The following is a 57,671-nucleotide window of genomic DNA, read 5'->3' on the forward strand; positions in this document are numbered from 1 at the left end:
CGGGCGGGACTACACCGTGAGCGGCAGCCGGTACACATTCTCCAAGACCTATCTTGCCACGCTGGGGAAAGGCACCCACGCCTTTATCTTCGATATGAGCGGCGGCGCCGATCCGACGTTCACCCTCACGGTGGAGGACACCAGGCCGGGGGGCGGCACCAGCTCCGGCCCAACGTCCGATTCCGGCAATGCCGGCAGCAATCCCAACACCGGCGTGGCGGATCGCGCCCTGTTGTGGCTGGCCTGGCTGATCGTGTCGGGCATCCTGATCTTCCTGCTGGTTCGCTGCGCCCCCCGCCGCAAACGGGCCGGGCATTGATCCGGCGGTATGGAAACACGGACCGAACCGAGAAAATGGCTGCGCGGCCGGGTATCCCGGCCGCTGGTGCATTGCATCGGTACGCTCAGGAAGGGCAGGGGCATCGAGGATGCTCTCATGTAAAATCTTCCTGAATGGCTGTAACAGAAAGATGGATTTAATCTTTGAGAAAAAAGATGTATAATATATTGATAGACGTTTAGGATTGGGAGGGCAGATTTAGATGAAGACGCTGTTGATATGGGGGGCAGGCGATCAGGGGACTGTTACGATGGACTGTGCTCTGGCAATGAATGTGTATAGCAGAATTGACTTCCTGGAGATCAAGGGAAAAGGGTGCCGGGAGATTCCCGGATATAGGATTTACCAGGAGGAAGAGATAGATCTTGACGATTTTCTGAACTCTTATGATGAGGTGATTGTTGCTACAGGTGATAACCAGATTAGAGAGGACAGAATCACATTGCTTATGGCGATGGGAATTTCCGTAGCAACAATTACCCACCCAACAGCGGTCATAAGCCCTACAGCCAAAATAGGCAGAGGATGTACTTTATTTGCAAATGCAGTCATACACACGAATGCGGCAGTGGGGATGGGCTGTATTATAAATACTGCTGCAATTATTGAGCATGACTGCATAATAGAAGATTTTGTAAATGTCTCGCCAAAGGCAGCTATGGCAGGACATACCAAAATAGGAAAGAGCACTTTTCTAGGAATTGGCTGTACCATTATTGATGATGTTGTAGTCGGTAAAGACGTAGTGATAGGTGCCGGCGCAGTTGTCATTCAAGATATTCCTGATTGTGTGGTCGCTGTAGGAGTTCCGGCTAAGGCTCAATGATATTGAAAAAGAATTCATATTCAGCCATATCTTCTGTCAATGTACTTAAAATATCTTCTTTTCCTTCTATTTGAATGCTTTTTTTCTGCTTTTCCTCATCCTTTGCAAGGATTGTGAACATCGCTTTCCGGGGCATGGTAAGTGTCGCATCGGCATCCTTTGCCTGTGCGTCTTTCTGGTAGAGCAGTACCCCCGAATTGACGGTTACGAGGTAGCAAGATGCATCTGTCAGGTTAAAATTGATCTTCAGATTCAAATCCTGCGCTTTATCCGTATCCAGAAGAATTCCCATCTGGTCAAACATCATTTCAGGCGTCATGGCCATCTGCAAATCTGCACTTGCTGTTGCTTTAAGGTCTGGATTGCTCGTTGTCCCCTCTCTCAGCTCTTTGGCGCCTGAAAGATAGGCATTGCGCCATGTTCCGGATTCGGCCTGATAGGCAAGCTGCTCCAGTGCATCTGCACATAAATACCGGGCCTCTTTATTTTCCGGATCTGCATATACGAGAACATTCGTAATCTCTGCTACCCACTGGTACTCCCCCTTTTCAAAGTCCTTCTTTGCCTTTTTCAGTACCTCCTCTGTACTCCCGATGTATTCTGCAAACTTTTTGGCACTGTCTGATGGTGACAGTGTGTTCAAGTGAACTGGATTGGCGTCATACCATCCCATGTATTTCTGGTATACTGCCTTGGAGTTGTGGGCCACGGTTCCGTAATACTGGCGGGTGTACCAGTTTTTTTCCAGCTCTTTGGGGAGCGCAATCATGTGGGCAATCTCATCTTCGGTATAGCCCTGGTTGATATACATAAGTGTCTGGTCGTTGATGAATTTGTACATGGACGCAGTGTCTGTCATATATTTTTGAATCGTATCGGATCCCCAGTGAGGCCAGTTATGGGACTGGAATACCACCTCCGCCTGGTCACCATATCTTGTCAACGCTTCCATAATGTATTCCGCCCATGCATTGCCGTCCCGTACCTGTGCGCCTCTCAAGGTATACAGGTTGTGTAGTGTTCCGGTACAGTTCTCTGCAAGCCAGAGCGCCTTTTTGGCAGGAAACCAGGTATTCATTTCTGCCGGGGCTTCCGTGCCGGGCGTCATCTGGAACTCCATCTCTACACCGTCTATGGTACGCATTTCCCCGGTTTCCACAATAAAATCATTGGGCGTAATATAGGAGATCGTCCCCTTAGACTGCCCCATACCAATCCCGATAGAAAGAGAACCTTGCCCGCCAGGCTCTAAGATAGTCCCATACTGATAGCCGGCCCTTCGGCCCATGGCATTGCCTGCATATATATTTTCGCTGACTGCATGTTCGTGGAAGCCTTCGGGGGCAATGATCGGAATAGCTGCTGCATCCTCTTCTGCGATAATCCCTTTGATTCCGCCGTAATGATCTACATGAGGATGACTCATGATTACTGCCCTTACCGGGAAGTCTCCCAGATTGTCTTTTACTAGCTCGAAAGCAGCACTGGCGCACTCGGTACTCATGAGTGGATCAAAGACAATCCACCCGGTATCCCCCTTTATGAATGTAATGTTGGTCATGTCATATCCCCGAACCTGATAGATCCCTTCCGTAACCTCAAAAAGACCATACAGATGATTATTCCGGGCATTTTGCCAAAGGCTTGGATTGGCAGTATCTGGGGCTTCCTCCTCCAGAAAAGCGTAGGCTTTCTGGCTCCATATGATTTTTCCGTCCTTATCTTTGACTTCAAGTGCTTCCGGTGCAGCTATCAGACCCTGTTCTGCAGCTTCCTGCTCGCCGGTATCGTCAAAATCTAGCAGGGCATATACGGCTTCATTTGCCGCCTTTGTCTCTTTCGTAGCTGATTTGGTCTCTTTATTAAGCTCAAGATTGTCTGACGTATCCGTTTCGCCTGAATCCTGGCACGAGGTTAAGATAGCTGCGGCAGATAAGAGCAGCATAGACGATATCAACTTTTTCTTTTTCATGGTAACTCCTCCCTTATAAACAGAATTGATAGTATAGTCAATACTATTTTACTGTATTCAGGCGGTACGGGGTATCATACGGTATGAGGTTTTACAATAAAATTTTCAGGAGAAAAGAAAGAAAAACGGCTCAAACCCTTCCGGTTATTCTTCGGCAGGCCCCCGCCTCAACAGCAGGGTGTGTATCACTTCCTCGATGAAAATGAAGAAAACAGCCCTTGATTTTTCATACGGTATTGTAGTGAATGTCTGGGAGGAATTGGTCAGGAAATATATCATCCCTTCATTTGGGATGATGGACGGGTTATATTCTTCCGCGATTAAAAGGGACTGCCCGCCTTTTTCATGGACGGTCTGTACAACATTGTCAAAAGAAAGATAGGTCCCGGTGGCAGAGAATATAATGAGCAGAGTCTTATCATCTGCAAGCGCCCGTGCGGATATATCATCTGCGACAGCGATTACAGTCTGCTTGATGATAAGCTGCAGCCGGAATTCGAAATACTGTGCACAGTAACGCGATGGCCCGTATCCTAACAAGATAATCTTTTCATATCCATTTATCAAATCTATGAATTTGTCAATCAAAGACAAATCAAATTCATCCATGAAGTTCCGTATGCGGTCAAATTCGCTGGAACTTTCTTTGCGGGGTATTTCCTTCCCGCACATAAAATCCATATATTGTTTATAGTTTTGAAATCCTAGTTTTTTTACGTATTTTGATATCTTTGATGCGGAACAGTCGCAGAGTGCGGCAGCCTGAGTGATGGTAAGCGCCCCATCCTGCTTTAATTTTGCTGTTATCTTTTCGTGAATCTGTTTCTCAAGGGCATTTAAATTGTTAATATCTATATCCAGCACTTTATAACCTCCTCGATGATAATCAACCTTACGATACATAGTATAAAGCAAAAGTGAATAAAAGTCAACTTTTGAATTGGAAAAGTTTCCATATTGAGAAGAATATAAAATAAAAATAAAAAATTTTCCATAAAATGATTGACACGGTAATACTTATGTAGTATCGTTAGAAACAACAAAACAAACAAAACATACTTAAAAAAACCGGTTAAAGTATGCTAATTGCACAATTGTGATGCCAGCGATTTTAGGAGGAAAAAAGAAAAAATGAACAAAGCAGATGTTATTGCGGGACTAAAAGCAATATTAGATGAGAGCCAGATTAACTTGGATGCAGATGACTTATATGAGGCATCTGCAGACAGATACAAGAAATACGCGAAGGCAAAGAAGGTACTGGATGTGCCGGTTCCGACAGCAATCGTTTATCCAGATTCACCTGAAGAGGTTAGCCAGATACTTCTTTTCTGTAATGAGAACCGTATCAATGTCATCCCGAGAAGCGGCCAGACGGCCACAGAGGGAGGGCTTGAGAACTGGAAAGATTCTGCAGTGGTATTGGATGCAAAAAGGCTGAATCAGATTATCAAAATAGATACCTATAACATGCAGGCAACTGTCCAGGCAGGTGTGCAGCTGCAGGTATTGGAAGATGAACTGCGGAAACTGGGGTATACGACAGGACACTCACCTCAGTCTAAACCGGTAGCCCAGTATGGCGGGCTGACGGCCACAAGAAGTATCGGACAGTTCTCAACACTGTACGGCGCAATGGAGGACATGCTGGTTGGTCTGGAATGTGTATTCCCCAATGGTCATATCTCCAGGATTAAGAATGTTCCAAGAAGGTCCGGCGGTCCGGACATCCGCCATATTGCCCTGGGTAATGAAGGTACACTGTGCTACATCACAGAAGTTACAGTTAAGATATTTAAGTTCTATCCTGATAATAACAGATTCTACGGATATCTGATTGATGATGTAGATACAGGAATCAAAGTCCTCCGTGAAGTTGTGGTTCATGGCTTCCGGCCGTCAGTGGCACGGACTTACTCTGAGGAGGATGCAAGACAGCATTTTTACCATTTCCATAAAGGGAAATGTGTGCTCATATTCATGGCAGAAGGTCCGGAAGGCATCGTAAAGGCAACCTGTGACGCGATTGAGGCAGCGGTTGATAAATACAAAGACGGTGTGATTGAGCAGGTGGACAGCGCGCTCATCGAAGACTGGTTCAACCATCTGAACTGGTCACAGCAGGACCTGGATGATGAGAGACAGGGAATGATTGATAATGACAGGCATGACGGATACACGACAGAGATATCTGCAGACTGGGAGAATATCACGAAGATTTATTATAATGTCATGGAACGGATCCGGAAGGAATATGACAGGGCAGATGACCTGACCATGCTTGGCGGACATTCGTCCCATAGTTATATCAATGGTACGAACATGTACTTTGTCTATAATTATAATATCAACTGTGAGCCGGAAGACGAGCTGAGAATCTATCATCATCCAATCCAGAGGATTATTGTAGAAGAGACGTTAAAAGCAGGGGGCTCTATGTGCCACCACCATGGAATCGGGAAGTACCGCAATGAGTGGACAAAAGCAGAGCACGGTACAGCATACTATATGCTTGAGACATTGAAAAAGGCATTTGACCCCAATGGAATCATGAATTTTGGAACGATTTTCCCAGAAGAGGAAGGGATAAAATATCAGAGGTAACCGGGAGGAAAATATGAATAAAGAGAGTATAAAACGGTATATCCAGCTGGCGCTCGTAGTGGCATCGGCGGGGGTCATCTATCCAATCGCATATTTAAAGAATAATTATCAGGAAACACTGCTGGAAGTATTCCATCTCAGCATCCAGGACCTGAACACAATCTTCCTTTTCCTTGGGATTATCTCTGTAGTGGCTTATTTCCCAAGCGGAATACTGTGTGATAAGTTCTCATCTAAGAAGCTTCTTGTGATATCGCTGGCAGGTACGGCTGCAGCCGGGTTCTGGTTTGCCACCGTGCCGGATTTCAAAGGAGTCGTAGTGATCTATGTGCTCTGGGGTGTGTTCTCAATTTTTACGTTCTGGGCAGCACATATGAAATTGATTAAATTATTAGCCAGACCGGAAGAACAGGGGCGGTTCTTTGGAATACTGGACGGTGGACGGGGGCTTATCGAGGCCGTGCTTGGCATTATCGCAGTTGCTATGTTCGCACACTTCATGGGTTCTGACCCAGGTGCGGCAGATAAGAGAAGTGCAATGGTTGCGCTTGTCTACCTTTACACGGCAGCAATCGTGATAGTGGCTGTCCTGGTGATTATATTCATGGATAATGACAAGGACCCTGAGGGCATGTTCAGAAAAGGCTCAGACGTGAAGAATGAGAAGTTCAAGCTGAGTGAAGTAAAAGAACTGATTAAGAATAAATCCATCTTCGTAATGTCAGGCATCGTATTCATGGCATATTCACTCACATGGACCTTGTATTATTTCAGCGGATTTTTACAGACGAACGTAGGGATAGATGCGGTCACGGTTGGTGTCGTTATGACAGTTGTACTATGGCTGCGCCCAGTGGGAGGTTTCATCGGTGGATTTATCGGGGATAAATTCGGCAGGCCTAAGGCAATATTCACAGCGCTGTTATGTGCAGCCATCGGGCTTATCATCGTATCACTTTTACCGGTCACATCTGGCAATACTTTATTCATCGGCATCATATTAGTGCTTTCCTTCTTTATCTATGCGGTGAGAGGTACCTATTGGTCGCTCATGGATGACTGTAAGGTGAATCCGGCGATAATTGGAACAGCCCTTGGCTTTACCGCTCTGCTTGGTTACCTGCCGGACATCGTGATTCCGCTGTTCAATACGTTTATGTTTGACCATTTTGGGCCAAACGGTGGATATAACGCTTACTTCATCGGAAGCGCTGTGTTAGGAATCATCGGAGTGGCATTGATTGGCATATTCATGAAGATGATTAAGACAGATAAGACAAAGGAGAAAATTGAGTAGATGAAAGAGAGTCTGAAGCTTGTCTGCCTGGTAAAGATGGTCCCGGATATGGAGCATTTTACCTATGACTATGAGAAGAACATCCTGGTCAGAGAGCATGCAAAGTCTGTCTTAAATCCTGCGGATGCCTGTGCTTTGGCAGCGGCTCTGAAGCTGAAAAAAAGTTGTGGTGCAGAAGTGGCTGTCATCAGTATGGGGCCGGGAAGTGTATCCAAGTATCTGGAGGACTTGATCCGGCGCGGGGCAGATGAAGCTGTGCTCATAACAGATTCCATGTACCGGGGGAGTGATACCTATGCGACTGCCCGGATACTGGCAAGAACGATAGAACGGTGTGGGTATGACATCATTTTTGCGGGTACGCATTCTATGGATGGGGACACGGCCCACATCCCATGCCAGACCGCAGAGCTTCTCGGTGTCAATGTGATGAGTAATGTCAGGAAGGTCAGGGAGGATAAGTTATCAGATACACATATTCAGGTTGAAGTGGCAGCGGATGGCCAGAACGTGGAATTAGAGATGAGATGGCCCGCCGTACTTGCAGTCAGCAGCGAAAGCAAATATAAGCTGCCGTTTGTCAGATATGAGGACCTTAATAAAGATGTATCAGACCATATCACGGTCATAACGAACAGCGAACTTGAATTCCGGGAGGATGAAGCCGGCCTCTCTGGTTCAAAGACGAAGGTCATAAAGACTTATCCTAAAAAATACGCTGCCAGGCAGAAAGTGATTGTTGGTAATGATGATGATGGTATCGAATATGTATACCAGTTTTTGAAAGAAAAAGGATATGTTTGATATGAGGAAGGCATTGATATATCTTGACAGTCAGGATAGAAAGCAGTCTGCGCAATTGCTGGAGGTCATAAGGAGAATATACGGCGATGGCGGGGCAAAGACATATGCGGCTGCATTTGGCGGAAATTTGGAAGCCATAAAGGGATTTTTTGATGAGGTTCATCAATTCCAGATGCCGGACGGCTGTGCATATGATATGCGTTTGAAAGCATCGTATATCAAGCAACTGCATGACAAAGAGTCGTTCTCATGCATTGTGATACCGGCCACGTTTGAAGGCAGGATGATGGCCCCGATACTGGCAGTGAAGCTCCAGACAGGGCTGGTGGCCGATGTGACGGAAGTGACGGGTGAAGATGGGAGTGTGCGGATGGTCCGTCCGGCGTTCGATGGGAAACTGATGGCGGTCATTGAAAACGAGGATTCTGATATTGTGATGATGAGTGCGAGGCTTTCAGCCTTCCAATATAAGCAGGCCAGAATCAGAGATACAAAAATAGTTTACCACACGCCTGATATCGAGGGGGAGCCGCCAATTAAGGTGATAGCAGAAGGCAGAAAGCAAAGCACGGAGGATATTCGTGATGCGGAAATCCTCGTATCAGGAGGCGGAGGTGTGATGGAACGGTTTCCTTCTCTGCACCAGCTGGCCGAACCGCTTCATGCAATGGTAGCTTCAAGCAGACGGCTGGTGGACAGCGGCATAACACCGAGAAGCATACAGGTGGGGCAGTCCGGCAAGACCGTAAGTCCAAGGCTTTATATAGCACTTGGTATATATGGTTCGCTTCAGCATATAGAAGGGCTTGACCATGTAGAAGATATTATCTCGGTAAATATCAATCGGAATGCGCCGATATGCAGCCTGTCTTCTATCGTAGTGGAGGGCGATGCCATAGAATTTATAGAAAAACTCTCAACAAAAATAAAAAAAGAAAAGGAGAAACAATTATGAATATCACAGATTTTAGAATGGATTATTTTTCACTGAAAGGAAAAAACGCAATCGTAACAGGAGGGAACACTGGATTGGGACAGGCATTCTCGCTGGCGCTTGCAAAAGCTGGGGCAAATATCTTCATGCCGAGCATTATGCCGGATGATCCGTCTTTTAACGGGCTGATTGAAGCAGAGGGAGGAAAGGCAGTATACATGGAAGCTGACCTTACCAAAGACGGGACAGCAAAACAGATTGTTGAGACTTGTGTGGAGAAGCTTGGAAGTGTGGATATATTAGTGAATTGTGCAGGCATCTGCCTGTGTGAAGAAGTGACAAAGTTCGGAAGAGAGCTCTGGGATAAGATGGTGAGCATCAACCTCACGGCGGCATTTGAGATGAGTCATGAATGTGCAAAGGTCATGATACCCCAGAACAGCGGAAAAATCATCAACATCTGTTCCCTGTTTGCATTCCTCGGCTGTCAGCTGTCCCCGGCATATGTTGCCACAAAGCATGGTATTGCGGGGCTTACAAAGGCATATGCTGATGAGCTTGGCCAGTACAATATTCAGGTGAACGGCATTGCCCCGGGGTATTTCAAGACGAAAGCAGCAGAGTATTCTGTGAATGACCCAGAGAGAAGTAAATGGATTGTAGACCACACGCCTGCAAACAGATGGGGTGAAGTGCATGACTTGATGGGTTCTACCGTGTTCCTTGCCAGCGAAGCGGCACAGTTTGTAACCGGACATGTACTTGCAGTTGACGGCGGGTTCTTAATCAGATAATCAGGAGAAATAGTATGGAGCAGAAATATATTGTTGGAATTGATGTGGGGTCTCAGAGTGCGAAGATACTCATATATGACCTGGAGGGCAATATAGTGGCCAGGGGTAAGAAGAAGCTGGCACCTATGCATCTTGCTAAGCCGGGCATCGTTGAACATCCGGATGATGACCTGTGGGATTCTCTGTGTGAGGCAAGCCGGATGGCGCTTGATGATTTTGATGGTGATGCAGAGGATATCATCGGCATTGGCGTTGGAGGTATCCGCTGCTGCCGTGTACTGCTCAAGAAGGACGGGACATTAGCGCAGCCGGTTATCAGCTGGATGGATGACAGGACTGCCATGCCCTATGAGCATACGAACCGTGAGACGGCATATGTGACCTCTTCCACCGGATATCTGTCCTGCAGGCTGACGGGAGAGTTTAAAGACTGTGTAGGCAATTTCTTCGGCCAATGGCCGGTGGACCTTGAGACATGGAACTGGAGTGAAGATGACGAGGTCATCCGGCAGTACCAGATTCCAAGGGAGATGCTGTTTGAGGCAGTGCTGCCGGGAGAAGTCCTGGGACACATAACGAAAGAGGCATCTCAGAGGACGGGCTTTCCGGAAGGGCTCCCGGTAGTAAGCACTACGAATGACAAGGCAGTAGAAGGGCTTGGTTCGGGACTTATAGATGACGAGACAGCGGTAATCTCTCTTGGAACATACATCACACTGATGATTCAGGGGAAAAAACTGCCGGAGAATCCCAAGGCTTTGTGGGCAATCTTATCCTCCGTACCAGGGATGTACCTATATGAAAGCTATGGCATACGCCGTGGGATGTGGACGGTAAGCTGGTTCCGCGACCTGTTCGGGGACGGGCTTGTGAACGAAGCGGCAAAGCAGGGGATGTCCCCGGAAGAATATCTGAATAAGAAAGCCGGGAATGTGCCGGCCGGCAGTGACGGCCTTATGACAATACTGGACTGGCTTGCCAATTCATGGGAGCCTCACAAACGAGGAATGATGATTGGTTTTGGAGCGCATATGGATGAAGCTTATATGTACAGGTCTATCTTAGAGGGGATTGCGTACACAATGAAGAATAACTGCGATGCGATGTGCAGGGAATTGGGAAAATCCCTAAAGGAAATCGTCATCTCCGGCGGCGGTTCTAACAGCGATGTATTTATGCAGATATTTGCAGACATCTTTCATCTGCCGGCGAGAAGAAATGTAATCAATGAATCTGCAAGCCTTGGTGCAGTCATCAACACAGCTGTGGCTCTAAACGTGTATGGAAGTTATGAAGAAGCGGTTGAAAAGATGGTAAAGGTACAGGATACCTTCTATCCAATCGTGGAGAATGCAAGGCTTTACCAGAAATTAAATGAACGTGCATACAGCAGGATGTCAGATTATACAGATGGGGTGTTAAGGGAAATCCACAGTATCTACCATGATTAATATGTTAAAGTTATATGCTCCTGCGGCATTGCTGCAGGAGCATATATGTATACGAAGGAGGGAAATGTAAACATGTCTAATGGGAATGATAAGACGGTACATATATCGTTGAGGAAACGGGTTTTCTTTCCACCGTGGATTCTACTGATCGTGCTGGTAGGTATCAGCCTTTTGAGTGAAAAAAGTTTTTTGAGCGGGATGCAGGCGGCAACAGGATTTATCCTGGATAATTTTGCATGGGCGTTCAATCTTACGACACTTGGATGTCTGGCAGTGGTTATCATTGTGTTTGTATCACCGCTTGGCAAAGTAAGGATTGGCGGGAGCAAGGCAAGGCCAATCATGAAGTTCCGCAATCTTGCGTGGATTACGCTGTGTACGACAGTGGCGTCAGGAGTTCTGTTCTGGGCTTGTGCGGAACCGCTGTACCATATGTATACCCCCGCAGCTGCAGAAGGGGTGGAGGCAGGCAGTCCCGGTGCGGCAGTGTTTGCTATGAAAACGATGTTTTTAGAATGGACATGGTCCCCCTATGCCATATATACAGTTGCGACATTGTTATTTGCTTTTGTATTTTATAATATGAGGAAATCTTATTCGATTGGTTCGGCGTTTGTCCCTGTATTTGGGGATAAGGCGAAGCGGTATAATGGTATCATTGATGTCATCTGTCTTTTTGCCCTTGTGCTTGGTATGGCAGCTTCCCTCGGGACTGGTACGCTGACCATGGGGGGCGGCATAGAAAATGTATTCGGCATTAAAAGCGGCCCGGTTTCGTGGGGATTCATCATACTGGCCATTGTGGCGACATTTATCATCTCCAGTGTGTCGGGGGTCATGAAAGGAATAAAGTTATTATCTTCTTTGAACGGGCAGGTTTATATCTTTTTGCTGCTGTTCGTATTGATATTTGGGCCGACAGCATTTATGATGAACTTCTCGGTGGAATCCCTTGGGGCATATGTTCAGGACTTTTTCAGGATGAGCCTTATGACAGGTGATATCCATGGAGACCCGTGGGCAAGGAGCTGGCCGATATTCTACTGGTGTGTGTGGATGGCGTGGGCTCCGATATCAGGCGTATTCCTTGGAAAGATATTGAAAGGATATACGATAAGAGATGCAATCGTATGTAATTTTGTGATTCCTTCTGTGTTCAGCATGGTTTGGATGGGGTTATTCTCAACCGCATCCATCTATTTTGAGAATCATGGTGTTGGCTTATATGACAGCCTGCTTAAGAATGGTACAGAGTCTGTTGTCTATAAAGTGTTTGAACAGCTGCCGCTGGCAGCAGTCGTTATACCGTTCTATCTGTTTATTGTATTCATTTCTTTTGTGACCGCGGCGGATTCTAATACGAATGCGATGTCAGGCCTTTGCGTGAAGGGACTTACTGTTGACAATCAGGAATCTCCGTCATGGCTGAAGATATGCTGGGGGCTTACTTTGGGAGTGCTTACTTGGGTATTGATTAGCTTTGCAGGTATTGATGGGATAAAAGCGGCATCGAACCTGGGTGGTTTCCCGATTATGTTTATCATAATTATTTTTATTGTGGGGCTGCTGAAGGTCTGCAGGAACCCGAAAAAATATGATATGTTTCAGGAGGATTATGACAGCGAAGGCCGTCCTATAGAATCTGTGAGGCTTCCGATAGAAACAGAAGAATAGGGGTAAATGGACGGAAAACCAGAATAAGGCTATTTGATGTATTTGGATATAGTGATATAATTGATTCCAGGGAAATGGTCAATCAGCCGAAATCTTATGAAAAACGGCTGCATGATTATGATGGAAGGGCAAGGAGAATGAATATTAAAAAGATTAAGATGGAACCGTTTTTTAAGCTGCTGGATGTTCATAACTACGAGACATTGAAGAACTTATCTAAGGCAACAGGAATCCCGATAAACAGGCTGCAGTATTATAATGATAATATGATACTTCCAATGGGAAAAGATATGGACAGGCTTTGTATATATACAGGGTATAGCAGAGAATTGTTAGAATTAAAACTGGGACATATTACACCGGAAGTACAATCATGGATAATTGATCATGGAGAAGATATTATAAAAGAAATTGCAGTACCTGCTTTGAAGGTTCCTGAAGTCTCTTCCGTTTTTAATACTACATACGGTACGCTGTTTCATGATGACTGTATAAAAGTATTGGCCAGTATGCCGGATGAATCCGTGGATATGGTCTTTGCAGACCCGCCTTTTAATTTGAATAAAGATTATGGGGACAGCATAGACGATAATATGACGAAATCAAAATATATCAATTGGTGTGAAGCCTGGATAAAGGAATGTGTCAGAGTGCTGAAGCCGGGTGGCGCATTTTATATATATAATTTACCGTATTGGAATACATTTCTTTCTAATATCCTGAATAAATATATGAATTTTCGACATTGGATAGCGGTATCTATGAAAGGACTGATACCAGTACAAGGTAAATTACAGCCAGAACACTATGGGCTGCTCTATTATATAAAGGGTGAAAGGCCTAAGGTCTTTCATAAACAAAGGATTCCATTGGTCACTTGCAGGCATTGTGGAGGGGAGATAAGGGATTATGGTGGGAAAAAGAGCAGTTTGAACCCGGAAGGAATATCGATATCGGATATTTTTATGGATATAAACCCTGTCAGACATAAAAAATATAAAAACAGATCCGCAAATGAGCTGCCATTACGTCTATTGCACCGTTTGATTTCTTTATCTACAGATGCCGGTGATATCGTGCTGGATCCTTTTGGAGGCGCCGGCACAACCTATGTGGCGGCAGAGTTTCTGGAAAGAAATTGGATTGGTATGGAGATTGGCGATACAGATATCATTATCGAACGGATAGAAAAGAATGAGAGGGACAGGGAGCTGCTATTAAAGATAGAAAAGGAGTCAAATATATTATTTACAGAGGAACAGGTCAGATTAAGACAGAAGAATAATTTCTGGACGTATGAAAAGTTAAAAGATTAGGAATTTTTGAGGAGCCGTAACTGCCTGATCATCAGGCAGTTACGGCTCGTTGTCTGTCCGTACGGGAGATGATGCTAACAACCGGGAAATAATGAATTTAACACTTGCACATATTGGAAATATATGCTATATTAATAATAGTTACTAATATTGATATAGAGAGGTGAAGAGATGAAGCACAATTTTGCAGACATCAGGATTCCAATCGAGCCTGATAATCCTGCAGTGAGAAGAGAGGAAAGCCTGTGCATCAAGTGCGGGCAGTGCAGGCAGGTATGTGAACGGGATATCGCCGTGGGCCGGCTGTATGACCTGAAAAGTACAAATGATACGGCTGTATGTGTACATTGCGGGCAGTGCGCTAATGTCTGTCCGGTGGATTCCATAAAGGAAGTGTACGAATACAAAGAAGTCAGGCGGGCAATAGAAGATCCTGAAAAAATAGTCATTTTCAGTACATCTCCTTCCGTACGTGTCGGCCTTGGGGAAGAATTTGGATACCCGGCAGGCAGTTTTGTGGAAGGGAAGACGGTAGCAGCACTGAGAAGTCTGGGAGCGGATTATGTGCTGGACACTAATTTCGCCGCGGATCTGACGATTATGGAAGAAGCATCGGAACTTGTGGAAAGAGTGACGGAGAAAACAAAGCCGCTGCCACAGTTTACGAGCTGCTGTCCCGCCTGGGTAAAATTTGCGGAGACATTTTATCCTGAGATTCTTCCACATATATCCAGTGCGAAAAGCCCCATTGGAATGCAGGGTCCTACCATAAAGACTTATTTTGCAAAAAAGAATAGTCTGGACGCGTCTAAAATTGTCAATGTGGCGGTGACGCCTTGTACCGCCAAGAAATTCGAGATACGAAGAGATGAGATGAACATATCGTCTGTCAGCAATGGGGTGGAAGATATGCGTGATATGGACTATGTCATCACTACGAGAGAGCTTGCCAAATGGATGCGGGAAGAAGGCAGGGACTTGAGAGATATGCCGGATTCTCCATATGACACGCTTATGGGAGCTGCGTCAGGTGCAGGCGTAATATTCGGCAATACGGGTGGTGTCATGGAAGCTGCGGCAAGAACAGCCTATTACCTCATTACTGGTGAGAATCCGCCGGAGGATTATCTGAACCTGGCACCGGTACGCGGCATGGACGGGATCCGTGAGGCGGAAGTCGCCATTGGCGGCGCCCCGCTCCGGCTGGCAGTTATCCATGGATTGGAGCATGCAAGGCAATTCATAAAAAGGATGGCTGACGGTGGGAAGAATTATGACTTTGTCGAGGTCATGACCTGTCCCGGCGGCTGTATTGGCGGCGGAGGGCAGCCAAAGACGGAAGTGCCTATGACGGACGACATCAGGCAGGCACGTATCCGTGCGTTATATGACAAAGATGCATCCATGACAGTGAGATACAGCCATGAAAATCCAGATATCAGGAGAGTCTATGAAGAGCATTACATAAAACCATTGAGCGCGGTGGCGGAAGAACTTCTGCATACCCGTTACAAAGACCGAAGCGGTGACCTGGGGGCGGCAGGCATGCAGGAGAAGCCGCTGACGCCTTCTCCATGGGAAACCACAGGAGAAGAGCGGAATAATAAGCAAGAGCAGTACGATGATGGAAACGAAATGAATCAGAGTGATTTGAAAGAAAAGGAGAAAATAAAGATGGCAAAATTTAAGTGTACAGTATGCGGTTATATTCACGAGGGAGCCAATCCGCCGGATGCATGTCCAATCTGCAAGGTAGGCCCTGACAGATTTGTAAGGCTGGAAGAGGAAAAGGCAGGCGGTGGGAAATACGCGGGAACTAAGACAGAGAAGAATTTGATGGAAGCATTTGCCGGAGAATCACAGGCCAGAAATAAATATTCCTTCTTTGCCGAGATAGCAAGGCAGGAAGGGATGGAGCAGACGGCGGCTATCTTCAACGAGACAGCGGAACAGGAGAGGCAGCATGCCAAGATGTGGTTCAGCGAGTTCCATGGATTAGGGGACACGGCGGAAAACCTTCAGACTGCCGCTGATGGCGAGAACGAAGAGTGGTCCGACATGTACAAACGCATGGCACGAGAGGCAAGAGAAGAAGGCTTTGAGGCACTTGCCGTGAAGTTTGACAACGTGGCAAAGGTAGAAGCGTCCCATGAGAAACGTTATCTGAAGATTCTGGATACATTAAAGGCAGAAAAGACATTCAAAGGCGATGCGCCGCTCGGATGGAAATGCCGCCAGTGCGGATTCATCTACGAAGGAGAAGAGGCACCAGAGAGATGTCCGGCATGTGGATATTCCAGAGCCTATTTCGAGAGAAAAGTTGAGAACTATTAGAAAAACGAAATGGGGACGGAGGTTTTTTAAAAAACCTCCGTCCCCATTTCGTTTTGCCGTGTCCCTTTTGCCTTCCTTTATGTTGATAATGTGGATAAAAGAGATTATAATGGACTCGTACTGTTAAAAATCAATATAGGAATCTTGTGGTTCCTGGAATTTATTTAGAGATAAAGGAGCGATGCAGAAGATGCTTGAAGTTAAGAACCTGACATTCAAAGTGGATGAAAATGGTGTGGAAAGAAGTATTGTTAAGGATATCAGTTTCCGGGTTGAAGACGGTGAGATGCTTGTGATTACAGGCCCTAACGGGGGTGGTAAGTCCAGCCTTGCCAAAGTGCTTATGGGGATAGAGGATGCAGACGAAGGCAGGATTGCTCTGGACGGGGAGGATATCACGGACTATGATATCAACCACAGGGCAGAGGCGGGAATTGGCTTTGCGTTCCAGCAGCCGCCCAGGTTTAAGGGCATGACTGTTGATAAATTATTATCTCTTGCTGCAGGCAGGCCGTTGACGGAGCCGGAATGCTGCAAGATGTTAAGCAGTGTCGGATTATGCGCCAGAGAATATATCACGAGAGAAGTAGATGCGACCTTGTCGGGCGGCGAGATGAAGCGGCTGGAGATAGCGACGGTACTCGCAAAGCCCCATAAGCTCTGTATCTTTGATGAGCCGGAAGCCGGAATCGACTTGTGGAGCTTCTCCATGCTTGTGCAGCAGTTTGAACGGATCCATGAAAAGAAGGAACAAAGCCTGATTCTCATCTCCCACCAGGAGAGGATTATCCAGATGGCCGACAGGATTATGGTAATTGAAGATGGAAAGATAGGCGCCATAGGCACTCGCGATGAGATACTTCCGAATCTGCTGAGCGAAGGACAGTGTGCATGTATGGACGGGCAATAGGAAGGAGGAGACAGAGTTGGGAAAGCAGTTAGACAAAATCATAGAAAAGGTGCTTGAGCAGATAGACGGAGCCGGATTCAGACAGAAAGGCGCTTTTAACCTGAGATATAACGGAACGGCTCTCTGCCATGGTGACAGCGAGCACATTAAAATAAAGAAAAAAACAGATAAGCAAGGGATAGATATCTATATTGATGAAAACACGAAAGGTGAGCAGGTGCATATCCCGGTTGTCGTCAATGCCACCGGCATGAAGGACGAAGTATATAATGATTTCTTCGTGGCAGACGGTGCAGAAGTAACCATCATAGCAGGATGCGGCATCCACAACAGCGGATGCAATGAGAGCCGCCACGACGGCATCCATACATTCCATGTAGGCAGAGGAGCGAATGTCCGTTATGAGGAGAAGCATTACGGAGAGGGGGAAGGGACCGGTGCAAGGGTTCTGAACCCGGTTACTAAGATCATACTTGACGAAGGGGCGGTATTTACACTGGATACGGCACAGATCAAAGGGGTAGATTCCACAGTCCGCACGACAGATGTCATAATGGGCGCCGGCGCCAAGCTCTACGTAGTGGAGAAACTGATGACGCACGACAGCCAGACGGCCGAGTCCGATATGGAAGTGCAGATGAATGGAGAGGGCAGCTCTGCTCAGATAGTATCCAGATCAGTAGCCAAGGGAGCATCGGTACAGACGTTCCATCCAAAGGCTGTCGGTAATGCAAGATGCCATGCGCATATCCAGTGCGATTCAATCATCATGGACAAAGCAGAGGTATGCTCCATACCGGAAATCAACGCAAGACACCTCGATGCAGCCATCATCCACGAGGCGGCTATCGGACGTATCAATGATGAACAGCTCATTAAGCTGAGGACACTGGGTATGACGGAAGAGGAAGCGGAAGGAGTAATCATAGAGAACTTTCTGGAATAGCTTCTGTGGGATAAGACGAGAAGGATGTAAAACATATGAGGAAAATGATAAGCAAGATAAGGATTATGGGCAGAGCGCTCAAAATGGAGCTGCGGGAGCACAAAAGCTCTTTTATGGTATATGTAACGCTGCGGGCGCTGGTCGTTCTGATGATGGTACTGCAGATTTTAAACGGCAATTACGAAAATGTATTTTTGTGCATATTGACGCTGCTGCTTCTGATCATTCCAAGCTTAGTGCAGGTAAATCTAAAGATAGAACTGCCGACAGCGCTCGAGATCATCATACTGCTGTTTATATTTGCGGCGGAGATACTGGGCGAAATCCAGTCCTATTATATCATATTTCCCGGATGGGACACGCTGCTCCACACGCTGAACGGGTTCCTGATGGCAGCAATCGGATTTGCGCTCGTAGATATACTGAACCGCAACGAACGCTTTTCCTTCAAGCTGTCCCCGGTGTTTGTGGCAATCGTGGCCTTTTGCTTTTCCATGACTATCGGAGTGATCTGGGAATTCTTTGAATTTGGCATGGACCAGATCTTCCGTTTTGATATGCAGAAAGACACGATAGTCCATACCATATCTTCCGTAATGCTGGATCCGGCTGGAAAGAACCACCCTGAAGTCATCCGCAATATCACAGACATGTCTGTAAACGGAGAGAGCCTGGGACTTGGCGGTTATCTGGACATCGGGCTCATTGATACGATGAAGGATCTGCTCGTGAATTTTGTGGGAGCAGTCCTGTTCTCGATCATCGGATACTTCTATGTAAAGAACCGTGGAAAAGGTAAATTTGCCAAAAGGTTCATCCCCAGGCTTAAGACGAAAGATGCAGATTTTTTGCAGCAGGCGGAAGCTGAGGATGAAAAGGCTAATGAAAAATAAATTTACGTACGAGACAGCTGATAACGCCCATCACACATAGAGGGAACAGCGTCTGATTCAGGGAGCCGTAAACGGATACGGCTCCTTTTAGTCCGCTAAGCGCCTGAGGCGCCTCTGGAATCAGGCTGCCCAGATGTAGAGACAGATAAGAGCCTATATATATGACTAGGAAAGAACCTATCCCTCTTCCGGTATCGAGCTTTCTGATACGGCGGCCGTCCTTTATCTTCTGGCCGGATAGCGTCCAGAAAAATGATATAAGTTCAAAGATCAGCAGCAAGGCCGCAAAGCCGGCATACGCGGCAAGCGCATAATTCTTCTCCGCCACAGCAGCGGCAGGGTTCCCATAAGCGGCGTGGCCATTCCAGAAGCTGACTCCAAGCAGGGCGGTAATGACGGCGATAAGCAGCAAAGAGGCGGCTTTTAAAATAGTACGGATTACACTGCCGGCTGCCTTGCCTCCTGCTTTGACTGTCTTTGCCGCAGGAGATAGAAGATTCGGCAGATTCAGCCTGCCTTTTTTCCGACCGTCTTTATCGTCCTCTTTATCTCTGCGGCGGGAGGCATCCGCCGCTCGCCGCTCTTTGTCCTTGCTCCGGTCCGGCCTCTTTCTTTTGGGCGGGACCTCTTCTTCATCTTCATCACGATAGCGCATATCATCCCCGGCGTCCGGTTCATCAAGTCCGCCGTCATAATCGATATATTCATCCAGCTCATCCAGGGCATCATATATGACTTCAAAATCATCGTCAAAATGGTTAGCATAGTCATTATCCATATATTTATTCATGCAATCCCTCCTTACAATGTGTTATATTCTATCTCGTTTGAAGCAAATTCTCAAGAGGGAAAACAGAAGCTTCACAAACTTATAAGGTTTTCTTAAAGATTCACAATAAAGCACAGTTACTTATCGTTATCCGTATCACCTTTTTGCTGAAGCTCTTCAGGAAATGGAATTGTAATATCGCTCGTATTCTCCTGCTTTCCCCGGGTTTCCCTGCCGGCAGCGTTCCGAAGGGCTTCTGGTAAAAGGTCCAGTTTCAATTCTGATAAATCTTTCATGTAAACACTCCTTTTTTATATAGGATGTACTTCAGCAGAACAAGGTATACAGTATAATAAATGTATGGAGGAGAAATACTGTTTATGAGGTGATATTATGGACAAAAAACGACAGGAAAAGCAGAATCAGAAGAAAAATCTGGAGAAATTCAACAGCATTACGGAAAAAGTGAAGCCTGAAAATCAGAACCAGGAGCATAACGCGAGAAAAGAAGCGGTAGATGTAGACATGAGGCAGGTATAGGCTTGACAGGATGACAGTTAATTGTAAAAAGCAACGCGCAGCTCCCGGTATGGGGGCTGCGCGTTACGGTGTATAGAGGCGGGATAGACCTGCTGCTATGAATCTACATATGACAGCCAGCCGGGCTCAAGCGGTCAGTAATGTGACGTAATCACAGAAAGCAGACGTTCAATCTGGTATGATGAACCCATAATAAAAAAGGAGGTAACAATCATGAATGTTGTAATGGACAATGGTTTAAAGGAATATATGGAAGAAAAACAGTATGCGGATATCGTCGTAGAGCCGACGGTGTGCAATACATGAGGCGGCTCCTATGTGGAGATATCGGCAAGGTTTGCTGAGGAAGAAGAAATCAAGGGGCTGGAGGAAATAGGGTATAAGAGCATTCCAAGCGAAACCGGTAAGATTATGCTGCCGGGGAAAGGAGTGAGCGTCGCAGATACTGTAAAGCTGAAGCTTGCCAGAATCCTCTGGAGCAAGAGAATCGTGGTAGAGGGCCTGACATATGAAGGCTAACATATTCATAATCGTAATGGCGGCGTCACTGCTGCTGGCCGCCTGCCAGAGCCCTGCCGGGAACAAGGAAAAGACGGAAGAAAAAGCGGCCGCCACTGCCGGGACAGAAGAGAAGAAGGAAGTGTTCGGGAATTATGCGGCAGATGCATTAAACGGCATAAAGACAAATACGAATACGATATTTGACCAGGCGGAACTCACTGTCGTATATATCTGGGATTTATCGTGCGGATCCTGTAAAGAAGAGATGGAAACGCTCGGTGATATCGGGAGAGAATATGCGGGAAAAGGAGTACAGATACTTGGCATCGCAAGAGGGGTTGACGCGGACAATGAAGAGGAGGCAGCTGCGATGGCTGCCACAGCAAGTGCAGATTATGTCCAGCTCATTGCAACAGAAGAGATGGAGGATAAAATGCTCCATAAATATGCCGAAGCTCCGGTTACGATTATGGTCGGCAGGGACGGCGGGATACTCGGAGATGCTGTTACAGGTACAAAGGACAGTGCATACTGGAACAGCGAAGTAGAGAAATATCACAGCAAAGTGTGCGTAAATGACCATCCCGCGGACTGCGGCGTAGGTTGAGGCTCCTGGTAGCAGCGGGCCGCTGCAGTAAAACAGGGCATAAGAAAATAAAAAGCACGAAACACCTTTGATTTTACGGTGCTTCGTGCTTTTTAACCAGATGCGGAGAAAGGGACTTGAACCCTCACAGGATAACTCCCACTAGAACCTGAATCTAGCGCGTCTGCCATTCCGCCATCTCCGCTCGCAAAAAATATTCTAGCACATATTTGGACATAAGGCAAATGTTTTTTGCGTTTTTTATTAAATTATTTTACAATCTCAATTCCATTTACTTCCAGGTGATCGTCTATGGCAATGACAAGACATTTTCTGCCGTCAATGAGCTTTGTCTCCACCAGGTCAGACCGCTCTGGATTCACTTTGACGATTACGTCAGGCGTCTCGATCTGGAATGTCTTCGTATTCACGATATTAGTGGCGAGAAGTGATTTTTTCTCTCCCACGATCTCTTCGTAATCTTTGTCAAAAGACTCCATGCGTTCATCCGGGACACCACTCTTTTCAAGAAGGCGCTTCACATCGGGACGTGACAGCTCTAGCGGTTCGGGCGCTTCCCTGTGCTCCTCAATCAGTTCGGTCAGATTATCGTGTATGCTGCGGACGACTTCATAATCGCATTCATCCCCAAGCGTATCGCTTATAATGGCATGGAACGTCTCCTGCTGGTCCTTTGCAGTGAGAGGTATCGTACTTCCAAGGACATTTTCTATAAGATCCGGCTGCAGCTCTTCCGGCTTCTTAGTATAATACAGAATATTATGTATATCGGTAGAACGGTCCTGGAAAGCGGGGAACAGAAACCCTTTGGCAGGGGCGTCTACAATCCAGTCCCGTATACGGTCTTCGATACTGTTCGTCGCTGCGTTATAGCTGAGACCTGCTTTTGAAAGGTTGACGGGACAGATGCTGCACATGATATGCTCGTATACCTCATCAGAGGCGTCAAACATCTCCGTATTGTCAGATGATTTTCCGGGTATGTCATAGGCGGCATGGATGAGAATGATATAATAGTTTTCTGCATAAATGTAATTCTCGATTACTTTATCGTAAAATTCTTCTACGAGCATCTCATCTTCAAGGCGGCTTTCGCGGAGCTTGAGCAGGAAGTCCTGTGTCCCTCCCGGCTTTTCCTCGTCAAGAGGAAATTCCATGTTCATGAGGTTCTTTCCAATGGTGCCGGAGAGCGTCTTTTTGAATATATCAAAATATTTAAAAGCTTCATCCTCCGGCATGGAAAGAAATGCCTTCTTCAGTTCGAGTATCTTTTGCTTCTCGTGGTCTACATAACAGCCGCAGATTCTTGTGATTGTACAGTTTTCAGGTGAAAACTGCTTGCGTATTTCCAGTACTTCTTTCTTATTCATTACTTGACACTTCCTTCTAAAAAACTGTACACAATCTTATCATATCCGAAGCAATTTGACAACCGGCAGATGGGTGGGACAATAGTACAGCGCAGCTGGATGATTTTTCCGAAGCATCAATATTCATCAATGCATACAGGCCCTGCAAGTTCCTCTCTGCCGACATAGAGCGTCATATCGTCGCGTGTGCGAAGCGTCCATTTTACAAGAGTCATACACCGGTCTGTCACCTCGATGCAGGTGATGCATCGAGGATGTACACAGCTTCCGGTGTTGAAGTACGGAGATTCTTTCGTACCAATCATCGGCCGGTGCGTGTGGCCCGATATGAGTATCCTGTCATTATCGACGGCCCACTCTGTCAGCAGCCGTTCCGTCTTCCGTTTTTTCGTATTATTTTTTGCCGCGCTTGTCGGGTCAAGAAAACCTATGTGTTCCATCGGCTTCCAGATATAGCGGACGAGAAAACGGCTGAATTTCCAGAGGACAGAATTGAGGTAATCTGCCTGATGCCCGTGGGTGAGGTACAGATCTCTTTTGCCGAGGCAGTCTTTCAATACGAGACCTTCGTAGAAGGTAATGCCGGGAAACAGAGGCTGTGTCTTGCTCGTGCTGCATATATACGAAGAGAAATGCTGTCCGCTGTAGCGCGGACTGCGCTTTATGAGGTCGTGGTTGCCGTACAGAAGCCAGAGCCGCTTCTGCCTGTAGTAGAGGGACAGAAGCCAGAACGTATTGTCGTGGATGGATTTTATCTGTTCTATGGACCGGTTCTCCCACAGTTCATCGCCGTCTCCAAGCTCAATATACGTGAACTTACGGTCATAATAATATCTGAGCGCAGCAAAGTACAGGTTTTGATTCTTAAGGAAATTATCATAAGACGTTCCCGTCCCCCGGTGGCAGTCGCTGAACAGTACATATCTGGAGTCAGAGCCCAGAGGCAGGACGGGGGCATCCGCAAATGCAGCATCCAGCCGGTCCGCCGTGCTCATGATGTTTTCCTCCGCTTCGGCTTCCTCCGGGAATAGCAGTGGATACGCATCATGTGGCGGAAGACGAACGGCAGATATTCATACAAGTACAGCAGTTTATCGAGCGTATGGCAGAATACTTTCGTAATCCTGCAGTAGAAGAAGAGAAACAGCCGGTCTTTCCAGAGCGCCCATGCCGAGCTGAAAAGATGCGATGTACGCGGCTGAGGAGTCTTGGGCCTGTCGAATACAAAAGAGACGGAATTGCCGCATATATTGATATCACCCGAACGATATCCGATTTCATACATGCTGTCTACAAAGGCATACATCATCTGCCTGTTGCCAAAAGCGATGGTAATATCCATTTTCAGCAGTTCCGGTACAGAATAGCAGCCCATGCTGAAGCCGGCCAGCCACCAGTGCTTTCTGCATGACAGGTTGTAAAGAAGCGAAGTACCGTTATACATGCGGACAGAAAAAGAGAGCATATCCTTTTCCGGTACCGCATGAAACAGTACATGTTTTCTCTCAGAGGGGGGAATAATACGTTCAGCCTGGTATATGCCGATTTCACCGCCGATATTGATACCGTACTGCCCCTTCCAGAATTCAAGCATCCAAGTGCGTCCGTCGTAATCAAAATAGACAGGTTCACAGTCAAATACCATATTAAAATGGGCCGCATTTTTATCGTAAAGCCATCGGTAGCCAAATTCCCGCTGCCATGCATCTGTCCGGGAAGTGAAGACGTCATGGCATAATTCGTAGCAGAACCCGAAAGGAGCAGTTAATTCGTTAAGAAGCTCCAGCTTTTCTTCCGTACACATACATTTTATTTTACATATGATTCTTTTTTTTCTGAAATGAAATATAACTGCCAGCACCATCATGAAGAGGAGCAGCAGAGGAAACAAGAGATACATACCAATAAACCTTCTCTCATAAATTTAGTAGTTAATGCATATTATGTGAATTTAATGAAAAGGGTGTCATGTGAAACGGGGGAGGCGAAGCGGAAATAGTCGTTGTAAACCGTTCAAAACCAAAGTATAATAAAAGAAAGCTAAACTTAAGAAAAGAGAGGTTATAACATGGGCAGTATATTTGATATTCTGGGACCTGTGATGGTGGGGCCATCCAGTTCCCACACGGCGGGAGCGGTACGCATCGGATTGATCAGCACCCAGTTATTTGGCAGGAGGCCGGGGAAGGCCACGATTTACCTCCACGGTTCCTTCGCGGCTACGGGGAAAGGCCACGGGACAGACCGGGCGATTGTCGCCGGACTTCTGGGGATGAAGCCGGATGACATGCGGATTCCTGACAGCTTTGATATAGCGGCAGCGGAAGGAATGGAATTTACCCTTGCGGAGAAGGAAATCAAAGGAGCGCATCCGAACACGGCGCAGATCATCCTGGAAGCAGAAGGCGCGGAGACGATGAAGATAGAGGCGTATTCTATCGGGGGCGGCAGAATACGCGTCAGCAAGCTGGACGGCATCGATGTAAGCTTCAGCGGAGAGAGCAACACCCTGATCGTACGTAACATCGACCAGCCGGGATGCATCACGGAGGTTGCGGCATCCTTAAGCGACGAGGACATCAACATAGCGACCATGCAGGTGTTCCGGGACAAGCGCGGCGGGTGTGCGGTAATGGTCGTAGAGACGGATCAGGTCGTGTCAAGAGAGGCGCTGGACCGTCTGGAAGGCAAAGAAGGAATCGTCAATGTCACGTTCCTGAATGTAAATGGAAGTATTGAAGAGAAATAATCGGCAGGAGGAAGAATAACGTATGTCATTTCAATCGATGGAAGAGGTAAGGACAAGATGTGAAAAAGAAAAGGTACCGTTCTGGAAAGCAGTCCAGTCAGAGGATGCCGAAGAGCGTGATGTCCCGGCAGAGGACTCATGGAACGAGATGAAGCATATGTGGCAGGCTATGATTGACGGCGTGGATGCATATGAACCAGGACTTGTGTCCAGAAGCGGCCTTGTGGGGAAAGAGGGCGGCCTCATGGAAGAATACGCCAGGACGGGAGAGCCGCTGTGCGGCGGATACATGGCCAAGGTCATGACAACGGCGCTGAAGATGGGGTGCAACAATGCCTGCATGAAGCGAATTGTGGCTGCTCCTACGGCAGGGGCCTGCGGAGTGCTGCCGGCAGTGCTCGTGACCTATTTCCGGGAGAATGATGTTCCAGAGGACAGGATGATAGAGGCCATGTACGTGGCGGCAGGAATCGGGCAGATTATTGCAAACCGTGCATTTCTGGCGGGGGCATCCGGCGGATGCCAGGCGGAGATTGGATCTGGTTCCGGTATGGCGGCAGGGGCCATCACGTACGTGCGCGGAGGAAGTTTTGACCAGATTGGACATGCATGTGCCATGGCGCTGAAGAACCTGATGGGCCTCGTGTGCGATCCGGTAGGAGGACTTGTGGAAGTGCCATGTGTCAAAAGAAATGTAGGCGGAGCCGTCAACGCAATGGCGGCGGCAGACATGGCGCTGGCGGGCATCGTGAGCCAGATTCCGGTGGACCAGGTGATAGATGCCATGCGGGAAGTGGGAGAGAAAATGGATGTCAGCCTCAGGGAGACGGGCATAGGCGGTGTGGCCGGAAGCCCAAGGGGTCAAGAAGTCGGAAAAAATTTATAGTAGTAAAATATGGAATAATTCTTCTACAATAGAGAAATAACTAAAAATAGTTTCTCAATAGAATAAGGGAGGGTTATTCGCATGTCAAATACGTTTGGCTACATCAGAGTGTCGACAAAAGATCAAAACGAAGCAAGGCAGCTGGCGGCTCTGGCGGAATATCAAATTCCCCGGAGCCGCCTTTTTATTGACAAGCAAAGTGGAAAGGACTTTGCGAGGCCCGCATACCAGAGGCTGCTGAAAAGGCTGAAAAGGGGAGATGTCCTGTTTGTAAAGAGCATTGACAGGCTTGGAAGGAATTACAATGAAATATTAGAACAGTGGCGGGTCCTGACAAAGCAGATTGGTGCCGATGTTGTCGTCATCGATATGCCTCTGCTTGATACGAGGGCAAGGGGAGACGACCTTACGGGAACCTTTATTGCGGACCTCGTACTACAGATATTGTCATATGTGGCACAGACCGAAAGGGAGAATATAAGGCAGCGACAGGCCGAAGGTATTGCGGCGGCCAAAGCGAGAGGAGTTCGTTTCGGGAGAGAAAAAAAACCGCTTCCTGAGGGCTTTCAGGAAACGGTCGTGCGCTGGAGACAAAAGGAAATGACCTGCCAGCAGGCACTCGAACGGCTCGAGGTCAGCAGGAGCTATTTCTTCACCCATGTCAAGCAGCTTGACTTGTAGGACATGATGTAACGCAGATATGCCCTATTAAAAAATATGCAAAAGTACACGCAAAAATACTTGCTTTTAACCTGAGAAAGGGTATAATAGATATAGCGATTTTACATAAAAAAAGCACTTCTTTCGAAGTACTTTAAAGTGTACTAAAGTGTACTTTAGCATACTCTGCCAGATGATGGACTGGAAAGAAGGCGGTTTATTCGCCAGAACGATAGCGTGCATTTTGCAGAAAGAAGTATTAGAAAGGAAGAGTTATGGGCGGCTATATAGATATGCACTGCCATATACTGCCTGAGGTCGATGACGGGGCCGGAAGCATAGAAGAGATGGAAAAGATGCTTCGGATTGCTTATGACGAGGGCATCCGCTGTATGATTGCCACACCTCACTATCATCCAAGAAGGGGCAGAGAACACCCGGATGTACTGGTTGAAAGACTGAAAGCAGCAAGGAAAGCGGCGCACAGGATTGATGCACGGTTCCGCGTATATCTCGGCACAGAGATTTATTTTGGACAGGATATTCCTGAAAAAATAAAAAAGGGAAGAATACTGAGCATGAACAAAAGGGATGTCGTTCTCATTGAATTCTCCCCTTCCGATTCATATACATATATTCAGCAGGGAATCCAGCAGCTCCAGATGAACGGATACGAGGTTATCCTGGCTCATGTGGAGAGATACCATTGTCTCGTTGAAAATGTAGTTTTTGCAGAACATCTGTGGGAAATGGGCACGCTGATTCAGATCAATGCAGGCAGCATTACAGGAGACAGTGGAAGAAAGATAAGAAAATTTGTGAAAGAACTTATGGATCGTAATCTGGTGTTCTGCGTCGGCACAGATGCACATGGTGCTATGCACCGGGCGCCCAAGATGAAAAAAGCGGCAGATTATGTGGAGAAAAAATATGGAGAAGACTATATGAGGAGGATATTTTTCAGCAACGCCAAAACTATGCTGAAGAAAAGGGTTGAAAATGAAACAAAATAGTGTGATAAATAAAGATTTTGAAAATGATGATGTAAATATAGACCTTACGGAACTGCTTCTGGCTGTGTGGAGCAAGATACACCTTGTCATCCTGGCCGGAATATTTATGGCTTTGCTTGCGTTTGTAGGAACAAAGGTATTTATTACGCCGCTGTATTCATCTACGACCAAAATGTATGTCCTGACAAAGCAGGACAGCAGTGCAGGCGTGACTTACAGCGATATACAGACAGGGACGCAGCTTACGAAAGATTATATGGAACTGGTGAAGAGCAGGCCGGTGCTGGAACAGGTGATAGCGGTACTTAATCTGGATATGGAGATAGAAGAGCTGGAACGCCTGATTACTGTCGAAACGCCGACAGATACGAGAATACTGACTATTGTAGTTGAGAACGAGGATCCTAAGACGGCAAAAGAAATTGCAGATGCACTGAGAGAATCCGTAAGCATCCAGATTACAGAGATTATGGATGCAGATTCTGTCAATACGTTCGAAGAAGGGAATCTTCCCAAAGAACCATCATCGCCGAGCCTCGTCAAAAATATGGCAATTGGGGGAATGCTGGGAATCCTGATTGCACTGGGGGTTATTGTGCTTATTTTTGTATTGGATGATACGATAAAGACGCCCGATGACGTAGAACACTATCTTGGCCTGAATGTCCTGACTTCTATCCCCATTCAGGAAGGTGTAAAAAAAACCAAGAAGGTAAAAGGCATGTCAGCCAAAAGATTCGTTAGGAAAATGAAACGATAAGGAGGAGAGCTTAATCATGCAGGAAATTTATTTGAAGAATATGGGGAAAGACTACCGCAGTAACGAAGCGTATAAGACCCTTCGTACGAATATAGAATTTTCGGGCGCCGACAATAAAGTGATAGTATTTACAAGCTGTACTCCTAATGAGGGGAAAAGTACAGTCTCGCTATCTCTTGCCCAGTCTCTTGCCGAGGGAGGTAAACGGGTACTTTTTATCGACGCGGATCTGCGGAAGTCGGTATTGATAGGAAGACATAAGGTAAATGGGGACCTGAAAGGACTCAGCCATTTCCTGTCCGGGCAGTCAGAGGTGGATGATATCATCTATAAGACCCAGGAACCAGGCATGATGGTGATATTTTCCGGGGTTACCCCTCCAAATCCCGCGGAACTGCTCGGCTATAAGCGTTTCAGCTCGCTGATAGCCAGCGCTAGAAAGGTATACGATTACATAATTATCGACGCACCGCCATTAGGGAGCGTGATTGACAGCGCGATTGTAGCGACGGTCTGCGATGCGGCCGTGCTTGTCATAGCAGCGAATGCAATCAGCTATAAATTTGCGCGTGTCGTGAAAGAACAGCTGGAGAAATCAAACTGTTCCATCCTCGGTGTAGTGCTTAATAAGGTTAATATGAAACAAAATAAGTATTATGGCAAATATTACGGAGAATACGGGAAGAAGTAGAGGGTAACTTAAGATGAAGCAACGGTTATTGGCCTTGGTTTTGGCTGTGGGCTGTGTTGTCCTCGGCGCTGGATCGGTTATCCTGTCTGTGGGGGAGGATACGAAACCACCGGAAATCAGTGTGGAGGAGATGGCGATAACCTATGTAGAAGGTGAGGATTACAGCAGCCTTCTGAAAGGCATTTCTGCAAAGGACAGCCACGGTGGCGATTTGTCGGACCAGGTATTTGTTGACAGAGTCATACCACTGGATAACGGAAAAGCAGTCATATATTATGGCGTGATTGACCGCGATAAGAACGTCGGAACTGCTGTCCGTAAGGTGGGATATGTCCAGAAGGTTCCGACAGATACGCAGGACAATGAGGACGGTGGTATATCCGCCGGGCAGGATGATAAGCAAGATGATATCGAAGGGGATGCAGAGCCGGCTGGCGAGGAAGAGGAGTTAAAACCGGATGGAATCAGGCCGGCAATCTCCCTTACTGCTGAAAGTGCCCAGATCAAAGCGGGAGACACCTTTGATGCCATCCGCTATGTAAAGGACGTAGTGGATGACAAAGATGATAAAAATACGTTATACCGTCATATCCATGTGGATGGAAATTACGATGTAAATACTGTGGGGACATATGAACTCAGAATCTACGTAAGTGACAGCGAGGGGAACACATCTGACGTAAAGACTTTCAGTTTAACAGTACAATAAGAAGTGGAGAATACATATGGAAAAGCATAACCAATCAAAGAAAAGGAAAGGCAGGCACACGGCAGGCAAGTTCATTGCACTGATTCAGCTTCTGCTGTCAGTCGGGCTGATTGCTGTTGTCTGGAACAGTGGATTACTACCCGCAAAATATATTGCATCAATGGTTATATTGCTTCTTGTACTGTTCGGGTTGTGCTTTGGAATACAGTATGTGAAGAGCAAATTAAATATAGCGGGAGTTGTCTTGAGTGCCCTTATAAGCATCTGTCTTGCAGCTGGATTATTTTATACGATGCAGGCGGCCCAGATAATGAAAGATGTCGGGGGAGCTTCTTATAAGACTGACAATATGATTGTGGTGGTAAAAAAAGACGATCCTGCTGCGAACCTCTTGGCGGCAAAGAACTACCGTTTCGGCGTGCAGACGACAGTTGACCAGGACAACAACCAAAAGATGGTTGAAGACGTGCAGAAAGTAATAGGCAGGGATATGAAGCTGGAAGAGTACACTACCTTGCAGGAAGAGGCAGAAGCGCTTCTGAAAGGCAGGATTGATGCAGCCATATATAACGAGGCATTTAACGGAATCTTAGAGGACGTGATAGAGGATTATTCGTCCGAGGTAAGAATTTTATACCAATATGGGATAGACACTCCTATCGAACCAGAGGAAGCGGATATAGAGAAGCCGTTTAATATTTATATAAGTGGAATTGACGTCTCGGGACCTATTACGACAAACAGCAGAAGTGATGTAAACATTATTATGACAGTAAATCCCAAGACAAAGAAGATTCTCTTGACGACAACGCCGAGAGACTATTATGTACAGATACCAGGAGTATCCGGTGAGCAGAGGGATAAGCTGACACACGCGGGAATATATGGGGTAGATGTATCTATGGACACGCTGGAACATTTATATGGAATCGACATCAGCTATTATGCAAGAGTTAATTTCACTTCATTGATTACAATTGTGGATGCCCTCGGCGGCATAGATGTATATTCTGATTATGACTTTAAGGCGATGGGGTACAGCTTCAAGCAGGGTATCAACCATTTGGGTGGAGAAGAGTCGCTGGCATTTTCAAGAGAAAGGTATAGCTTTGAATCTGGAGACAACCAGAGAGGAAAAAACCAGGAGGCTGTGTTGACAGCCATCTTACAGAAGGCGATGTCCCCGGCTATATTGACAAGTGCCAATGAGATTCTGAGAAATATTGGTGATTGTGTTGAGACGAATATGACCCAGGATGAGATGTCACGGCTGATTAATATGCAGATTTCAGATGGAACAGCCTGGACGATTGAATCGGCCGCGGCAACGGGCAAGGGGGATAACCAAGGGTGTTATTCATCTGGATCACAGCTGCTGTATGTCATGTGGCCGGATGAAAGTTCGGTTCAGCAGATTACGGAGAATATGAGAAAAATAAGAGAAGAACAGTAGCAGGTTACAAAAGAGCAGTAGGGCGGAGAAGAGTGGTGTGGATGAAAAAAGTACGGCAGGATAAGATAAAAATAATAAAGTTCATCTATAAGCTTGGCATATTGCTGTTTGCATTTTTGCTGGCAATGATAATGTGGGATGTAAGTTATAGCCCGTGGTGGAATGAGGGGGATGAAGGGCGGATAAAGCTGTTAATAATCGCTGCATTGTATTCGATTGTTTATCATGTGCTGGCTAAAATGTACCATGCTTATAGAATAGGCGAATATCGCCTGACGGATCTGGCGTACTTTCATCTGCTGTGTTTCGGGATGGCGGATATGTTTCTCTATGTGGAAGCTACCATATATTATCACAAGCCGGTGTTCATCCTGCCTATCCTGAAGATATTTATAGTCCAGCTGACTGGAATGATGGTCGTTACCTTCGGTTTTAACAGGTGGATAATGAAGTACATGCTTCCGATACGTACGATTATCATATATGGGAAGCATGACTATGAAAGGCTTGCAAAGAAGATAAGGGCATTAAAGAAAGTTCATATATTGACAGGATGTCTGAGTGAAGATGAGGATAAGCAAGAGCTGGAAAAAGCCATCGATAACTGTGATAAGGTATATCTGTATGAAGTAAATGACAGATGTAAGAAATACTATATAAACTATTGTGAAAATAAAGATGCCGAGTTATACATTACAAGAGATATAGAGGAGATTTTGGCTTCGGAATATGAGATATCCCATTCGCTGGACATTCCTTTCATGCGTAAACGGCGGGAGGCGGTGCGGTGGTATTATCCTGCCGCAAAACGGCTTGCAGATATCATCTTTTCGTTATGCGGTCTGATTATCATGTCACCGGTATTGCTTGCAGTAGCGTTGTGCATAAAGCTATATGACAAAGGCCCGGTATTATACAAACAGACGAGGCTGACTGCCGGACACAAAACATTTAAGATATTCAAATTCCGCAGTATGGTTATTGATGCTGAAAAGGCGGGGGCACAGTTAGCGAGCAGAAATGACGACAGGATAACGCCTGTTGGAAAATTTATTCGTATGACAAGGATAGATGAATTCCCTCAGCTGCTTAATGTTATAAAAGGTGATATGTCGATTGTAGGGCCAAGACCCGAACGTCCGGAAATAGAAGAGGAATACTTGAAGGAACTTCCTGAATTTGGCTTGAGGCTGAAGGTCAAGGCAGGCTTGACGGGATATGCACAAGTATTTGGAAAATATAATACAACGCCGTATGACAAGCTCAGGCTGGACTTGCTATATATCAATGAACAGTCGGTGCTGCTGGACCTGAAGCTGATGGTCTGGACGATAAAGATTCTGTTTATTCCGGAGAGTACAGAAGGAATAGAAGATGGAAAAAGAACAGCATCTGACGTATCGCGGGGATTTAAGAAAAATTAACTTAATGCACTAGGAGAAAATACAGATGATTACAACTAAGACACCATTCCGAATGTCATTTTTCGGCGGGGGTACAGACTTTCCGGAATTCTACCGAGAACATGGCGGTGCGGTGCTTTCCACGAGTTTCAACAAATATTGCTACGTCAATGTCAGGCATCTTCCCAGATTCTTCGAGTATACGTCAGAATTAGTATATTCAAAAATTGAAAGGGTAACTGATAATTCCCAGATTGAACATCCGGCAATACGGGAGGCTATGAAATATCTGGAGATGTATGAACTGCGCCTGACTTATGAAGGCGATCTGCCCGCGCGCTCGGGACTGGGGACGAGCAGTTCCTTTTCAGTAGGGATGCTGAATGCCTTTTATGCTCTGAAAGGAAAAAGAGTATCTAAAAGAACGTTAGCTGATGACGCGATTTATCTGGAAAGGACACTGTGTGGCGAGGCCGGGGGCATCCAGGATCAGATTGCAGCATCGTTTGGCGGATTTAACCGGATTGACTTTGGGGCGGACGACTATAAAGTGAGTCCTGTTATTTTGCAGCTGGATCGGAAAAAAGAGCTGAACCGCAGGCTGATGTTGTTCTTTACCGGCTTTTCAAGGTTTTCTTCTGATATTCAAAATGAGGCCCGGCTATCTATCAAGAAAAACGAGAGCCAGCTGTTGGAGATGCTGAAATTGGTAGATGCAGCGGAAGAAGTGCTGACAACGAAATCAGATCTGGCGGAGTTTGGCAGGCTGCTTGATTATACTTGGAAGTTAAAAAGGAATATAACGAAAAAAGTATCTACAGATGCTATTGACTTATGCTATGAAAAAGCAAAATCAGCCGGCGCGGTGGGCGGAAAGCTGCTAGGAGCAGGCGGTGGCGGTTTCTTGCTTTTTTATGTGGAGCCAGAATATCAGGACAAGGTCAGACAGATTCTGAAGGATTTTCTTTATATTCCATTTGAGTTTGAAGAAGATGGAACGCGGGTAATCTATTACGCACCGGAAAGCTTTGATCTGGAGGGTGCCAGGTAATATCAGGGAAGAGAGGACAAGAGATGAAAACCGTTATTATGGCAGGCGGAATGGGGACGAGGATAGCGGCCGTGAATGCATTGGTTCCGAAGCCAATGATAACTATATTGGGAAAACCTATATTAGAATATCAGATTGAGTGTCTGCAAAAGCAGGGCTATACAGATATCATTATTGTCATAGGATATAAAGGAGAGCAGATACAGGCATATTTTAGAGATGGTGCAGATTTTGGCGTGCGGATCGAGTACATCGTTGAACGGACACCGCTGGGAACAGCCGGAGCTTTGTTCTTATTGAAAGATAGAATGGAAGAAGAGTTTCTGCTCATAAATGGAGACATAATATTTGATATCGATATTGGCGGGTTTAGAGAGCATCATAAGAAAAAGGGAGGGAAAGCTACTATTTTTATCCATCCTAACGACCACCCTTTTGACAGTGCAATCATCAAAGTGGATACAGACGGGCGGGTATCCCAATGGCTCAGCAAAGAAGATGAGCGGAAATGGTATAAAAACAGAGTGAATGCCGGATTACATATCTTATCCCCGCACATATTAGATGAGATGGCAGAGCTCAAAAAGATGGATATGGACAGAGATGTATTGAAACAACTGATTCCTCAGGGAATGCTATATGCCTATGACAGCCCCGAGTATGTAAAAGATATGGGGACTCCGGACCGGCTGGCCGAAGTGGAAATGGATATCTTGTCAGGAAAAGTAAAGGGAAAAAATCTGCAAGAAAAACAAAGAGCCATATTTCTGGACAGGGACGGTACGATTAACGAATATGCCGGTTTTTTAAAACATATAGGCGATTTTATATTAATATCAGGGGTAGAAGAAGCAATACGGAAAATCAACAAGTCGGGCTATCTGGCGATAGTGGTTACGAACCAGCCTGTGATTGCCAGAGGGGAAACTACCATTGAAGAATTGGATGAAATCCATAATAAGATGGAGACGCTGCTGGGAAGAGGGGGCGCTTACATAGATGCTCTTTATTACTGTCCGCATCATCCGGATAAAGGCTATGAAGGGGAAAGAGAAGAATATAAAGTAAAGTGCGAGTGCAGAAAACCGGCCCCCGGGTTATTGCTGCGTGCCGCACTTGACTATAACATCGACCTGGGCAGTTCTTGGATGATTGGTGACAGTGAAGCAGATATAGAAGCGGGGAAAGCGGCAGGATGTAAAACGGCAAAAATAGGAAGAGATGAGAAATATACGGATTTACTCAGCTGCATTCAGCAGATTCTGCCATGAAAGAGGAAAGAGCATGAATGAAAAACAGCAACAGCGGATGGATTTTTTAATTGAACGTTATCCTAAGCTGCAAATTGTCGGACAGGAAATAGAAAAGGCATTTAATCTACTGAAGAACTGCTATATTAACAGAGGCAAGATACTCGTAGGAGGCAATGGTGGCAGCGCTGCAGATGCAGAACATATTGTGGGGGAACTGATGAAGGGGTTCCAGTCCAGGAGAGCGCTTGCCTTGGATATGCGCGAACGGCTATGCGATATTGATAATGATCTGGGCTGCACGCTTGCAGACAGTCTGCAGGAAGCGCTGCCGGCAATTGCGCTGGGGAACCATCTGTCACTGTGCAGTGCGTTCGCAAACGACGTGGACGGAAACCAGGTGTATGCGCAGCAAGTATGGGGATATGGACGGAAAGAAGATGTATTGTGGGGAATATCGACATCTGGAAATGCGGTAAATATAAAATATGCGGTCATTGCCGCAAAAGCAAAAGGGATGAAAGTGATAGGACTGACTGGAAAAGATGGCGGATATTTGGGCAGCGCTGCGGATGTGGCGATTAAAGTCCCAGAGATTGAAACGTATCTTGTGCAGGAGCTTCATCTGCCTGTCTATCACAATTTGTGTCTGATGCTGGAAGATGAGTTTTTTTGAGAGGAGAATTTGAAATGGCGGTTTTGATTACTGGAGCAGGTGGAATGGTCGGCTCACACATGGCGGAGATGATGACCAGGGAAGGGATAGAAGTAATAGGAACTTATTATAAACCAACCGTGGATATGTGTGAACTCTCTAAAGATATTAAAATGATAGAGTGTGATGTCCGCTATCCGAATAACATTGGGAGAATTATCAAGCGGTATATGCCGGACCAGGTCTATCATCTGGCGGCACAGAGCTATCCTACGGTATCCTGGGATAAGCCATATGAGACGATGGATATTAATATTGGCGGTACGATAGCGGTATTTGAGACTATAAAAGAGATTCGGGAAAGGTATCCTCAATACGATCCCGTAGTCGTAGTAGCATGTTCCAGCGCAGAGTATGGACAGACGCTGGAGGAGATGGCTGATGGAAAAGTAGAAGAAAATGCACAGTTGAAGCCACTGCATCCATACGGAGTGAGCAAGGTGGGACAAGATCTGCTCGCCTATCAGTATTTTGTGAACGATGGCATCAGAACAATCAGAGCAAGAATTTTTAATACTACGGGAACGAGAAAAAGAAATGATGTCACATCAGATTTTACGAAGAGGGCGATAGAACAGCTGTATGAAAACAAAGAAAATCCGGTTTTATCGGTAGGCAATATCGGCACAGAACGGGCAATTATGGATGTAAAAGATTTGATTGCGGCGCTGAGAGCTCTGGCAGAAAAAGGAAAGGCCGGGGATGTATATAATATCTCGTCGGAGAAGGTGTATAAAATCAGTGACATTATTCGGATGATTGAGAAGGAACTGAAGATAAAGTTCCAACTTCATGTGGATAAAAAATTGCTGCGGCCGACAGATGAAAGAATTATCGTGGGAGATGTTGAGAAACTCAAGCGGGAAACAGGCTGGGAGCAGCAGGTGGGGCTTGAGCAGACTGTAAAAGAAATGCTGGAATATTGGAAATGCAAGTATAAAAGACAGGAGGCGTGAAGAGAAATTGAGAATTGCAATCATAAGTTTTTCTGACAATGTGGATCACCAGGAGATAATCTATTCCTTATATCGGGAACTCACAGATAAATCTGACATATATACGATCGGCATCCAGAATCCTAAATATGAATCACAATTCGATAGTCATAATTTTCTTGTTGATGCACCGAAAAGACCGGGAATCTGTAAGGGGACTTTTCGTGTGAGGGAATACTTGAAAATCTTTCGCATCATAAAGAAATTACATATAGATACCATTTATTTTGAATCGCTGCATGTGTGGAATCTTCCACTCCTTATATTTTTAAGAAAGGTGAAGAAGTTCCATGTAATACACGATATTATCCCACACGAAGGTGACAGGCAGGCAAAAATATTACGTATATTTAACAGACTGATAGGTATATTCGCTGATTATGTTGTCGTCCATAACAGGAAATATATTGATTATCTTTCCCATGCATACAAGGTGAAGCGTTCCAACATAAGATTTATTGATATTTACAAAGATTTTGGAGAATATATACCTCTTAAGGAAACAGGGAACGTCCTGTTTTTGGGACGAATTAATCTGTATAAGGGTGTTGAGTATATGGAAGAGATTATTAGAGGATGTCCGCAGATATCATTTACTATTGTTGGAAGAGCTACAGAAGAGGCAGAAAACTATTTGAAGGCAATGGATTCCTATCCTAATCTGAATCTGGTTCTTGATTACGTTTCCAATGAAGAATATTATTCGTATCTTAAAGATGCAGAAGTAATTATGTTTCCATATAAGACTGCAACCCAGTCTGGTGTTGTGATAGACGCATATAAGGCATCCAGATATGTCGTCGCTTTTGATGTTGGTGCGATGGGAGAACAGATTGAAGATGGTCGTTCTGGAGATTTGATAGAAAGCGGTAATATTGAAGCGTTCTGCCATGCATTAAATCATTATTTTGATTTGCCTTTTGAAGAGAGAGAGCAGAAGTCTCTGGCGGCATGGAACTATGGAATGGAAAAGTATTCTGTCCAGAGAAATGTACGAGAATGGACGAAGCTTATGAATAGTTAGGATATTGTGATGGACAAGTATAAAAGAATATATCATTATATAAAGCTGCTTTTATTAAGAGACGGGTATAAAAGAGCAGAGTATATTAAAAAAAAGAAAATATTTTATAAGATAGGGCGGCACTGCTACTTCTGGCCTGTACGTTTTGGCACCGAACCATGGCTGATTGCCATGGGAGATAACGTTCATGTAGCGACGGGAGTCTCTTTTGTCAATCATGATATCACGTCTTTTATGTTCGGATGGCAGGATCATAAGGAATATACGGTAAGAGTCGGCAGCATAGAGATAGGAAACAATGTCTTTATTGGCTGTAATTCGACCATACTGTATGACACGGTAATAGAAGATAATGTAATAATCGCAGCAGGCAGTCTGGTTACGGGGAATATACCTGGCGGTTCCGTAGTCGGCGGGGTACCGGCCAAGGTTATCGGAGACTATGACAGCTATAGAGAAAAGATTGTTAACTATACAGACTGTGTTCCGTGGAGCGGTGATGAGAAGAACCAAAGGCTGCAGGAAGAGTGGTTTTGGAATAAGTATCGAGGTTAAGAGATGACGGTATATTTAGTGAGCTTTGTTGTGATTTCACTTCTGGCAATAAACGGGTGCAACCGAAGACAGTATAAGATAGCAGGACTTGATATATCCTTTTGGCTGGCGATACTATTGCTTGCCTTAATTGCTGTATTGAGAGAAATAACAGTAGGAGCCGACACGAAAAACTATTATACGTATTATGAAGATATAGCACAGATACATACGTGGCAGAATCTGAGCTATTATGCAGACAGATACCTGATTGAAACAGGCTATATGATATATAACAAACTGCTTGGATTTTTCTTTGAGTCAGGGCAGACGATTACGATATGTAACAGTATTTTATTATTTGCCGCATTGGCAATAATGGTTAAGAAATATTCTGTAAGACCTGTTCTCAGTCTTTTTCTGTACATTTCCCTCGGGATTTATCAGACGGCTCTGAATATGATGCCCAGCAGTATCGCATGTCTGATCGTGTTAGGCAGTTACTGCTTTATAATGGAAAGAAAGCTGTGGAAGTATGTTGCAATGATTGTATTGGCCATGCAGATGCATCAAAGCGTATTTATATTTGCTATCCTTTATTTCCTTCCAAAGATAAAACTGACCAGATTCCGGGCAGCCGCGTTATTTGGTGCAGGTGGTATTGTACTTTTGCTCTATGACAGGCTGCTTCCGGTCATAAGCCTGTTTGTGCCGGAAGTTTACCGGAGATATCTTGCGACATCACAGATTACAAACGGAGTCGTGTTTATTTTCCATATACTAATATTTGTATTTATACTGACCGTAACGGATTTCAAAAAGACAGACGGGACTTTTAATTTATATTTATGGACCTTTATTCTGGAGTTGGAGTTTTATTGGCTGTCTTTCCGGCTGGAGATTTTTTCGAGAGTGTCGTTTTTGTTTAGTCCGGTGCTTATTCTGCTCATACCGTATGTGACAGAAAACATGAGATTTATTAAAAATAAGAAGCTGATGAACGGAATATTTTACTCACTCATCGGGGTTCAGTATGTTCTGAGATTATGTATAAATAATATAGGGAATACGATGCCATATCTGTTCTTTTGGCAATAGGGATAAAAGAGGAATTACGATGGAAAAATGTGGAGTGATAACGTTATATCATAAAAACTATAATTATGGGGGAATACTGCAGGCCTATGCCATGGTTAAAGTAATGGAAAGGCAGGGATATGATGCTGAAGTAATTGATTATTGCCAAAACTACAAAAATTTAGTTATCCACAAGATGAAAAAATTGCAGATGTCAGAAATTATCAGCATATTAAAGAGAAAAGCAGGCTTAAAAATGGTTCATTTTACTACCCCCCGCATTAAGGCCGGGATGAGGAACAGAGTTGTAAACTTCGAAAAATTTATGGAGAAGATACCCCACAGTGCCTCATATGATGAAAGCAGCATCAAAGATTGCAAAGATAAATACAACATTATAGTTGCAGGAAGTGACCAGATCTGGAATCCCGGATTATGGAATGACATCTACTTTTTGAAGTTTGCAGGAGAAAAAACAAAGAAAATATCTTACGCTGCATCTATGGGGGTAGAATTACTGACGGACAGGGAGTCGGAATATCTGCGGTATGCGGTTGAAGATTTGGATGCGGTATCGGTTAGAGAGTATGAAGCAAAAAAGATTATAGAACAAAAGTGCGGCAGACGGTGCGAGGTGTCTCTTGACCCGACGCTGCTGTTAAGCGGGGATGAGTGGAGAACGGTTGGAAGTGGATTACATGAAACGTATGGGAGGTATGCCTTTGTATATCTTGTAGGTGTGGATAAGAGGCAGAGAAAAGCAATCAGAGAGTACTGTGATAAAGAGGGAATAAAGATTCTGTCCATTCCCCATGCACAGGGTCATTACAAGAAAGAAGATGAAGACTTTGCACATATCAAGATATATGAGGCAGGCCCTCAGGAATGGTTATCTCTGATCGATAATGCCCACATCGTTTTTACAGACAGCTTTCACGGATTATGCTTCTCTCTTCTTTTCCACAAAAGGTTCGTTGTTCTTGACAGGACCGACACATCAGGGAAAAAGACAGTCAATAATAACCGCCAGAAAGGTCTTTTGAAAAAAATAGGACTTTCAGAGCGCAAGACAGACGCAAATGTAGAAAACTTCCGGCAAGTGTTCAGAAGAGAGATTGACTGGAGATATATTGATGAACAGTTAAAAGTACAACGAGAACATTCATTGCAGTATCTGAGTGAGAATAGCAAAGGAAGTACAATTGAAGATTAAATATAATAAATTTTTAACCAATCTTTCATATAGTGTCGGGGCAAATATCATATCTGTTATACTTGGGATGGCGGCAATGCTGATTATTCCAAAGTTCATAGGTGTAGATGCCTATGGGTATTACCAATTATACATTTTTTATGTCACTTACAGTTCCATTGCCGCATTAGGTTGGCCGGAAGGAACATATCTGGACATCGGAGGAATGGCTTATCATGATATTGATAAACAGAGTCTATCAGCCCAATACCGTCTGCTTTCGGCGTTCATAGCAATCGTTTTTTCAGTATTATTTGTAATAGTCCTTATATCTCCTTTGACACCGGAGAAAAAAATAGTCTTTTCATTCTCTTGCTTTGCAGGTGCTGTCGTTAATATCTGGAGATATCTTCAGTTTATTATCCAGGCGACAAACAGGATAAAAGAATACAGCCTGACAATCGTAATATGGAGAGGGGGTTCGGTCGGTCTCAGTATTATTGCAGTGCTGTGTGGGGTGAAGAGCTATCTTCTGCTCATTATGCTGGATGCGGCTGGCAGAGTGCTGTCGCTTGTCTATGTCATCTTCTGCTGTAAGGATATTACGTCACGAAAAAGAGTAGATATGAAGCTGGCAGCGGCAGAGGGGAAAAAAGCAATCCAGAGTGGGTATAAGCTATTATTTGCCACGTTAGCGGGAACGATAATTATAGGTATTACGAGATGGTGTATAGAGAATCACTGGAGTATCACGACTTTTGCTGAGGTTACCCTTACTATCAGCATCGCAAATGTATTTCTGCAGTGCATCAATGCAGTTGCCGTCACGCTGTTCCCGGCGCTGCGCAGGGCAGACAGGAAGGAGTTGTCAAGGCTGTATCCGATGATCAACAGCGTCGTCGTAATAGGCTTGTTCGGATGTATGATATTCTATTACCCTATGACCAAACTCCTTATCTGGTGGCTGCCACAGTATGAAGCCAGCATCGGTTATGCTGCATTTCTGCTTCCGATCTGCGTATATGAGTGTAAGAGCTCTGTTCTCGTATCCACCTATCTGAAAACGTTGAGGGAAGAAAAGATTCTATTTAAAATAAACATCGTATCTGTTGCACTGGCATTTGCATTGTCTTTTTTTACCATATATATTTTAGACAGTCTGACAGGAGCAATGCTTGCTATATTAGCCGTATTGGCATACAGGTGCTGCGTGGGTGAAATCAAGATATGTAAGATTATGAAGAGGAGCTGCGTGAAAACTATTGCAGCAGAAACGGTTATGGTGGCCGCTTTTATATTGTGCGGAAGTCTGCTTGAGTGGGCCGGAACCGTGTTATTTGCAGGTATGTTTATACTCTACTTGTTTATGTTTAAAGGAGATGTTAAGGAAATCAAAAAAATAATTATGCGCAAATAGACATGGCGGCAATACGGAATGTCTATTTGTGTCGTATTATTTTGATACTCAAACTACTTGACAAATATATTTTTTGGATATATACTTTGAAAGTCAAAATAATTGAAACACAAAACAATAAAACCGGAAAGCATCAATCCAGACGTAACCGTCTGAAATGTATATCAAGAGGATAATCACATGACAGCAGTAATACACGGAACGGGATCTTATACCCCGTCCTATACGATGGACAACAATGACCTTGCAAGAATTGTAGAGACGAGCGACGAGTGGATCCGTGAACGGACAGGAGTCATTCGCCGACATATTATACAGGAGGAAACTACCGTTTCCATGGCGGCAGAGGCAGCCAGTCGTGCTCTTGAGGACAAAAGGACCCGCCCGGAAGATATCGATCTGATACTTGTGGCAACGATTTCTTCTGATGTCATCCTTCCCTGTGCGGCCTGCTGTGTGCAGAAAGCTATCGGCGCGGTCAATGCGACCTGCTTTGACCTGGGCGGCGCGGCATGCTCGGGGTTTGTTTTTGCTTATAATACTGCAATGGCATACATTGCAAGCGGTATGTACAACTGTGCTCTGGTGATTGGCAGTGAAAGCCTGTCCACCCTTACAAACTGGAAGGACCGCGGGACGTGTATCCTGTTTGGCGACGGTGCGGGAGCGGCGGTTCTGAAAGCTGCAAGTGGACGTGTGTATCAATCTGTAACACATTCTGACGGATGGAAAGGTGATGCATTAACATGCAAGAGCCGTTACGTAAAGAACTGGAAGAGTCTTCCTGAGGAAGAGACGTATATGCAGATGGACGGCCAGGCGGTGTTCAAATTTGCAGCACGGCGCGTTCCGGAAGTAATTCGTGAGGTGTTGGACATGAATGAGCTGTCTGCGCAGGATATTGACTATTACGTCCTCCACCAGGCGAATAAGCGTATTGTAGAAGCCGTTGCAAAAAGGCTTGGGGAAGATATGGAAAAATTTCCTATGAATCTTCAGGAATACGGCAATACGTCATCTGCAAGTATTCCTATATTGCTAGATGAAATGAACAGAGACGGACGGTTGAAAAAGGGGCAGCGGATTATTATCGCGGGATTCGGCGCAGGCCTTTCCTGGGGAGCGAGCGTCCTTGAATGGCAGTAAGTTACGCCTTCTGGCGAAACTATATAAAAAATGTTTATAAAGGAGAATGACGATGTTAGACAAGATTAAATCAATGGTAGCAGAAAACTTAGGAGTAGAGGAGAGCACAATCACAGAAACTTCTTCCTTCAAAGATGACCTGGGTGCAGACTCTCTTGACTTATTTGAATTAGTGATGGCGCTGGAAGAAGAGTTCGGCGTGGAGATTCCGACGGAAGACCTGGAGCAGATTGCAACAGTCGGCGATGTTATCAAATACGTAGAAGCACACAAATAAACAGAACGAATAAAGCGAGGTTGGCAGTATGAAGACAGAAGTAACCAGATTATTGGGAATTGAATATCCGATTATCCAGGGGGGCATGGCCTGGGTCGCAGAGTACCATCTGGCAGCGGGAGTATCCGAGGCCGGCGGGCTTGGACTTATCGGCGCGGCAAGTGCTCCGGCAGACTGGGTGAGAGACCAGGTCAGGGAGGCGAAGAAGCTGACAGATAAGCCGTTCGGGGTGAACATCATGCTCATGAGCCCCTATGCGGATGAAGTGGCTAAGGTAATCGTTGAAGAAGGCGTGAAAGTTGTCACGACCGGAGCCGGTAATCCTGAAAAATACATGAAAATGTGGAAAGAGGTAGGAGTGAAGGTGATTCCTGTGGTTGCTTCTGTAGCCCTTGCAAAACGTATGGAACGCTGCGGCGCGGACGCTGTCGTGGCAGAAGGATGCGAGGCCGGCGGTCATATCGGCGAGAATACGACGATGGTGCTTGTGCCGCAGATTGTGGATGCGGTACATATCCCTGTCATCGCCGCGGGAGGCATCGCGGATGGCAGAGGCGCAGCCGCAGCATTTATGCTCGGAGCGCAGGGCATACAGATGGGCACACATTTTGTGGTGACGGATGAATCCATCGTGCATGACAATTACAAAGAGAGAATCATCAAGGCGAAGGATATCGATTCCAGAGTGACGGGAAGAACGACCGGACATCCGGTGCGGGCACTTCGCAACGAGATGACGAAGAAATATATGGAACTGGAAAATAACGGAGCAAGTTTTGAAGAACTGGAGTACCTTACGCTTGGAGGCCTGAGGAAAGCGGTTGTGGACGGCGATGTGAAGAACGGAAGCGTCATGGCAGGACAGATTGCAGGCATGGTAAAAGAGAGAATGTCGTGCAAAGAGCTGATTCAGAAGCTGGTAAGCGAGACAGACGCGCTGGTAAAAGGAGCGAAGGTCTATGAGTAAGATTGCATTTATCTATCCGGGCCAGGGGTCACAGAAAGCAGGGATGGGAGCAGATTTCTACAAGAACAGCCCCATTGCCCGGGACATATACGATAAAGCCTCCGAAGCGCTCGGACTGGATATGAAAGCGCTGTGCTTCGAGGAAAATGAAAAGCTTGATCTGACAGAATATACACAGGCGGCACTCGTGACGACGTGCCTGGCCATAACAGAAACTTTGAACGATGCGGCAAAGGGGTCATCAGCCATGCCGTCAGAAAGCGGAGGGGGCCTGACCCCGGCGGTCACCGCGGGCTTAAGCCTCGGAGAGTATTGCGCCGTTGCAGCCGCAGGAGGGATGGATGTTATGGACGCTGTCCGTCTTGTGCGTAAGCGCGGCATACTGATGCAGAACACCGTGCCTGCGGGAGTGGGAGCCATGGCGGCTATCCTCGGCATGACGGGGGAAGCCATTGAGCAGGTGACAGATGATATGGCGGGGGTTACGATTGCCAATTATAACTGCCCGGGTCAGATTGTCATTACCGGAGAGGCAAAAGCGGTAGAAGAGGCCTGTGACGCGCTGAAAGCAGCAGGGGCTAAAAGGGCTGTCGCGCTTAACGTAAGCGGGCCGTTTCATTCGCCCATGCTGAAGGAGGCAGGCAGCAGGCTTGCGGCAGAACTGGAAAAAGTTGAGCTTCATGAGCTGGCGGTGCCGTATGTGACGAACGTGACTGCCAAAAAGGTGATGGACATCGCGCAGACAAAAGCACTGCTTGCGGAACAGGTAAGCATGCCGGTGCGCTGGCAGCAGAGCGTGGAGACGATGACAGCAGACGGTGTGGATATATTCATAGAGATAGGACCGGGCAGGACACTGGCCGGCTTCATGAAGAAGATCAACCGGGCTGTTACGGTATATAATATTGCAGAATGGGCTGACATGGAGAAGGTAATCAGCGCTTGCAGATTGGATTAGAAGGAGGCACGGCATGGAAGGAAAAGTAGCACTTGTCACAGGAGGATCGCGGGGCATAGGCCGGGCAATTGCCCTGGAACTTGCCAAAGGAGGCGCCACGGTAGTAATTAACTATAACGGCTCCCAGGATAAGGCGATGGATTTGAAAGAGGAGATAGAGAGCAGAGGCGGAAGGGCAGAGGTATATCAGTGTAATGTTTCTGACTTTGCAAAATGCGAAGAGCTTGTTCAAGGCATCGTAAAGCAGTTTGGAAGCCTGGATATTCTTGTCAATAACGCCGGCATTACAAAGGATGGGCTGTTGATGAAGATGTCTGAAGAAGACTTCGACAAAGTGATTGATGTCAACTTAAAAGGTGCATTCAATACGATTCGTTTCGCTTCCCGCCAGATGCTGAAGCAGAGGAGCGGGAGAATTATCAATCTGTCCTCTGTGGTGGGTGTTGCGGGCAATGCCGGCCAGGCAAACTATGCGTCGTCCAAGGCAGGCGTCATCGGGCTTACGAAGGCGGCGGCCAAGGAACTTGCATCCCGTGGCATTACGGTGAACGCGATTGCCCCCGGTTTTATAGAGACAGACATGACAGATGCTTTGCCGGAGAAGGTAAAAGAGGCAACGGTATCCCAGATACCACTCGCAAGGTTTGGCAGGCCGGAAGATGTGGCGAAGCTGGCTGCATTTCTCGCGTCAGAGGCGTCCGCATATATAACCGGACAGGTAATCCACGTAGACGGCGGCATGGTAATGTAGCATAAGTGCAGATGATAGAGGGAGACAGCGATATGAAGAAAAGAGTTGTGGTTACAGGACTGGGAGCAGTGACTCCGATAGGAAATTCTGTAGAAGAGTTCTGGTCCGGTATCAAAGAGTCAAAGGTAGGTATCGGAGAGATAACGAAATTTGATACAACAGAATATAAAGTGAAGCTTGCGGCGGAGGTTAAGGATTTCTCGGCAAAAGACCATATGGATTTCAAAGCTGCAAAACGGATGGAATTATTTTCCCAGTATGCGGTAGCTGCGGCTCTGGAAGCATATAAGGATTCTGGACTTGATATTGGACGGGAGGACGCCTACCGGGCGGGAGTCATCGTAGGTTCAGGCATCGGCAGCCTGCAGCGTGTGGAGCAGGAACATACGAAGATTAAAGAAAAGGGGCCGGGCAGGGTGAATCCGCTCATGGTGCCTCTTATGATTTCCAATATGGCAGCAGGAAACATTTCCATACAGCTCGGTTTCAAGGGGAAATGTACCAATGTGGTGACTGCCTGTGCATCGGGCACGAACTGTATCGGAGATGCTTACCGGGCAATCCAGTACGGAGATGCCGACGTCATGATTGCAGGTGGGACGGAGAGCTGCATCTGTCCGACAGGCGTGGCGGGCTTTACAAGCCTGACCGCACTCTCTACATCCACAGACCCGAAGCGCGCTTCTATTCCATTTGACAGGGACAGAAATGGATTTGTCCTCGGCGAGGGTGCCGGTGTCGTCATGCTGGAAGAGCTGGAGCATGCCAGGAAACGAGGTGCCAGAATATATGCGGAAGTAGCAGGCTATGGTTCCACGGGGGACGCGTACCACATCACGTCACCGTCAGAGGACGGAGGGGGAGCTGCTAAGGCAATGACCCTGGCAATAGAGGAGGGCGGAATCAAACCGTCACAGGTTGATTATATCAATGCGCACGGAACGAGCACCCATCACAATGACCTGTTCGAGACAAGGGCAATCAAGCTGGCGCTTGGGGAGGCGGCAAAAGACGTCGTAATCAATTCCACCAAATCTATGATTGGCCATCTCCTTGGAGCAGCCGGCGGAGTGGAGTTTATCACTTGCGTAAAGTCCATACAGGACGGATTCATCCACCAGACGGCCGGTACGGAGACCGTGGACGAAGGGTGCGATTTAAACTATGCGGTCGGGGCACCGATAGAGAAGGACCTCACATACGTGCTTACCAATTCCCTCGGGTTCGGCGGGCATAACGCAACCTTATTAGTGAAGAAATACGAAGGTTAGAAAGGACTTAAAGATTATGGAAATTAAACATCTGCTATCACTTATAGAAGCCGTATCAGAGTCAGAGCTGACCGGATTAAAATACGAAGAAAACGGAGTAAAGCTTCATCTCACAAAGAAACAGGATAACGTGCACGTCGTGGCTGCCGGGCAGGCTGCCATGACCGGGGCGTCCGCGGCGGCCCCAATGGCAGCTTCCGCCCAGAGCGACGCGGCACAAAAAGAAGAGCCGGAAGCAGCCGCTTTATCAGCTCGGCCCCAAGGGAAGATTGTAGAATCTCCCCTTGTAGGAACCTTCTACACAGCACCGTCAGAAGACGCCGAAGCCTTCGTGTCCGTCGGCGATACCGTAAAAAAGGGCCAGACACTGGCAATTGTAGAGGCTATGAAATTGATGAACGAGATAGAGAGCGACTACGACGGCACAATCACAGAAATACTAGTAGAAAACGGCCAGGCAGTAGAATACGGCCAGCCATTGTTCCGCATTCGCTAATAAAGGTACAGGACAAAATGCAATCAGGTACAGGGCAAAGTTCAATTTGGGACGTAACCCTTTTGAAAAAGATCACGTCCCCAAGGAGGAATTATGAATCATTTGGACATCAGTCAGATTAAGAAAATCATCCCTCACCGTCATCCATTTCTTCTGGTTGACTATATCGAGGATTACGAGCCGGGACAATATGCAATCGGCTATAAATGTGTCACATACAGAGAGGACTTCTTTGCGGGCCATTTCCCCCAGGAACCGGTGATGCCGGGCGTGCTTACTGTAGAGGCGCTTGCGCAGGTGGGAGCAGTGGCCATCCTGAGCCAGGAGGCGAATGAAGGTAAGATTGCTTATTTCGGCGGTATCAACAAATGCAAGTTCAAGGGCAAAATCATACCCGGAGACAAGGTACGCCTGGAGACGAAGATTATCAAGCAGAAGGGGCCTGTCGGTATAGGAGAAGCTATAGCATCCGTGGACGGCAAGACAGTCGTAAGCGCGGAACTGACATTTATGATTGGATAGGTGAGTTACATGATTAAGAAGATATTGATTGCCAACCGCGGCGAGATTGCGGTGCGCATCATCCGTGCATGCCGGGAGATGGGGATAGAAACGGTGGCTGTATATTCAAAAGCAGATAAAGATGCCCTACACACACAGCTGGCTGACGAGGCTGTATGCATCGGTCCTGCTCCGTCGAGCGAGAGCTATCTGAGTATGGACCGGATCATCAGCGCGACGATAATTACGGGGGCAGACGCCATCCATCCAGGATTTGGATTTCTGTCCGAGAACAGTAAATTTGCAGAACTGTGTGAACAGTGCAACATTACATTCATCGGCCCGGGCTCCGACGTAATCGCCAGACTCGGGAACAAGCAGGAAGCGAGAAATACCATGACTGCGGCAGGGGTACCGGTCATACCTGGGAGCACAGAGCCTATATATGATGCGGAGACTGGTGCCGGCATAGCGGCCCAGATTGGCTACCCGGTTATCGTGAAGGCGGCTCTCGGAGGAGGCGGCAAGGGGATGCGGGTGGCAGAGACGCCGGAGGAATTCCCTCAGGCATTCCAGACTGCCCAGAAAGAGACGCAGATGGCGTTTGGCGACAGTACAATGTATATCGAACACTTTGTACAACAGCCAAGACATATCGAGTTTCAGATCTTAGCGGACAGCCAGGGACACGTGATACACCTTGGAGAGCGTGACTGCTCTATCCAGAGGAACCACCAGAAGATGATAGAAGAATCCCCTTCCGTAGCGCTGGATGAAAATCTCAGGAAGAAGATGGGTGACGCGGCGGTTAAGGCAGCGAAGGCGGCAGGATATGTCAATGCCGGTACGATAGAATTTCTGCTGGAGAAAAGCGGGAACTTTTACTTTATGGAAATGAATACGCGGATCCAGGTAGAACATCCGGTAACCGAATGGGTAACCGGCATTGATTTGATCAAAGAGCAGATACGTATTGCTTCCGGCAGACCTCTTTCCTACACACAGGAAGAGATACAGCTGTCCGGCCATGCCATCGAGTGCAGGATCAATGCGGAGAATCCGTCGAAAGGCTTCCGCCCTTCCCCAGGCACGATAACAGACATGTATCTTCCGGGAGGCAAAGGAATCCGTATAGATTCGGCAATCTACAGCGGGTATACGATTCCCCCTTTCTACGACTCCATGGTAGCGAAGCTCATCGTATGGGCCAAGAACCGAAAAGAAGCGATACGTAAGATGCAGAGCGCCCTCGGCGAAGTGATTATCGAAGGAATTGATACAAATGTAGACTACCAGTATGAGATATTAGGCCATCCTGATTATCAGGCAGGCAACATAGACATTGAATTTATTGAGAAAATGTAAAGGTGAGCTCCTATGAAATTAGAAAATATGTTCAAGAAGACAAGGCTTTCTTCCAGCCGGAAGAATTACATCTCGCTTAAGGAAGCCAAGCCGGAAGTGCCTCAGGGACTTTTGAGAAAATGTAATCGATGCGGCCAGGCTATCATTACGGAAGACGTAAAAGCAGGTGGTTACATCTGTCCAAAGTGTGGAGGATATTTCCGGGTACATGCATACCGCAGGATAGAGATGGTAGCTGACGAAGGAACATTTGAAGAATGGGACAAAGGACTTACGACAAGAAACCCTCTGGACTATAAAGGGTATGAAGAGAAGCTGGAAGCTCTGAAGGAGAAGACAGGACTGGAAGAGGCGGTCATTACGGGCAAAGCCCGTATAGACGGAACAGATGCGGTAATCGCCGTATGTGACGGCCGCTTTCTCATGGCCAGCATGGGAGAAGTTGTCGGAGAGAAGATAGCAAGGGCGGTGGAGCGGGCCACAGAGGTAAAGCTTCCGGTCATTATATTTGCCTGCTCCGGGGGCGCAAGGATGCAGGAAGGCATCACTTCCCTTATGCAGATGGCAAAGACGTCCGCCGCGCTGAAAAGACACAGTGATGCCGGACATCTGTATATCAGTGTGCTGACAGATCCGACAACCGGCGGTGTGACGGCCAGCTTTGCCATGCTGGGAGATATCATCCTGGCGGAACCGGGCGCGCTCATAGGCTTCGCAGGACCAAGGGTTATTGAGCAGACAATCGGCCAGAAGCTGCCAAAGGGGTTCCAGCGTTCCGAGTTTCTGCTTGCACATGGATTCATAGATGGAATTATTGAGCGGCCAAAGCTCAAAGGCACGCTATCACGTATTCTTAAGCTCCATGCCGGATGCGGGAAGACGGCGGCCGGTATTCCGGAAAAGGATATCATTCCGGAACAATATAATAAAGTAGCGTCTGCATGGGACCGGGTGGAAATATCGAGGATGAAAGACCGCCCGGTGGGGGAAGACTACATCCACGCCATGTTTACAGATTTTATAGAGTTCCACGGAGACCGGTGTTTTGCAGATGACAAGGCCATTATCGGGGGAGTAGGAAGGTTTGGCGGCCGTCCTGTGACGGTTATCGCTCAGGCCAAGGGGACAAATACGAAGGAAAATATTGAACGTAATTTTGGCATGCCGTCCCCGGACGGATATCGGAAAGCACTGCGACTCATGAAACAGGCGGAAAAGTTCCGCCGTCCCGTCATCTGCTTTGTTGATACGCCTGGCGCATTCTGTGGGCTGGAGGCAGAAGAGCGGGGGCAGGGCGAGGCAATTGCCAGATGCATCTATGAAATGTCCGCACTCAAGGTGCCTGTATTATCTGTCATAATCGGAGAAGGCGGAAGCGGCGGTGCCCTTGCCATGGCGACATCGGATGAAGTATGGATGCTGGAGAACTCGGTGTACTCTATCCTGTCCCCGGAAGGATTTGCCAGTATTCTGTGGAAGGACAGCACACGGGCAAAAGAGGCGGCAGAGGTCATGAAGCTTACGGCCGGAGATCTGCTTGAGGCGGGAATCGTCGAGCGCATCATAAAAGAGCCGGGACACTATACGATACAAAACCTGGAAGAGGTTGCATCAAAGCTTAAGAAATATATGGAGGGATTTCTCGGAACTTACGGGCAGATGTCGGAAGAAGAGCTGACTGAGCACAGATATAAGCGGTTCCGCAGAATGTAGGAGATGTCAGGATGAAAACAGCACCGTTGGTAATGGGAAATATCAGAGCAGAGGTACCAGTCATACAGGGCGGTATGGGCGTCGGAATCAGTCTGGGCGGCCTGGCCGGGGCTGTGGCACGAGAGGGCGGTACAGGGATAATCTCTGCCGCCCAGATTGGTTTTAAAGAACCTGATTTTGACAGGAATACGCTGGAGGCAAACCTGCGGGCAATCCGGAAAGAATATGACAAGGCCAGGCAGGCGGCGCCGCATGGAGTAATCGGGTTCAATATCATGGTGGCGATGCGCCATTATGAGACATACGTACGTGCGGCGATAGAGACAGGAGCGGACTTGATTATCTCTGGCGCAGGTCTTCCGACAGAACTTCCGAAGATTGCCGGTGATTCAGAGGTGAAGCTGGCCCCCATCGTTTCCACGGATAAATCTGCCCAGGTAATTTTAAAATACTGGGATAGAAAATATAAGCGTATCCCAGATCTGCTCGTTATCGAAGGACCGGAGGCCGGAGGTCATCTCGGGTTTACGAGGGAACAGCTGGAGATATTTGGAGGGGATTCCTATGATGCGGAGATTCTGAGGATAATGGAGACAGTAAAGGGATATGAAGACAAATATAGCCGGAAGATACCCGTTGCAATCGCAGGAGGGATAGAGACTGCCTCACAGGCCGCCCACGCATTTTCCCTCGGGGCAGATGCCATACAGGTGGCCAGCAGGTTCGTCACGACGGAAGAGTGTGATGCAGACAACCGTTATAAAGAAGCGTACTTAAGAGCCGGGGAAAAAGATATTGTTATCGTTAAAAGCCCGGTCGGCATGCCGGGGAGAGCGATTAAGAATTCATTTATGGAGCAGGTGCTGTCAGGGAAGAGAATACCTCACAGCCCGTGTCATGGCTGCCTTCACAAATGCAGCCCGGACGAGATTCCGTACTGCATTACGGACGCGCTTATCCATGCGGCCAGAGGAGAGGTGGAGGACGCGCTTCTGTTCTGCGGAGCCAATGCATATAAGGCAGAACGGATAGAAACCGTAAAAGAAGTTATTGATTCTCTTCTGCCGGAGAGGGTATAATGGTAGACAGGTAAATGTTGTTGGCATTCAAAGAGGGAGCGTAAGATGGAAAACGCTTATAAGACGATTAACCATATACTGGTGAACTTGATCAATGAGATATGGGAGCTGGAGGAAAAGGCAATTATTACAGAGGAGTTCAAAGACCTGACGAATAATGACATGCATGTGATAGAGGCGGTTGGCCTCGGGGACGGTAATAATATGTCAGCGATAGCCCGCAGGCTTGGCATCACCGTAGGCTCTCTCACTACTGCCATGAACAGCCTTGTGAATAAAAAGTACGTGGAGCGCAGGAGAAGCGAGGAAGACAGAAGGGTCGTGTATGTAAAGCTGACGGATAAAGGGGTAAGCGCATACAGGCACCATGAAGACTATCACCGCCAGATGACACAGGCCATACTGGATAAGCTCAGCGAAGACGAGATTCCGGTACTGGTTAAGACGCTGGACGCTCTTGATGATTTCTTCTGCGGCTACAGCCAGCACCGAGACGACGGGAAGGGCAGCAGGAGTTAAGAAGGCAGAGTACAGAAGGCAGGAGAGAGCAGATGGTAAGAGGCGTAATATTTGATATGGACGGCACGATGTTCGATACGGAACATCTGTCTACCGTGACATGGCAGATGGCCGGGGAGAAGCTGGAGCTGGATATCAATGACAGTCTTATTGAAAGTTTCAGGGGCGGCAACCCGGCGCAGATAAGAAGGCTATTTTCTGAAGCACTTGGACCGGATGTGGATTATGAATATGTGAAGGAAGTTAAGCATGAGTTTTTTGAAATGCTTACGGAGAGAGACGGCATACCCATCAAAAAGGGACTGTTTGAACTGATGGACTATCTGAAGGAAGAGCAGATTCCCATGGCGGTTGCCACGTCTACCGCCCGTGACAGGGCAGTGGATATCATAAGACGTGCAGGAGCCTATGGGTACCTGTCGGCCTGCATCTGTGGAGATGCGGTGGAAAAGAGCAAGCCGGCACCGGACATTTTCTGGAAAGCGGCCGAAGAGCTTGGCTGCAGTCCTGCGGAATGTCTTGTGCTGGAGGACAGTACAGCAGGGGTAATGGCGGGCAAGGCGGCCGGGGGATATATCATATATATCCCGGATGAAACAGATATACCTGAAACGGTTCTGGATGGGATAACGGCCCGGATGGGCAGCCTGCTCGAAGTGATAGACTGGATAAAGTCAACGAACACGGGGACGAGCCGCGGACAGAGATAACGAAGGCTATGCTGTATTTGATCAATTACAGCATGGCTTTTTTGCGTTATAATAGAATAACAGAAGAATATCAGTTAATGGCAATGCAGACGTATGGCAGTTGAATATTTAGAAAAAACGGAAAGGAGGCTATACAATGGATGAGGATATAAGAAGGCTTCAGGATATTATTGATGAGAGCAGCCGCATCGTATTTTTCGGAGGTGCGGGGGTATCTACAGAGAGTCACATTCCTGATTTTAGAAGTGCGGATGGACTTTACAGGCAGAAGTACCGATTCTCGCCCGAACAGATTGTGAGCCACAGCTTTTTTTCGAGAAATACAGAGGATTTTTTTGAGTTTTATAAGGAGAAGATGATGTTTCTGGATGCAGAGCCGAACCCGGCCCATAAGAAACTGGCGGAACTGGAAGAGGCCGGAAAGCTGGCGGCAATCGTGACACAGAATATTGACGGACTGCATCAGGCAGCCGGAAGCAGGAATGTACTGGAGCTTCACGGAAGCATACACAGAAATAACTGTCAGAAGTGCGGTAAGTTCTTTGATGCTTCATATGTCAAACATGCTGACGGTGTCCCAAGGTGCGGATGTGGCGGACTCATTAAGCCGGATGTCGTTCTTTACGAAGAAAGCCTGGATGCGGAAGTCATATCCGAAAGCATAAAGGCAATCTGCGAAGCCGATACGCTGATTATCGGCGGCACCTCGCTTATAGTGTATCCGGCGGCGGGATTTATCGATTATTTCAGAGGCCGCCATCTTGTGGTGATTAACAAAAGCGCTACGGCAAAGGAAGTCGGCGCAGATCTGACGATAGCAGAACCAATTGGGGAGGTGCTTGGACAGATAGCGGTACACAGTTGAAGAACATGTTGACAGAGAATAAAGTTACGAGGCATCTTCGGGTGTTTCGTAACTTTATTTTGTAGTATCATTCTGATGAAATATCTATTTTAAATCATAACATATGGTAATATTTGGAAATATATAATACTCTCATTTACGATATTATATACGAAGAAGGAGAGATTAGTATGGAAAGAATATGCTATGGTTATGTCAGGGTATCAAGCAAGGAACAGAATATCGGGCGTCAGATTGCAGCGTTGGAAAAAGTGCCGGTGCCAGAGGAAAATATATACATAGACAAACAGTCCGGAAAAGATTTTGACCGTCCCAATTACCAGAAGATGATGAACCAGCTGCGTGCTGGAGATGTGGTGTTCGTAAAGTCAATCGACCGGTTAGGAAGAAATTATGATGAAATCATAGAACAATGGAGGCTCCTGACCAAAACGAAAGATGTTGATATCGTCGTCATAGATTTTCCTTTGCTGGATACGAGGAACCATGTGAATGGACTCACTGGTAAGTTCATTGCAGATATCGTATTACAGATATTGTCATATGTAGCCCAGATTGAACGCGAGAATATACGGCAGAGGCAGGCGGAAGGGATTGCGGTTGCCAAGTTAAGAGGAGTAGCTTTCGGCCGTCCGGCAAAAGAGATACCGGAGGAGTTCCCCCACGTGTTTGAACTGTGGAGACAGGGCAAGATAAGCATGCGCAGGGCAGGGAAGATTATGGGGACAAACCATACGACAGTTTCTAAATGGATAAAGCTCTATATAGAGGAGAATGATATTTATATGGGCGACAAAAAGGTATAAAAATTGGATGGAAATGTAGACTTAAATTTCCACATGAAATCAATAAAATTAAAAGCTTTTTAACACGAATCCTACTTAATTAAAGCAGTTACATAAAATAATAGTATCATTGATGGATAAAAATGTCTGATTTTATAGCCATGTTTCTATGAGGGGATGTAGTGGATAAGCGTGGGAAGGGAATGGAAGATGAAAAAGAATACGAAGGAAGAGCTGTTGGAGGTGATAGCATCCAAATCAGGATGCATCTACCTGTCCGATGTCATTCTGCCTATATATAGGGATAAAGTGCTGGGAGCAATAGAGTCAATAGATGAAAACGAATACGAATTAAAAGAATGGCAGGAGACGGTCGAATATATTGTCGGAAACAATTCAATACATATAAAAGATTGTAAAGAGGCAAAAGAATACTTAATCCACAAATTGTGGAAAAGAGGATTTCAATAGGGACAGAGCAAATGCGGGCCGGGGACGGAGGTTTTTAAAAAAACCTCCGTCCCCGGCCCGCATTTGCTCTGTTTATATTATATATGTTTATGAGGTTATACCGAATCCCATGTTAGGTGCTATAAACATGTGCAAAAGGTCGCCCAGAAATACAGCAGTCAAAAATACACACACAATGAATTTAGACCTTGACGAGAACCGCTGTAGCAGGTTGTCCATTTTAGGAGCGATGATATATATAAAGAAAAGACCGCCGATACCGAATATTACAAGGCCTTCCACGCAAACCCTGCCGTTGATGTTAAGGAACATGTCGCTGTAATCCCACCATCTTGCACCGAATAATGTTTCCAGCATAAGGCTGGTTACATATTCGATTACTCCGCATAATCCCATAATCAGACAAAGCAGCTGCATAGGGCGGTCTCTCCAGCTCTTTAGGACAACCAGTATCAAGACGCCGCCCATACCGTATATAGGAAGCCATGGGCCTGTCATAACACCACGGTTTATAATCATACCGTCTTCTATGATATGTAAAAATACTTCCCATACCCAGCCAATGCCAGAAAACGCAAAAAACATCAAAATTAAGGAATCAATAGAATACGTACGTTCATAGTTTAATTCAGTAAACGGACTGAGTGATAAAACAGTGCTTTCAATTTTCTTTGCCATTGCCTTCATATCAAAATCCCCCCTAGGAAAAGATAATGTTCTATTTGATATGAATATTGTAACGAAAAGAAATAAAGATGTATTGTAGTGTTTATGAAGAATTTATAAAGAATTATACAGCAAGTTTTAGAAGTTCTGAAGAAATTGGGGACGAGAAATTGGGGACGGAGGAAAACTAAAAAACCTCCGTCCCCAATTAAAAATAGGGTGTCCCTTTTTATAATTCTGGGAATATTTCTATGCTCCGCTCCAGTATACCATTCATATGTGCTATGGCGACTCCATAGTTCGTGATTGGTAAATGTGCATCTTCTGTACATTTCAGGCGGTATTTCATTTCGCGTTCGTTTAAAGTGCAGCCACCGCAGTGGATAACCAGCTTATATGTGGATAAGTCAATTGGAAATTCTGTACCGCTTGTAAATTCAAAGTTGATATTTTTCCCCGTGTAATCTTGAACCATGCTGGGCAGCTTTACAGTGCCGATATCGTCGCATTGTCTGTGATGTGTACATCCTTCAGCTATGAGAACCGTATCACCGTCGTCCAATGTGTCTAATGTCCTTGCACCGTCTACCACTGCTCTTAAACTGCCTTTATATCTTGCGAACAAGATTGAAAACGATGTAAGTGGAATATCATCCGGTGTTTCTTTCGA

Annotated in this window: 60 protein-coding genes and 1 tRNA gene (1 of these 61 only partly in view); 51 read left to right on the forward strand and 10 right to left on the reverse strand. The window is 46.3% G+C overall.

Annotated features, from left to right (window positions below; translation table 11 throughout):
• Together HMPREF0980_RS19130 and HMPREF0980_RS10190 are read left to right on the forward strand one after the other, a co-directional pair.
• Positions 1-319: X2-like carbohydrate binding domain-containing protein (locus HMPREF0980_RS19130; protein WP_304437660.1), on the forward strand; the 319-nt coding region annotated here is incomplete at its 5' end.
• Positions 320-542: 223 nt separating this feature from the next.
• Entirely contained in the window at positions 543-1,166 is a 624-nt protein-coding gene (locus tag HMPREF0980_RS10190; protein WP_049728947.1) for an acetyltransferase, read from the forward strand.
• Here HMPREF0980_RS10190 and HMPREF0980_RS10195 read toward each other — a convergent pair.
• Entirely contained in the window at positions 1,153-3,138 is a 1,986-nt protein-coding gene (locus HMPREF0980_RS10195; RefSeq protein ID WP_049728948.1) for an alkyl/aryl-sulfatase, read from the reverse strand. The two genes, HMPREF0980_RS10190 and HMPREF0980_RS10195, sit on opposite strands and share 14 nt — an antisense overlap.
• A gap of 144 nt (positions 3,139-3,282) precedes the next feature.
• Positions 3,283-4,002 (reverse strand): MurR/RpiR family transcriptional regulator, encoded by a 720-nt coding sequence (locus HMPREF0980_RS10200; protein ID WP_049728949.1) that lies wholly within the window; start codon positions 4,000-4,002, stop codon positions 3,283-3,285.
• 267 nt (positions 4,003-4,269) lie between these two features.
• Here HMPREF0980_RS10200 and HMPREF0980_RS10205 point away from each other — a divergent pair, with 267 nt between their 5' ends.
• The 12 genes from HMPREF0980_RS10205 (at position 4,270) to HMPREF0980_RS10260 (ending at position 19,095) form a co-directional block, all read left to right on the forward strand.
• Complete coding sequence (locus tag HMPREF0980_RS10205; RefSeq protein ID WP_049728950.1) at positions 4,270-5,742, forward strand: FAD-binding oxidoreductase; 1,473 nt, start codon at positions 4,270-4,272, stop codon at positions 5,740-5,742.
• Positions 5,743-5,755: 13 nt separating this feature from the next.
• Positions 5,756-7,039 (forward strand): MFS transporter, encoded by a 1,284-nt coding sequence (locus HMPREF0980_RS10210; protein WP_049728951.1) that lies wholly within the window; start codon positions 5,756-5,758, stop codon positions 7,037-7,039.
• Positions 7,040-7,843 carry an electron transfer flavoprotein subunit beta/FixA family protein gene (locus HMPREF0980_RS10215; protein WP_049728952.1) on the forward strand — a complete coding sequence of 268 codons (804 nt, stop codon included), beginning with the start codon at positions 7,040-7,042 and terminating at the stop codon, positions 7,841-7,843. It abuts the gene before it with no gap.
• 1 nt (position 7,844) lies between these two features.
• Positions 7,845-8,798, forward strand: a complete 954-nt coding sequence (locus HMPREF0980_RS10220) for an electron transfer flavoprotein subunit alpha/FixB family protein (RefSeq protein WP_049728953.1) — start codon at positions 7,845-7,847, stop codon at positions 8,796-8,798.
• A complete protein-coding gene (locus HMPREF0980_RS10225) occupies positions 8,795-9,571 on the forward strand; it encodes an SDR family oxidoreductase (RefSeq protein ID WP_049728954.1) in 777 nt (258 codons plus the stop codon). The genes HMPREF0980_RS10220 and HMPREF0980_RS10225 overlap by 4 nt, the downstream gene beginning before the upstream one ends.
• Before the next feature lie 14 nt (positions 9,572-9,585).
• Complete coding sequence (locus HMPREF0980_RS10230) at positions 9,586-11,022, forward strand: FGGY-family carbohydrate kinase (protein WP_049728955.1); 1,437 nt, start codon at positions 9,586-9,588, stop codon at positions 11,020-11,022.
• 72 nt (positions 11,023-11,094) lie between these two features.
• Positions 11,095-12,696, forward strand: a complete 1,602-nt coding sequence (locus HMPREF0980_RS10235; protein ID WP_049729187.1) for a BCCT family transporter — start codon at positions 11,095-11,097, stop codon at positions 12,694-12,696.
• Between the two features lie 278 nt (positions 12,697-12,974).
• Positions 12,975-14,012, forward strand: coding sequence for a DNA-methyltransferase (locus HMPREF0980_RS10240; protein WP_198146227.1), 1,038 nt, complete (start codon positions 12,975-12,977; stop codon positions 14,010-14,012).
• Between the two features lie 171 nt (positions 14,013-14,183).
• On the forward strand, positions 14,184-16,346 hold the full coding sequence (gene rbr, locus HMPREF0980_RS10245; RefSeq protein WP_049728956.1) for a rubrerythrin: 2,163 nt from the start codon (positions 14,184-14,186) through the stop codon (positions 16,344-16,346).
• A gap of 190 nt (positions 16,347-16,536) precedes the next feature.
• On the forward strand, positions 16,537-17,256 hold the full coding sequence (locus tag HMPREF0980_RS10250) for an ABC transporter ATP-binding protein (RefSeq protein WP_049729189.1): 720 nt from the start codon (positions 16,537-16,539) through the stop codon (positions 17,254-17,256).
• 16 nt (positions 17,257-17,272) lie between these two features.
• Positions 17,273-18,202: a SufB/SufD family protein gene (locus tag HMPREF0980_RS10255; protein WP_049728957.1), complete on the forward strand. Its 930-nt coding sequence runs from the start codon at positions 17,273-17,275 to the stop codon at positions 18,200-18,202.
• A 44-nt stretch (positions 18,203-18,246) separates the two neighbouring features.
• Positions 18,247-19,095, forward strand: a complete 849-nt coding sequence (locus tag HMPREF0980_RS10260) for a DUF2238 domain-containing protein (protein ID WP_049729190.1) — start codon at positions 18,247-18,249, stop codon at positions 19,093-19,095.
• Here HMPREF0980_RS10260 and HMPREF0980_RS10265 read toward each other — a convergent pair.
• Together HMPREF0980_RS10265 and HMPREF0980_RS18910 are read right to left on the reverse strand one after the other, a co-directional pair.
• A complete protein-coding gene (locus HMPREF0980_RS10265; RefSeq protein ID WP_049728958.1) occupies positions 19,082-19,885 on the reverse strand; it encodes a hypothetical protein in 804 nt (267 codons plus the stop codon). The genes HMPREF0980_RS10260 and HMPREF0980_RS10265 overlap by 14 nt on opposite strands.
• Before the next feature lie 116 nt (positions 19,886-20,001).
• Positions 20,002-20,160, reverse strand: coding sequence for a hypothetical protein (locus tag HMPREF0980_RS18910; protein ID WP_157039366.1), 159 nt, complete (start codon positions 20,158-20,160; stop codon positions 20,002-20,004).
• A gap of 97 nt (positions 20,161-20,257) precedes the next feature.
• Between HMPREF0980_RS18910 and HMPREF0980_RS19135 the strand changes: the two genes are divergently transcribed.
• The 3 genes from HMPREF0980_RS19135 to HMPREF0980_RS10275 all read left to right on the forward strand — a co-directional run bounded on the left by HMPREF0980_RS19135 (position 20,258) and on the right by HMPREF0980_RS10275 (position 21,512).
• Positions 20,258-20,404 carry a hypothetical protein gene (locus tag HMPREF0980_RS19135; RefSeq protein ID WP_198146229.1) on the forward strand — a complete coding sequence of 49 codons (147 nt, stop codon included), beginning with the start codon at positions 20,258-20,260 and terminating at the stop codon, positions 20,402-20,404.
• A 318-nt stretch (positions 20,405-20,722) separates the two neighbouring features.
• The gene (locus tag HMPREF0980_RS10270; RefSeq protein ID WP_049728959.1) at positions 20,723-20,923 is read left to right on the forward strand and encodes a hypothetical protein; all 201 of its coding nucleotides are present in this window, start codon (positions 20,723-20,725) and stop codon (positions 20,921-20,923) included.
• Complete coding sequence (locus HMPREF0980_RS10275; RefSeq protein ID WP_049728960.1) at positions 20,913-21,512, forward strand: thioredoxin domain-containing protein; 600 nt, start codon at positions 20,913-20,915, stop codon at positions 21,510-21,512. Before HMPREF0980_RS10270 ends, HMPREF0980_RS10275 begins: the two co-directional genes overlap by 11 nt.
• Before the next feature lie 101 nt (positions 21,513-21,613).
• On the opposite strand, the gene HMPREF0980_RS10280 is transcribed toward HMPREF0980_RS10275, so the two are convergent.
• From HMPREF0980_RS10280 to HMPREF0980_RS10295, 4 genes are all read right to left on the reverse strand, one after another.
• Positions 21,614-21,696: transfer RNA gene (locus tag HMPREF0980_RS10280), tRNA-Leu, on the reverse strand.
• 64 nt (positions 21,697-21,760) lie between these two features.
• Positions 21,761-22,882: a DUF4317 domain-containing protein gene (locus tag HMPREF0980_RS10285; protein ID WP_049728961.1), complete on the reverse strand. Its 1,122-nt coding sequence runs from the start codon at positions 22,880-22,882 to the stop codon at positions 21,761-21,763.
• Positions 22,883-22,998: 116 nt separating this feature from the next.
• The gene (locus HMPREF0980_RS10290) at positions 22,999-23,877 is read right to left on the reverse strand and encodes a metallophosphoesterase (RefSeq protein ID WP_049728962.1); all 879 of its coding nucleotides are present in this window, start codon (positions 23,875-23,877) and stop codon (positions 22,999-23,001) included.
• Positions 23,874-24,782, reverse strand: coding sequence for a DUF4474 domain-containing protein (locus HMPREF0980_RS10295; RefSeq protein ID WP_049728963.1), 909 nt, complete (start codon positions 24,780-24,782; stop codon positions 23,874-23,876). The genes HMPREF0980_RS10290 and HMPREF0980_RS10295 overlap by 4 nt, the downstream gene beginning before the upstream one ends.
• Before the next feature lie 168 nt (positions 24,783-24,950).
• Here HMPREF0980_RS10295 and sdaAB point away from each other — a divergent pair, with 168 nt between their 5' ends.
• From sdaAB to HMPREF0980_RS10465, 34 genes are all read left to right on the forward strand, one after another.
• The gene (gene sdaAB, locus HMPREF0980_RS10300; RefSeq protein WP_049728964.1) at positions 24,951-25,631 is read left to right on the forward strand and encodes an L-serine ammonia-lyase, iron-sulfur-dependent subunit beta; all 681 of its coding nucleotides are present in this window, start codon (positions 24,951-24,953) and stop codon (positions 25,629-25,631) included.
• Between the two features lie 22 nt (positions 25,632-25,653).
• Positions 25,654-26,517, forward strand: a complete 864-nt coding sequence (gene sdaAA / locus HMPREF0980_RS10305) for an L-serine ammonia-lyase, iron-sulfur-dependent, subunit alpha (RefSeq protein WP_049728965.1) — start codon at positions 25,654-25,656, stop codon at positions 26,515-26,517.
• Between the two features lie 81 nt (positions 26,518-26,598).
• Positions 26,599-27,198 carry a recombinase family protein gene (locus tag HMPREF0980_RS10310; protein WP_049728966.1) on the forward strand — a complete coding sequence of 200 codons (600 nt, stop codon included), beginning with the start codon at positions 26,599-26,601 and terminating at the stop codon, positions 27,196-27,198.
• Positions 27,199-27,452: 254 nt separating this feature from the next.
• Positions 27,453-28,190, forward strand: coding sequence for a CpsB/CapC family capsule biosynthesis tyrosine phosphatase (locus HMPREF0980_RS10315; RefSeq protein ID WP_049728967.1), 738 nt, complete (start codon positions 27,453-27,455; stop codon positions 28,188-28,190).
• Positions 28,177-28,950: a YveK family protein gene (locus tag HMPREF0980_RS10320; RefSeq protein ID WP_049728968.1), complete on the forward strand. Its 774-nt coding sequence runs from the start codon at positions 28,177-28,179 to the stop codon at positions 28,948-28,950. Before HMPREF0980_RS10315 ends, HMPREF0980_RS10320 begins: the two co-directional genes overlap by 14 nt.
• A gap of 16 nt (positions 28,951-28,966) precedes the next feature.
• Positions 28,967-29,641, forward strand: a complete 675-nt coding sequence (locus HMPREF0980_RS10325) for a CpsD/CapB family tyrosine-protein kinase (protein ID WP_049728969.1) — start codon at positions 28,967-28,969, stop codon at positions 29,639-29,641.
• A gap of 13 nt (positions 29,642-29,654) precedes the next feature.
• On the forward strand, positions 29,655-30,350 hold the full coding sequence (locus HMPREF0980_RS10330) for an immunoglobulin-like domain-containing protein (RefSeq protein WP_049728970.1): 696 nt from the start codon (positions 29,655-29,657) through the stop codon (positions 30,348-30,350).
• A gap of 16 nt (positions 30,351-30,366) precedes the next feature.
• A complete protein-coding gene (locus tag HMPREF0980_RS10335) occupies positions 30,367-31,803 on the forward strand; it encodes an LCP family protein (protein WP_049728971.1) in 1,437 nt (478 codons plus the stop codon).
• A 41-nt stretch (positions 31,804-31,844) separates the two neighbouring features.
• The gene (locus HMPREF0980_RS18645; RefSeq protein WP_084002730.1) at positions 31,845-33,227 is read left to right on the forward strand and encodes an exopolysaccharide biosynthesis polyprenyl glycosylphosphotransferase; all 1,383 of its coding nucleotides are present in this window, start codon (positions 31,845-31,847) and stop codon (positions 33,225-33,227) included.
• Positions 33,228-33,252: 25 nt separating this feature from the next.
• Positions 33,253-34,257 (forward strand): GHMP family kinase ATP-binding protein, encoded by a 1,005-nt coding sequence (locus HMPREF0980_RS10345; protein WP_049728972.1) that lies wholly within the window; start codon positions 33,253-33,255, stop codon positions 34,255-34,257.
• 23 nt (positions 34,258-34,280) lie between these two features.
• A complete protein-coding gene (locus tag HMPREF0980_RS10350) occupies positions 34,281-35,528 on the forward strand; it encodes an HAD-IIIA family hydrolase (protein ID WP_049728973.1) in 1,248 nt (415 codons plus the stop codon).
• Positions 35,529-35,541: 13 nt separating this feature from the next.
• Positions 35,542-36,183: a D-sedoheptulose-7-phosphate isomerase gene (locus HMPREF0980_RS10355; RefSeq protein WP_049728974.1), complete on the forward strand. Its 642-nt coding sequence runs from the start codon at positions 35,542-35,544 to the stop codon at positions 36,181-36,183.
• Between the two features lie 14 nt (positions 36,184-36,197).
• The gene (locus HMPREF0980_RS10360) at positions 36,198-37,178 is read left to right on the forward strand and encodes a GDP-mannose 4,6-dehydratase (protein ID WP_049728975.1); all 981 of its coding nucleotides are present in this window, start codon (positions 36,198-36,200) and stop codon (positions 37,176-37,178) included.
• Positions 37,179-37,185: 7 nt separating this feature from the next.
• Positions 37,186-38,241, forward strand: coding sequence for a glycosyltransferase family 4 protein (locus HMPREF0980_RS10365; protein WP_049728976.1), 1,056 nt, complete (start codon positions 37,186-37,188; stop codon positions 38,239-38,241).
• 9 nt (positions 38,242-38,250) lie between these two features.
• A complete protein-coding gene (locus HMPREF0980_RS10370) occupies positions 38,251-38,796 on the forward strand; it encodes an acyltransferase (protein ID WP_049728977.1) in 546 nt (181 codons plus the stop codon).
• 3 nt (positions 38,797-38,799) lie between these two features.
• Complete coding sequence (locus HMPREF0980_RS10375) at positions 38,800-39,873, forward strand: EpsG family protein (RefSeq protein ID WP_049728978.1); 1,074 nt, start codon at positions 38,800-38,802, stop codon at positions 39,871-39,873.
• A gap of 19 nt (positions 39,874-39,892) precedes the next feature.
• The gene (locus HMPREF0980_RS10380) at positions 39,893-41,065 is read left to right on the forward strand and encodes a polysaccharide pyruvyl transferase family protein (protein WP_049728979.1); all 1,173 of its coding nucleotides are present in this window, start codon (positions 39,893-39,895) and stop codon (positions 41,063-41,065) included.
• The gene (locus HMPREF0980_RS10385) at positions 41,055-42,461 is read left to right on the forward strand and encodes a lipopolysaccharide biosynthesis protein (RefSeq protein ID WP_049728980.1); all 1,407 of its coding nucleotides are present in this window, start codon (positions 41,055-41,057) and stop codon (positions 42,459-42,461) included. Before HMPREF0980_RS10380 ends, HMPREF0980_RS10385 begins: the two co-directional genes overlap by 11 nt.
• Positions 42,462-42,641: 180 nt before the next feature.
• Positions 42,642-43,607 carry a beta-ketoacyl-ACP synthase III gene (locus tag HMPREF0980_RS10390; protein ID WP_049728981.1) on the forward strand — a complete coding sequence of 322 codons (966 nt, stop codon included), beginning with the start codon at positions 42,642-42,644 and terminating at the stop codon, positions 43,605-43,607.
• A gap of 52 nt (positions 43,608-43,659) precedes the next feature.
• Entirely contained in the window at positions 43,660-43,884 is a 225-nt protein-coding gene (locus HMPREF0980_RS10395) for an acyl carrier protein (RefSeq protein ID WP_049728982.1), read from the forward strand.
• A gap of 28 nt (positions 43,885-43,912) precedes the next feature.
• Positions 43,913-44,851 (forward strand): enoyl-[acyl-carrier-protein] reductase FabK, encoded by a 939-nt coding sequence (gene fabK, locus HMPREF0980_RS10400; protein WP_049728983.1) that lies wholly within the window; start codon positions 43,913-43,915, stop codon positions 44,849-44,851.
• Positions 44,844-45,809, forward strand: a complete 966-nt coding sequence (fabD, locus tag HMPREF0980_RS10405) for an ACP S-malonyltransferase (protein WP_049728984.1) — start codon at positions 44,844-44,846, stop codon at positions 45,807-45,809. The genes fabK and fabD overlap by 8 nt, the downstream gene beginning before the upstream one ends.
• 13 nt (positions 45,810-45,822) lie before the next feature.
• On the forward strand, positions 45,823-46,560 hold the full coding sequence (fabG, locus tag HMPREF0980_RS10410) for a 3-oxoacyl-[acyl-carrier-protein] reductase (protein ID WP_049728985.1): 738 nt from the start codon (positions 45,823-45,825) through the stop codon (positions 46,558-46,560).
• A gap of 32 nt (positions 46,561-46,592) precedes the next feature.
• Positions 46,593-47,831, forward strand: coding sequence for a beta-ketoacyl-ACP synthase II (gene fabF / locus HMPREF0980_RS10415; protein WP_049728986.1), 1,239 nt, complete (start codon positions 46,593-46,595; stop codon positions 47,829-47,831).
• A 16-nt stretch (positions 47,832-47,847) separates the two neighbouring features.
• Positions 47,848-48,327 (forward strand): acetyl-CoA carboxylase biotin carboxyl carrier protein, encoded by a 480-nt coding sequence (accB, locus tag HMPREF0980_RS10420; protein WP_049728987.1) that lies wholly within the window; start codon positions 47,848-47,850, stop codon positions 48,325-48,327.
• 93 nt (positions 48,328-48,420) lie between these two features.
• Entirely contained in the window at positions 48,421-48,849 is a 429-nt protein-coding gene (gene fabZ, locus HMPREF0980_RS10425) for a 3-hydroxyacyl-ACP dehydratase FabZ (RefSeq protein ID WP_049728988.1), read from the forward strand.
• A gap of 9 nt (positions 48,850-48,858) precedes the next feature.
• Complete coding sequence (locus tag HMPREF0980_RS10430; protein ID WP_049728989.1) at positions 48,859-50,193, forward strand: acetyl-CoA carboxylase biotin carboxylase subunit; 1,335 nt, start codon at positions 48,859-48,861, stop codon at positions 50,191-50,193.
• 12 nt (positions 50,194-50,205) lie between these two features.
• Positions 50,206-51,906 carry an acetyl-CoA carboxylase carboxyl transferase subunit gene (locus HMPREF0980_RS10435; RefSeq protein WP_049728990.1) on the forward strand — a complete coding sequence of 567 codons (1,701 nt, stop codon included), beginning with the start codon at positions 50,206-50,208 and terminating at the stop codon, positions 51,904-51,906.
• Between the two features lie 11 nt (positions 51,907-51,917).
• A complete protein-coding gene (locus HMPREF0980_RS10440; RefSeq protein WP_049728991.1) occupies positions 51,918-52,985 on the forward strand; it encodes an NAD(P)H-dependent flavin oxidoreductase in 1,068 nt (355 codons plus the stop codon).
• Between the two features lie 45 nt (positions 52,986-53,030).
• Entirely contained in the window at positions 53,031-53,504 is a 474-nt protein-coding gene (locus tag HMPREF0980_RS10445) for a MarR family winged helix-turn-helix transcriptional regulator (RefSeq protein WP_049728992.1), read from the forward strand.
• A gap of 32 nt (positions 53,505-53,536) precedes the next feature.
• Complete coding sequence (locus HMPREF0980_RS10450; protein ID WP_049728993.1) at positions 53,537-54,214, forward strand: HAD family hydrolase; 678 nt, start codon at positions 53,537-53,539, stop codon at positions 54,212-54,214.
• Between the two features lie 136 nt (positions 54,215-54,350).
• Positions 54,351-55,079, forward strand: coding sequence for an NAD-dependent protein deacylase (locus HMPREF0980_RS10455; protein WP_049728994.1), 729 nt, complete (start codon positions 54,351-54,353; stop codon positions 55,077-55,079).
• A gap of 170 nt (positions 55,080-55,249) precedes the next feature.
• Positions 55,250-55,885, forward strand: coding sequence for a recombinase family protein (locus HMPREF0980_RS10460; RefSeq protein ID WP_049728995.1), 636 nt, complete (start codon positions 55,250-55,252; stop codon positions 55,883-55,885).
• Positions 55,886-56,074: 189 nt separating this feature from the next.
• A complete protein-coding gene (locus HMPREF0980_RS10465; RefSeq protein WP_049728996.1) occupies positions 56,075-56,335 on the forward strand; it encodes a hypothetical protein in 261 nt (86 codons plus the stop codon).
• Between the two features lie 87 nt (positions 56,336-56,422).
• Here HMPREF0980_RS10465 and HMPREF0980_RS10470 read toward each other — a convergent pair whose 3' ends face one another.
• A complete protein-coding gene (locus HMPREF0980_RS10470) occupies positions 56,423-57,022 on the reverse strand; it encodes a putative ABC transporter permease (protein WP_049728997.1) in 600 nt (199 codons plus the stop codon).
• A 208-nt stretch (positions 57,023-57,230) separates the two neighbouring features.
• On the reverse strand, positions 57,231-57,671 hold the end of the coding sequence (gene hydF / locus HMPREF0980_RS10475; protein ID WP_049728998.1) for a [FeFe] hydrogenase H-cluster maturation GTPase HydF. Its footprint extends 774 nt past the window's final position; 441 of the gene's 1,215 nt are visible here — the last part of the coding sequence; its start codon lies off the right edge, out of view; the stop codon is at positions 57,231-57,233.

Origin of the sequence: Dorea sp. D27 (genome assembly GCF_001185345.1) — a bacterium.
Taxonomy (GTDB): Bacteria; Bacillota; Clostridia; order Lachnospirales; family Lachnospiraceae; genus Extibacter.

Coding starts and splice junctions, on each gene's coding strand:
- fabZ (WP_049728988.1), top strand. CDS start 48,421: ATGAATCATTTGGACATCAGTCAGATTAAGAAAATCATCCCTCACCGT.
- HMPREF0980_RS10290 (WP_049728962.1), bottom strand. CDS start 23,877: ATGAGCACGGCGGACCGGCTGGATGCTGCATTTGCGGATGCCCCCGTC.
- HMPREF0980_RS10350 (WP_049728973.1), top strand. CDS start 34,281: ATGAAAACCGTTATTATGGCAGGCGGAATGGGGACGAGGATAGCGGCC.
- fabG (WP_049728985.1), top strand. CDS start 45,823: ATGGAAGGAAAAGTAGCACTTGTCACAGGAGGATCGCGGGGCATAGGC.
- HMPREF0980_RS10465 (WP_049728996.1), top strand. CDS start 56,075: ATGAAAAAGAATACGAAGGAAGAGCTGTTGGAGGTGATAGCATCCAAA.
- HMPREF0980_RS10240 (WP_198146227.1), top strand. CDS start 12,975: ATGGGAAAAGATATGGACAGGCTTTGTATATATACAGGGTATAGCAGA.
- HMPREF0980_RS10370 (WP_049728977.1), top strand. CDS start 38,251: ATGGACAAGTATAAAAGAATATATCATTATATAAAGCTGCTTTTATTA.
- HMPREF0980_RS10435 (WP_049728990.1), top strand. CDS start 50,206: ATGAAATTAGAAAATATGTTCAAGAAGACAAGGCTTTCTTCCAGCCGG.
- HMPREF0980_RS10215 (WP_049728952.1), top strand. CDS start 7,040: ATGAAAGAGAGTCTGAAGCTTGTCTGCCTGGTAAAGATGGTCCCGGAT.
- HMPREF0980_RS10210 (WP_049728951.1), top strand. CDS start 5,756: ATGAATAAAGAGAGTATAAAACGGTATATCCAGCTGGCGCTCGTAGTG.
- HMPREF0980_RS10375 (WP_049728978.1), top strand. CDS start 38,800: ATGACGGTATATTTAGTGAGCTTTGTTGTGATTTCACTTCTGGCAATA.
- HMPREF0980_RS10295 (WP_049728963.1), bottom strand. CDS start 24,782: ATGTATCTCTTGTTTCCTCTGCTGCTCCTCTTCATGATGGTGCTGGCA.
- HMPREF0980_RS18645 (WP_084002730.1), top strand. CDS start 31,845: ATGAAAAAAGTACGGCAGGATAAGATAAAAATAATAAAGTTCATCTAT.
- HMPREF0980_RS10345 (WP_049728972.1), top strand. CDS start 33,253: ATGATTACAACTAAGACACCATTCCGAATGTCATTTTTCGGCGGGGGT.
- sdaAA (WP_049728965.1), top strand. CDS start 25,654: ATGTCATTTCAATCGATGGAAGAGGTAAGGACAAGATGTGAAAAAGAA.
- fabK (WP_049728983.1), top strand. CDS start 43,913: ATGAAGACAGAAGTAACCAGATTATTGGGAATTGAATATCCGATTATC.
- HMPREF0980_RS10310 (WP_049728966.1), top strand. CDS start 26,599: ATGTCAAATACGTTTGGCTACATCAGAGTGTCGACAAAAGATCAAAAC.
- HMPREF0980_RS10395 (WP_049728982.1), top strand. CDS start 43,660: ATGTTAGACAAGATTAAATCAATGGTAGCAGAAAACTTAGGAGTAGAG.
- HMPREF0980_RS10360 (WP_049728975.1), top strand. CDS start 36,198: ATGGCGGTTTTGATTACTGGAGCAGGTGGAATGGTCGGCTCACACATG.
- HMPREF0980_RS10285 (WP_049728961.1), bottom strand. CDS start 22,882: ATGAATAAGAAAGAAGTACTGGAAATACGCAAGCAGTTTTCACCTGAA.
- HMPREF0980_RS10320 (WP_049728968.1), top strand. CDS start 28,177: ATGAAACAAAATAGTGTGATAAATAAAGATTTTGAAAATGATGATGTA.
- sdaAB (WP_049728964.1), top strand. CDS start 24,951: ATGGGCAGTATATTTGATATTCTGGGACCTGTGATGGTGGGGCCATCC.
- HMPREF0980_RS18910 (WP_157039366.1), bottom strand. CDS start 20,160: ATGAAAGATTTATCAGAATTGAAACTGGACCTTTTACCAGAAGCCCTT.
- HMPREF0980_RS10460 (WP_049728995.1), top strand. CDS start 55,250: ATGGAAAGAATATGCTATGGTTATGTCAGGGTATCAAGCAAGGAACAG.
- HMPREF0980_RS10380 (WP_049728979.1), top strand. CDS start 39,893: ATGGAAAAATGTGGAGTGATAACGTTATATCATAAAAACTATAATTAT.
- HMPREF0980_RS10195 (WP_049728948.1), bottom strand. CDS start 3,138: ATGAAAAAGAAAAAGTTGATATCGTCTATGCTGCTCTTATCTGCCGCA.
- HMPREF0980_RS10470 (WP_049728997.1), bottom strand. CDS start 57,022: ATGAAGGCAATGGCAAAGAAAATTGAAAGCACTGTTTTATCACTCAGT.
- HMPREF0980_RS10330 (WP_049728970.1), top strand. CDS start 29,655: ATGAAGCAACGGTTATTGGCCTTGGTTTTGGCTGTGGGCTGTGTTGTC.
- fabF (WP_049728986.1), top strand. CDS start 46,593: ATGAAGAAAAGAGTTGTGGTTACAGGACTGGGAGCAGTGACTCCGATA.
- HMPREF0980_RS10265 (WP_049728958.1), bottom strand. CDS start 19,885: ATGAATAAATATATGGATAATGACTATGCTAACCATTTTGACGATGAT.
- HMPREF0980_RS10250 (WP_049729189.1), top strand. CDS start 16,537: ATGCTTGAAGTTAAGAACCTGACATTCAAAGTGGATGAAAATGGTGTG.
- HMPREF0980_RS10220 (WP_049728953.1), top strand. CDS start 7,845: ATGAGGAAGGCATTGATATATCTTGACAGTCAGGATAGAAAGCAGTCT.
- HMPREF0980_RS10450 (WP_049728993.1), top strand. CDS start 53,537: ATGGTAAGAGGCGTAATATTTGATATGGACGGCACGATGTTCGATACG.
- HMPREF0980_RS10325 (WP_049728969.1), top strand. CDS start 28,967: ATGCAGGAAATTTATTTGAAGAATATGGGGAAAGACTACCGCAGTAAC.
- HMPREF0980_RS10205 (WP_049728950.1), top strand. CDS start 4,270: ATGAACAAAGCAGATGTTATTGCGGGACTAAAAGCAATATTAGATGAG.
- HMPREF0980_RS10390 (WP_049728981.1), top strand. CDS start 42,642: ATGACAGCAGTAATACACGGAACGGGATCTTATACCCCGTCCTATACG.
- HMPREF0980_RS10190 (WP_049728947.1), top strand. CDS start 543: ATGAAGACGCTGTTGATATGGGGGGCAGGCGATCAGGGGACTGTTACG.
- fabD (WP_049728984.1), top strand. CDS start 44,844: ATGAGTAAGATTGCATTTATCTATCCGGGCCAGGGGTCACAGAAAGCA.
- HMPREF0980_RS10315 (WP_049728967.1), top strand. CDS start 27,453: ATGGGCGGCTATATAGATATGCACTGCCATATACTGCCTGAGGTCGAT.
- HMPREF0980_RS10235 (WP_049729187.1), top strand. CDS start 11,095: ATGTCTAATGGGAATGATAAGACGGTACATATATCGTTGAGGAAACGG.
- HMPREF0980_RS10275 (WP_049728960.1), top strand. CDS start 20,913: ATGAAGGCTAACATATTCATAATCGTAATGGCGGCGTCACTGCTGCTG.
- HMPREF0980_RS19135 (WP_198146229.1), top strand. CDS start 20,258: ATGGACAAAAAACGACAGGAAAAGCAGAATCAGAAGAAAAATCTGGAG.
- HMPREF0980_RS10440 (WP_049728991.1), top strand. CDS start 51,918: ATGAAAACAGCACCGTTGGTAATGGGAAATATCAGAGCAGAGGTACCA.
- HMPREF0980_RS10445 (WP_049728992.1), top strand. CDS start 53,031: ATGGAAAACGCTTATAAGACGATTAACCATATACTGGTGAACTTGATC.
- HMPREF0980_RS10455 (WP_049728994.1), top strand. CDS start 54,351: ATGGATGAGGATATAAGAAGGCTTCAGGATATTATTGATGAGAGCAGC.
- HMPREF0980_RS10430 (WP_049728989.1), top strand. CDS start 48,859: ATGATTAAGAAGATATTGATTGCCAACCGCGGCGAGATTGCGGTGCGC.
- HMPREF0980_RS10335 (WP_049728971.1), top strand. CDS start 30,367: ATGGAAAAGCATAACCAATCAAAGAAAAGGAAAGGCAGGCACACGGCA.
- rbr (WP_049728956.1), top strand. CDS start 14,184: ATGAAGCACAATTTTGCAGACATCAGGATTCCAATCGAGCCTGATAAT.
- HMPREF0980_RS10260 (WP_049729190.1), top strand. CDS start 18,247: ATGATAAGCAAGATAAGGATTATGGGCAGAGCGCTCAAAATGGAGCTG.
- accB (WP_049728987.1), top strand. CDS start 47,848: ATGGAAATTAAACATCTGCTATCACTTATAGAAGCCGTATCAGAGTCA.
- HMPREF0980_RS10225 (WP_049728954.1), top strand. CDS start 8,795: ATGAATATCACAGATTTTAGAATGGATTATTTTTCACTGAAAGGAAAA.
- HMPREF0980_RS10355 (WP_049728974.1), top strand. CDS start 35,542: ATGAATGAAAAACAGCAACAGCGGATGGATTTTTTAATTGAACGTTAT.
- HMPREF0980_RS10230 (WP_049728955.1), top strand. CDS start 9,586: ATGGAGCAGAAATATATTGTTGGAATTGATGTGGGGTCTCAGAGTGCG.